The 55,388-nt window shown below is 69.9% G+C and carries 56 protein-coding genes, 1 other RNA gene and 2 pseudogenes (1 of these 59 running past the window's edge); 36 read left to right on the top strand and 23 right to left on the bottom strand.

Annotated elements, in window-relative coordinates:
• Positions 1–241 carry the final stretch of an SWIM zinc finger family protein gene (locus AB0I71_RS27875; protein ID WP_357589535.1) on the top strand. It extends 776 nt beyond the left edge of the window, so only the last 241 of its 1,017 coding nucleotides appear in the window; its start codon lies off the left edge, out of view; its stop codon occupies positions 239–241.
• A gap of 151 nt (positions 242–392) precedes the next feature.
• On the opposite strand, the gene AB0I71_RS27870 is transcribed toward AB0I71_RS27875, so the two are convergent.
• Positions 393–650: a DUF3040 domain-containing protein gene (locus AB0I71_RS27870; protein WP_357589533.1), complete on the bottom strand. Its 258-nt coding sequence runs from the start codon at positions 648–650 to the stop codon at positions 393–395.
• A 484-nt stretch (positions 651–1,134) separates the two neighbouring features.
• On the opposite strand from AB0I71_RS27870, the gene AB0I71_RS27865 reads away from it, so the two are divergent.
• The 3 genes from AB0I71_RS27865 to AB0I71_RS27855 are packed head-to-tail and all read left to right on the top strand — an operon-like array spanning position 1,135 to position 3,888.
• Positions 1,135–2,547: a ferric reductase-like transmembrane domain-containing protein gene (locus AB0I71_RS27865; RefSeq protein WP_357589531.1), complete on the top strand. Its 1,413-nt coding sequence runs from the start codon at positions 1,135–1,137 to the stop codon at positions 2,545–2,547.
• A 13-nt stretch (positions 2,548–2,560) separates the two neighbouring features.
• Positions 2,561–3,106, top strand: a complete 546-nt coding sequence (locus AB0I71_RS27860) for an FMN-binding protein (protein WP_357589529.1) — start codon at positions 2,561–2,563, stop codon at positions 3,104–3,106.
• A 47-nt stretch (positions 3,107–3,153) separates the two neighbouring features.
• On the top strand, positions 3,154–3,888 hold the full coding sequence (locus tag AB0I71_RS27855) for an FAD:protein FMN transferase (RefSeq protein ID WP_357589569.1): 735 nt from the start codon (positions 3,154–3,156) through the stop codon (positions 3,886–3,888).
• A gap of 439 nt (positions 3,889–4,327) precedes the next feature.
• Here AB0I71_RS27855 and AB0I71_RS27850 read toward each other — a convergent pair whose 3' ends face one another.
• Positions 4,328–4,999 (bottom strand): bifunctional DNA primase/polymerase, encoded by a 672-nt coding sequence (locus AB0I71_RS27850; protein WP_357589527.1) that lies wholly within the window; start codon positions 4,997–4,999, stop codon positions 4,328–4,330.
• Between the two features lie 249 nt (positions 5,000–5,248).
• Between AB0I71_RS27850 and AB0I71_RS27845 the strand changes: the two genes are divergently transcribed.
• The 5 genes from AB0I71_RS27845 to AB0I71_RS27825 all read left to right on the top strand — a co-directional run bounded on the left by AB0I71_RS27845 (position 5,249) and on the right by AB0I71_RS27825 (position 10,148).
• The gene (locus AB0I71_RS27845; protein ID WP_357589525.1) at positions 5,249–6,478 is read left to right on the top strand and encodes a helix-turn-helix domain-containing protein; all 1,230 of its coding nucleotides are present in this window, start codon (positions 5,249–5,251) and stop codon (positions 6,476–6,478) included.
• Between the two features lie 13 nt (positions 6,479–6,491).
• Positions 6,492–7,064 (top strand): flavoprotein, encoded by a 573-nt coding sequence (locus tag AB0I71_RS27840; RefSeq protein WP_357589523.1) that lies wholly within the window; start codon positions 6,492–6,494, stop codon positions 7,062–7,064.
• 242 nt (positions 7,065–7,306) lie between these two features.
• Entirely contained in the window at positions 7,307–8,209 is a 903-nt protein-coding gene (locus AB0I71_RS27835) for a Nif3-like dinuclear metal center hexameric protein (RefSeq protein ID WP_357589521.1), read from the top strand.
• The gene (locus tag AB0I71_RS27830) at positions 8,199–8,936 is read left to right on the top strand and encodes a C4-type zinc ribbon domain-containing protein (RefSeq protein WP_357589519.1); all 738 of its coding nucleotides are present in this window, start codon (positions 8,199–8,201) and stop codon (positions 8,934–8,936) included. The genes AB0I71_RS27835 and AB0I71_RS27830 overlap by 11 nt, the downstream gene beginning before the upstream one ends.
• 3 nt (positions 8,937–8,939) lie before the next feature.
• The gene (locus AB0I71_RS27825; protein WP_357589517.1) at positions 8,940–10,148 is read left to right on the top strand and encodes a bifunctional RNase H/acid phosphatase; all 1,209 of its coding nucleotides are present in this window, start codon (positions 8,940–8,942) and stop codon (positions 10,146–10,148) included.
• 99 nt (positions 10,149–10,247) lie between these two features.
• On the opposite strand, the gene AB0I71_RS27820 is transcribed toward AB0I71_RS27825, so the two are convergent.
• Both AB0I71_RS27820 and AB0I71_RS27815 read right to left on the bottom strand, forming a co-directional pair.
• A complete protein-coding gene (locus AB0I71_RS27820; RefSeq protein ID WP_357589515.1) occupies positions 10,248–11,009 on the bottom strand; it encodes a sulfite exporter TauE/SafE family protein in 762 nt (253 codons plus the stop codon).
• Positions 11,010–11,087: 78 nt separating this feature from the next.
• The gene (locus AB0I71_RS27815) at positions 11,088–11,594 is read right to left on the bottom strand and encodes a DUF664 domain-containing protein (RefSeq protein WP_357589568.1); all 507 of its coding nucleotides are present in this window, start codon (positions 11,592–11,594) and stop codon (positions 11,088–11,090) included.
• A gap of 362 nt (positions 11,595–11,956) precedes the next feature.
• Between AB0I71_RS27815 and rnpB the strand changes: the two genes are divergently transcribed.
• Positions 11,957–12,367, top strand: an RNA gene (rnpB, locus tag AB0I71_RS27810) — RNase P RNA component class A.
• A gap of 651 nt (positions 12,368–13,018) precedes the next feature.
• Here rnpB and AB0I71_RS27805 read toward each other — a convergent pair.
• The 3 genes from AB0I71_RS27805 to AB0I71_RS27795 all read right to left on the bottom strand — a co-directional run bounded on the left by AB0I71_RS27805 (position 13,019) and on the right by AB0I71_RS27795 (position 18,657).
• Positions 13,019–15,517 carry a DEAD/DEAH box helicase family protein gene (locus tag AB0I71_RS27805; protein ID WP_357589513.1) on the bottom strand — a complete coding sequence of 833 codons (2,499 nt, stop codon included), beginning with the start codon at positions 15,515–15,517 and terminating at the stop codon, positions 13,019–13,021.
• Positions 15,514–17,628, bottom strand: a complete 2,115-nt coding sequence (locus AB0I71_RS27800) for a DNA methyltransferase (RefSeq protein WP_357589511.1) — start codon at positions 17,626–17,628, stop codon at positions 15,514–15,516. Before AB0I71_RS27800 ends, AB0I71_RS27805 begins: the two co-directional genes overlap by 4 nt.
• Before the next feature lie 585 nt (positions 17,629–18,213).
• The gene (locus tag AB0I71_RS27795; protein WP_357589509.1) at positions 18,214–18,657 is read right to left on the bottom strand and encodes a GntR family transcriptional regulator; all 444 of its coding nucleotides are present in this window, start codon (positions 18,655–18,657) and stop codon (positions 18,214–18,216) included.
• Positions 18,658–19,283: 626 nt separating this feature from the next.
• On the opposite strand from AB0I71_RS27795, the gene AB0I71_RS27790 reads away from it, so the two are divergent.
• From AB0I71_RS27790 to AB0I71_RS27775, 4 genes are read left to right on the top strand one after another with little or no spacing between them, the layout of a single operon-like run.
• A complete protein-coding gene (locus AB0I71_RS27790; protein WP_357589507.1) occupies positions 19,284–19,526 on the top strand; it encodes a hypothetical protein in 243 nt (80 codons plus the stop codon).
• Positions 19,513–19,857 carry a hypothetical protein gene (locus tag AB0I71_RS27785; RefSeq protein ID WP_357589505.1) on the top strand — a complete coding sequence of 115 codons (345 nt, stop codon included), beginning with the start codon at positions 19,513–19,515 and terminating at the stop codon, positions 19,855–19,857. The genes AB0I71_RS27790 and AB0I71_RS27785 overlap by 14 nt, the downstream gene beginning before the upstream one ends.
• The gene (locus AB0I71_RS27780) at positions 19,844–20,806 is read left to right on the top strand and encodes a GntR family transcriptional regulator (RefSeq protein WP_357589503.1); all 963 of its coding nucleotides are present in this window, start codon (positions 19,844–19,846) and stop codon (positions 20,804–20,806) included. Before AB0I71_RS27785 ends, AB0I71_RS27780 begins: the two co-directional genes overlap by 14 nt.
• Positions 20,794–21,570, top strand: a complete 777-nt coding sequence (locus AB0I71_RS27775; RefSeq protein ID WP_357589501.1) for a glycosyltransferase — start codon at positions 20,794–20,796, stop codon at positions 21,568–21,570. Before AB0I71_RS27780 ends, AB0I71_RS27775 begins: the two co-directional genes overlap by 13 nt.
• Here AB0I71_RS27775 and AB0I71_RS27770 read toward each other — a convergent pair.
• The 3 genes from AB0I71_RS27770 to AB0I71_RS27760 form a co-directional block, all read right to left on the bottom strand.
• Positions 21,554–22,000 carry a hypothetical protein gene (locus AB0I71_RS27770; protein WP_357589499.1) on the bottom strand — a complete coding sequence of 149 codons (447 nt, stop codon included), beginning with the start codon at positions 21,998–22,000 and terminating at the stop codon, positions 21,554–21,556. The two genes, AB0I71_RS27775 and AB0I71_RS27770, sit on opposite strands and share 17 nt — an antisense overlap.
• A gap of 719 nt (positions 22,001–22,719) precedes the next feature.
• Positions 22,720–23,574, bottom strand: a complete 855-nt coding sequence (locus tag AB0I71_RS27765) for a hypothetical protein (protein WP_357589497.1) — start codon at positions 23,572–23,574, stop codon at positions 22,720–22,722.
• Positions 23,564–24,109, bottom strand: a complete 546-nt coding sequence (locus AB0I71_RS27760) for a sigma-70 family RNA polymerase sigma factor (RefSeq protein ID WP_357589495.1) — start codon at positions 24,107–24,109, stop codon at positions 23,564–23,566. The genes AB0I71_RS27765 and AB0I71_RS27760 overlap by 11 nt, the downstream gene beginning before the upstream one ends.
• 361 nt (positions 24,110–24,470) lie before the next feature.
• Here AB0I71_RS27760 and AB0I71_RS27755 point away from each other — a divergent pair, with 361 nt between their 5' ends.
• From AB0I71_RS27755 to AB0I71_RS27720, 8 genes are all read left to right on the top strand, one after another.
• A complete protein-coding gene (locus tag AB0I71_RS27755) occupies positions 24,471–24,866 on the top strand; it encodes a transcriptional regulator (RefSeq protein WP_357589493.1) in 396 nt (131 codons plus the stop codon).
• A 183-nt stretch (positions 24,867–25,049) separates the two neighbouring features.
• Positions 25,050–26,639 (top strand): FtsK/SpoIIIE domain-containing protein, encoded by a 1,590-nt coding sequence (locus AB0I71_RS27750; protein ID WP_357589567.1) that lies wholly within the window; start codon positions 25,050–25,052, stop codon positions 26,637–26,639.
• Entirely contained in the window at positions 26,636–26,890 is a 255-nt protein-coding gene (locus AB0I71_RS27745; protein WP_357589491.1) for a hypothetical protein, read from the top strand. Before AB0I71_RS27750 ends, AB0I71_RS27745 begins: the two co-directional genes overlap by 4 nt.
• A 3-nt stretch (positions 26,891–26,893) precedes the next feature.
• Positions 26,894–27,082 carry a hypothetical protein gene (locus AB0I71_RS27740; protein WP_357589489.1) on the top strand — a complete coding sequence of 63 codons (189 nt, stop codon included), beginning with the start codon at positions 26,894–26,896 and terminating at the stop codon, positions 27,080–27,082.
• Positions 27,079–27,621 (top strand): DUF2637 domain-containing protein, encoded by a 543-nt coding sequence (locus tag AB0I71_RS27735; RefSeq protein WP_357589487.1) that lies wholly within the window; start codon positions 27,079–27,081, stop codon positions 27,619–27,621. Before AB0I71_RS27740 ends, AB0I71_RS27735 begins: the two co-directional genes overlap by 4 nt.
• The gene (locus AB0I71_RS27730; RefSeq protein WP_357589485.1) at positions 27,618–29,369 is read left to right on the top strand and encodes a replication initiator; all 1,752 of its coding nucleotides are present in this window, start codon (positions 27,618–27,620) and stop codon (positions 29,367–29,369) included. The genes AB0I71_RS27735 and AB0I71_RS27730 overlap by 4 nt, the downstream gene beginning before the upstream one ends.
• Positions 29,369–29,551 carry a helix-turn-helix domain-containing protein gene (locus AB0I71_RS27725; protein ID WP_204013763.1) on the top strand — a complete coding sequence of 61 codons (183 nt, stop codon included), beginning with the start codon at positions 29,369–29,371 and terminating at the stop codon, positions 29,549–29,551. Before AB0I71_RS27730 ends, AB0I71_RS27725 begins: the two co-directional genes overlap by 1 nt.
• Positions 29,551–30,753 (top strand): tyrosine-type recombinase/integrase, encoded by a 1,203-nt coding sequence (locus tag AB0I71_RS27720; RefSeq protein ID WP_357589482.1) that lies wholly within the window; start codon positions 29,551–29,553, stop codon positions 30,751–30,753. The genes AB0I71_RS27725 and AB0I71_RS27720 overlap by 1 nt, the downstream gene beginning before the upstream one ends.
• Before the next feature lie 169 nt (positions 30,754–30,922).
• Here AB0I71_RS27720 and AB0I71_RS27715 read toward each other — a convergent pair whose 3' ends face one another.
• A complete protein-coding gene (locus AB0I71_RS27715; RefSeq protein ID WP_357589480.1) occupies positions 30,923–31,294 on the bottom strand; it encodes a hypothetical protein in 372 nt (123 codons plus the stop codon).
• Between the two features lie 151 nt (positions 31,295–31,445).
• Between AB0I71_RS27715 and AB0I71_RS27710 the strand changes: the two genes are divergently transcribed.
• Entirely contained in the window at positions 31,446–31,931 is a 486-nt protein-coding gene (locus tag AB0I71_RS27710; protein ID WP_357589565.1) for a DinB family protein, read from the top strand.
• A gap of 26 nt (positions 31,932–31,957) precedes the next feature.
• On the opposite strand, the gene AB0I71_RS27705 is transcribed toward AB0I71_RS27710, so the two are convergent.
• Both AB0I71_RS27705 and AB0I71_RS27700 read right to left on the bottom strand, forming a co-directional pair.
• On the bottom strand, positions 31,958–32,428 hold the full coding sequence (locus tag AB0I71_RS27705) for a roadblock/LC7 domain-containing protein (RefSeq protein WP_357589478.1): 471 nt from the start codon (positions 32,426–32,428) through the stop codon (positions 31,958–31,960).
• Positions 32,425–32,796 carry a hypothetical protein gene (locus tag AB0I71_RS27700; protein ID WP_099850768.1) on the bottom strand — a complete coding sequence of 124 codons (372 nt, stop codon included), beginning with the start codon at positions 32,794–32,796 and terminating at the stop codon, positions 32,425–32,427. Before AB0I71_RS27700 ends, AB0I71_RS27705 begins: the two co-directional genes overlap by 4 nt.
• 300 nt (positions 32,797–33,096) lie before the next feature.
• On the opposite strand from AB0I71_RS27700, the gene AB0I71_RS27695 reads away from it, so the two are divergent.
• Positions 33,097–33,333 (top strand): DUF6289 family protein, encoded by a 237-nt coding sequence (locus AB0I71_RS27695; RefSeq protein ID WP_357589476.1) that lies wholly within the window; start codon positions 33,097–33,099, stop codon positions 33,331–33,333.
• A gap of 52 nt (positions 33,334–33,385) precedes the next feature.
• Here the strand turns inward: AB0I71_RS27695 and AB0I71_RS27690 are convergent, their stop codons facing one another.
• The 3 genes from AB0I71_RS27690 to AB0I71_RS27680 form a co-directional block, all read right to left on the bottom strand.
• Positions 33,386–34,192, bottom strand: coding sequence for a nucleotidyltransferase domain-containing protein (locus AB0I71_RS27690; RefSeq protein ID WP_357589474.1), 807 nt, complete (start codon positions 34,190–34,192; stop codon positions 33,386–33,388).
• A complete protein-coding gene (locus AB0I71_RS27685; RefSeq protein ID WP_357589472.1) occupies positions 34,173–34,682 on the bottom strand; it encodes an NUDIX domain-containing protein in 510 nt (169 codons plus the stop codon). The genes AB0I71_RS27690 and AB0I71_RS27685 overlap by 20 nt, the downstream gene beginning before the upstream one ends.
• A 190-nt stretch (positions 34,683–34,872) precedes the next feature.
• Positions 34,873–36,096 (bottom strand): hypothetical protein, encoded by a 1,224-nt coding sequence (locus tag AB0I71_RS27680; protein WP_357589470.1) that lies wholly within the window; start codon positions 36,094–36,096, stop codon positions 34,873–34,875.
• Positions 36,097–36,187: 91 nt separating this feature from the next.
• Here AB0I71_RS27680 and AB0I71_RS27675 point away from each other — a divergent pair, with 91 nt between their 5' ends.
• The 4 genes from AB0I71_RS27675 (at position 36,188) to AB0I71_RS27660 (ending at position 39,886) form a co-directional block, all read left to right on the top strand.
• A complete protein-coding gene (locus AB0I71_RS27675; protein ID WP_357589468.1) occupies positions 36,188–37,621 on the top strand; it encodes an RNB domain-containing ribonuclease in 1,434 nt (477 codons plus the stop codon).
• A 109-nt stretch (positions 37,622–37,730) separates the two neighbouring features.
• Positions 37,731–38,429: an NADPH-dependent F420 reductase gene (npdG, locus tag AB0I71_RS27670; RefSeq protein ID WP_357589466.1), complete on the top strand. Its 699-nt coding sequence runs from the start codon at positions 37,731–37,733 to the stop codon at positions 38,427–38,429.
• 63 nt (positions 38,430–38,492) lie between these two features.
• Positions 38,493–39,068, top strand: coding sequence for a sigma-70 family RNA polymerase sigma factor (locus AB0I71_RS27665; protein WP_357589464.1), 576 nt, complete (start codon positions 38,493–38,495; stop codon positions 39,066–39,068).
• Positions 39,065–39,886, top strand: a complete 822-nt coding sequence (locus tag AB0I71_RS27660; RefSeq protein WP_357589462.1) for a hypothetical protein — start codon at positions 39,065–39,067, stop codon at positions 39,884–39,886. The genes AB0I71_RS27665 and AB0I71_RS27660 overlap by 4 nt, the downstream gene beginning before the upstream one ends.
• Positions 39,887–39,987: 101 nt before the next feature.
• Here AB0I71_RS27660 and AB0I71_RS27655 read toward each other — a convergent pair whose 3' ends face one another.
• Both AB0I71_RS27655 and AB0I71_RS27650 read right to left on the bottom strand, forming a co-directional pair.
• Positions 39,988–40,317 carry a hypothetical protein gene (locus AB0I71_RS27655; RefSeq protein WP_357589460.1) on the bottom strand — a complete coding sequence of 110 codons (330 nt, stop codon included), beginning with the start codon at positions 40,315–40,317 and terminating at the stop codon, positions 39,988–39,990.
• 223 nt (positions 40,318–40,540) lie between these two features.
• On the bottom strand, positions 40,541–41,311 hold the full coding sequence (locus tag AB0I71_RS27650; RefSeq protein WP_357589458.1) for a hypothetical protein: 771 nt from the start codon (positions 41,309–41,311) through the stop codon (positions 40,541–40,543).
• A 158-nt stretch (positions 41,312–41,469) separates the two neighbouring features.
• Between AB0I71_RS27650 and AB0I71_RS27645 the strand changes: the two are divergent.
• Together AB0I71_RS27645 and AB0I71_RS27640 are read left to right on the top strand one after the other, a co-directional pair.
• Positions 41,470–41,769 (top strand): annotated as a pseudogene (locus tag AB0I71_RS27645) (HNH endonuclease signature motif containing protein); the annotation flags it as partial.
• Positions 41,770–42,391: 622 nt separating this feature from the next.
• Positions 42,392–42,802: a VOC family protein gene (locus AB0I71_RS27640; RefSeq protein WP_357589456.1), complete on the top strand. Its 411-nt coding sequence runs from the start codon at positions 42,392–42,394 to the stop codon at positions 42,800–42,802.
• Positions 42,803–42,866: 64 nt separating this feature from the next.
• Here AB0I71_RS27640 and panB read toward each other — a convergent pair whose 3' ends face one another.
• Positions 42,867–43,712, bottom strand: coding sequence for a 3-methyl-2-oxobutanoate hydroxymethyltransferase (gene panB, locus AB0I71_RS27635; RefSeq protein WP_357589454.1), 846 nt, complete (start codon positions 43,710–43,712; stop codon positions 42,867–42,869).
• A 156-nt stretch (positions 43,713–43,868) separates the two neighbouring features.
• A complete protein-coding gene (locus AB0I71_RS27630) occupies positions 43,869–45,659 on the bottom strand; it encodes an NAD+ synthase (protein WP_357589452.1) in 1,791 nt (596 codons plus the stop codon).
• Between the two features lie 202 nt (positions 45,660–45,861).
• On the opposite strand from AB0I71_RS27630, the gene glnA reads away from it, so the two are divergent.
• Together glnA and AB0I71_RS27620 are read left to right on the top strand one after the other, a co-directional pair.
• Positions 45,862–47,211, top strand: a complete 1,350-nt coding sequence (glnA, locus tag AB0I71_RS27625; RefSeq protein WP_204013813.1) for a type I glutamate--ammonia ligase — start codon at positions 45,862–45,864, stop codon at positions 47,209–47,211.
• 160 nt (positions 47,212–47,371) lie between these two features.
• Positions 47,372–47,797, top strand: a complete 426-nt coding sequence (locus AB0I71_RS27620; protein ID WP_093401266.1) for a DUF350 domain-containing protein — start codon at positions 47,372–47,374, stop codon at positions 47,795–47,797.
• Between the two features lie 482 nt (positions 47,798–48,279).
• On the opposite strand, the gene AB0I71_RS27615 is transcribed toward AB0I71_RS27620, so the two are convergent.
• The 3 genes from AB0I71_RS27615 to AB0I71_RS27605 all read right to left on the bottom strand — a co-directional run bounded on the left by AB0I71_RS27615 (position 48,280) and on the right by AB0I71_RS27605 (position 50,317).
• Entirely contained in the window at positions 48,280–48,813 is a 534-nt protein-coding gene (locus AB0I71_RS27615; protein ID WP_357589449.1) for a hypothetical protein, read from the bottom strand.
• A gap of 128 nt (positions 48,814–48,941) precedes the next feature.
• Positions 48,942–49,871: an LD-carboxypeptidase gene (locus AB0I71_RS27610; RefSeq protein ID WP_357589447.1), complete on the bottom strand. Its 930-nt coding sequence runs from the start codon at positions 49,869–49,871 to the stop codon at positions 48,942–48,944.
• An 11-nt stretch (positions 49,872–49,882) separates the two neighbouring features.
• Complete coding sequence (locus AB0I71_RS27605) at positions 49,883–50,317, bottom strand: VOC family protein (RefSeq protein ID WP_357589445.1); 435 nt, start codon at positions 50,315–50,317, stop codon at positions 49,883–49,885.
• A 78-nt stretch (positions 50,318–50,395) separates the two neighbouring features.
• Here AB0I71_RS27605 and AB0I71_RS27600 point away from each other — a divergent pair, with 78 nt between their 5' ends.
• The 4 genes and pseudogenes from AB0I71_RS27600 to AB0I71_RS27585 form a co-directional block, all read left to right on the top strand.
• Complete coding sequence (locus AB0I71_RS27600; protein WP_357589443.1) at positions 50,396–51,022, top strand: TetR/AcrR family transcriptional regulator; 627 nt, start codon at positions 50,396–50,398, stop codon at positions 51,020–51,022.
• Between the two features lie 67 nt (positions 51,023–51,089).
• Positions 51,090–51,854, top strand: a complete 765-nt coding sequence (locus AB0I71_RS27595; protein ID WP_357589441.1) for a type 1 glutamine amidotransferase — start codon at positions 51,090–51,092, stop codon at positions 51,852–51,854.
• Positions 51,854–55,090: a bifunctional [glutamine synthetase] adenylyltransferase/[glutamine synthetase]-adenylyl-L-tyrosine phosphorylase gene (locus AB0I71_RS27590; RefSeq protein ID WP_357589439.1), complete on the top strand. Its 3,237-nt coding sequence runs from the start codon at positions 51,854–51,856 to the stop codon at positions 55,088–55,090. Before AB0I71_RS27595 ends, AB0I71_RS27590 begins: the two co-directional genes overlap by 1 nt.
• Positions 55,091–55,150: 60 nt before the next feature.
• Positions 55,151–55,388: pseudogene (locus tag AB0I71_RS27585) on the top strand (hypothetical protein); the annotation flags it as partial.

Below are 55,388 nucleotides of genomic sequence, written 5' to 3'. Positions count from 1 at the left end.
CCACGAGGTGGACGTGCCCGCTGCCGGTGCCGTCCGGGCGCTGACCGACCTGCCCGTCATGCCACTGGCCGAGACGGTCGATCGGTTCTGGCTGTCGCCGGTGCCCCTGCCGGACCGCCCGCCGAGCCTGACCGCCCGGCCGGACCTGTTGCTGCGACAACTGGGCCCGCCCGCGCCGGCCATCGGTGGACCGGGTCTCGTCGAACGTCTGCGTCACGCCTACCGCCAGCTCGGCGACTAGGAAAGACCGTGCCTGGCTGCGCCGGGCGAGCCTTATGGAGCGTTTCACAGGCCCGAGCCGGATTCGTCGTCATGGTCACGCTCGATCCTGGATCGAGTGGCTTCCCTAGCTGCGAGGTCACTCGATCCTGGACGGAACGCGACCCTGACGCTCACAGCCAACGTTGGCGAAACCGCCACATCAGCGCCGCGTTCGTCAACAACACCACCGCGAAGATGGCCCCGGCCAGCCGGCCGGCAAGTACGGTGGTCGCCGGCAGCGCCGCCCAGAGCAGGACTGTCAACAGCAGCAGCCAGCGGCCGTGACGGCCGCGGGCCCGGTTGTCGAGCCGGGCGAAGAACGCCGGGTCGCTTTCCCGCAGGTTGCGGGTGATCTGCTCGAATCTGCGTTGATCCTCTTTGCTGAGCATGTGCCTTCCCCTCACGCGTTCAGCAACGGTGCGGCGGAATACCCGCTGTGGTGACGGCTCACGCGCTCTTGCTGTTGCTACTTTGGTGCTGGCGGCGAGGGAGAGCGCTCGGCGACAGCTGAGCGACCGCTTATCCGAACCTTAAATTTCGTCAGGTGCGGCGGGGCCGCGCGGCTGCGCTGTCGGGGGTGGGAATTCGCCCCGCTGAGCAACGCTGGCCGGTGAACGCCCTGCTTGCGGCGTGCGTACCCGATCGGCCCGGTAGCCCGCCCGACGCCTGCTCGCGATGAGCTGCGCCTTAAGTGCCCCCGCCTGGGCGGTCGGCCCGTCTTGTCGGGCTGACGATCGGTCGCTACCTTGCCGGGGCAAACCCCTCAGGCATCAGTCGTCGCACCTCGGGAGACCGGTCACGTCCTGGGTCGACGCCCGGCAGGAATCGGAAACGGTGGATGGCCGATCACCTCGACGAGTGCGGCGGCCGGGCGTGACGACCTACCCCCGCCCGTACGCCAGCCCTCGGCCGGATCTGCGCGCCGGGCCCGGGTCGCACCCGCCCACGCCGCCGCCGGCCGTGCCTCGGCGCGGTGCCGGTGGCCGGCGGCTGCTGATCGTGCTGTTTCTGGGCGGCCTCGTCGCCAGCGTGCTGCCGTGGTGGCTGGACACCCCGACCGGCTCGTTGACCGGCGCCACCGCGATGACCACCGCCGCCGGGCAGATCACCGGCCTGGTCGCCGGCTACCTGCTGCTGGTCCAGGTGTTGATGATGAGCCGCCTGCCGGTGCTGGAACGGTGGGCCGGCGGAGAGCGGATCGCCCGCTGGCACCGCGATGTAGCCGCCACCCTGCTGGTCGCGGTGCTCGCCCACACGGCCCTGATCCTGGTCGGCTACGCCGGGCTGGAGGGCCGCTCACCGCTCGGGCAGGCGGGCGTGATGCTGCGCGAGTACCAGGACATGGTCTCCGCGTTCGCGGCCGCCGGTCTGCTGGTGCTGGTCGGGCTGGTCAGCGTGCGGGCGGTACGCCGGGTGCTGCCGTACGAGCTGTGGCACGCCACCCACCTGGCCGCGTACGCCGTGCTGCTGCTCGGCTTCGCCCACCAGTTCAGCAACGGCAGCCAGCTGTTCCGGCCCGGCCCGGCGCGTACCGGATGGATCGCCCTGTACGTGCTGGTGGTCGCCGCGTGGCTGTGGGGTCGGGTGGTCGTCCCGCTCCGGTTCAACCTGCGGCACCGGCTACGGGTGAGCGACGTGGTCACCGAAAGCCCCGACGCCGTCTCGATCTACCTGACCGGGGCACGTCTCGATCGGCTGGAGCTGTTGGGCGGGCAGTTCTTCCGCTGGCGTTTCCTGACCCGGGGCTGCTGGTGGCAGTCGCACCCGTTCTCGGTCTCCGCCGCCGCCAACGACCGCTGGCTGCGACTGACCGTCAAGGTGGTCGGTCGGCACACCCAGGACCTGCGCAACCTCGACCCCGGCGTACGGGTCTGGGCGGTCGGTCCGTCGGGCACCTGCACCGCCGCCCACCGCACCCGCGAGCGGGCGCTGCTGATCGCCGCCGGCAGCGGTATCACTCCACTGCGGGCGATGCTGGAGGAGCTGCCGCCCGGTGCCGCCCTGATCTACCGGGCCCGCACCCCGGCCGACGTGCTGTTGCAGGAGGAACTGGACTGGCTGGCCCGCAACCGCGGGCTGCGGGTCTGGTACGTCATCGGCTCCCGCAGCGACCCGGGTCCGCGACAGGTGATGACCCCGGACGGACTGTGTCAGCTGGTGCCGGACCTGGCTCGGCGCGACGTCTACCTGTGCGGCCCGCCCGGCCTGGTCGAGCAGTACCGCCGGGTGCTCCGTCAGGCCGGTGTCCGGCGCCGCCAGATCCACCTCGCCACCTTCGAACTCTGAGAGGGTCCACCAGATGCGTCGCGCGCTCCTCGCGATCACCGGCCTGGCCGCCAGCACCACCGCGCTTGTGGTGTTCAAGGCCGCCCCGGGCACCGGTCAGGTCGCCCAGGAGGTGCCCGCCCCGGCACCCACCGCCACCCAGGGACCGGAACCGACACCCGGCAAGGGCGCGACGAAACCGAAGGCCAGCAGCTCGCCGAAGCCGACGCGCAGCCCCTCCGGGGCGAGCCGGTCCGGTTCCAGTGCCGCCCCGAAGAGACCCGCCGCGCAACCCAGCCCCAGCACGATCGTCGGGCCGGTGGTGAGCAACGAGTTCGGCGACGTGCAGGTCCGCATCAGCGTGGTCGGTGACCAGATCGTCAACGCGGCGGCGCTGCGGCTGCCGCGCAAGACGGCCCAGTCCGACCAGCGCAGCGACCAGGTCGACAGCCGGTACAGCGGTGCGGTGGGAATGGTGGTCGAACGGCAGAGCGCCGACCTGGACACCGTTTCCGGCGCCACCGCGACAAGCGACTCCTACCGGCGGTCGTTGCAGGCCGCGATCGACCAGGCCCGATGAGCGCCGGCACATTGATCCGGCCCGGGCTGCGTCGTGTCGAACACGTGATGGGTACGCCGGTCAGCCTCGACATCGCCGACGACCTGCCCACGCCGGAGCTGGTTGGGCTGGCCGACGAGGTGTTCGCCTGGCTGCGGGAGGTGGACGCGAGGTTCAGCACGTACCGACCGGACAGCGAGGTGTGCCGCTTCGACCGAGGTGAGCTGCTGCTCTCCGAGGCGTCGGTCGACCTGCGCCGGGTGCTGGAACGCTGCGCCGACCTGTGGGGTGCCACCGACGGCTTCTTCGACGCGTACGCCACCGGCGGGCTGGACCCGTCCGGGTACGTCAAGGGTTGGGCCGTCCAGGTGGCCTCGGACCGGTTGCGTGCCGCCGGTGTCGACAACCACTGCCTGAACGCCGGTGGTGACGTCCGGGTGCGTGGCCGTTCGTCGACGGGACTGCCGTGGCGGATCGGCGTGCGGCATCCCTGGAACCCCTCGGCGGTCTGCCTGGTGCTCACCGGGACGGACCTGGCGGTCGCCACGTCCGGTGTCTACGAACGCGGTCCCCACGTACGCGACCCGCGCCGTGGAGCCCCGGCACGGGGTCTCCGGTCGGTGACCGTGGTCGGGCACGACCTCGGACTGGCCGACGCCTACGCCACCGCGGCCGTGGCCATGGGGGTGGCCGGCATCGGCTGGCTGGACCGGCTGCCCGCGCACCGGCACGCGGTGGTCACCGACGACCGCCGGTGCCTGCACTCCACCGACCTCCCGCTCACCCACGACCCCGCCCCCTGACCACGCCCCGCCCGCTCTGCCCCCCGGCCGCCTCCGTGGCAGCCGTGTTCGATCGGTGGCAGCGAAGGTGGCCGACACGCCGGCCAGGAAGCACCTCCACTGCCACAGATCGGCTGCGCGGGGACCTGGCGGGCGGCGGGGTCCGGATGACGGCTGAGGGTGGGGTTTCGGGTCAGGGCCAGCGGGTTGGGCGGTGGGTGCTCGCCGGGCGGGATCCGGTCGGCCGAGGACGGCCGGGCCGGGCCCCCGGGGGACGGGTGGCCGCCCATCGGTGGCCGGGCCGGTGTCGCCGGGGCGGCTCTGCTCCGCCCGGGTGGTGTCTGGTGTCGTCGGTGGACATCGCATCCCCGCTCCCGGCGCGGGCGCGCCGTCGAAGGGTCCAACGAGCGCCGGTCCTCCCGGGTCTCGCTGTCGGCGCGTCGCACCGCACGCCACCCGGTCAGCGGCCCCGGCGGGGCAACGGCAGGTGACCGGGGACCAGCGCCGAGGTCAGCGTCACGCCGGTGGCGCGCAGCGCCTCGACAAGCGTGTTCTGCACGAGGTAGGCGTCCGGCAACTGCCACCGGGCCTGCTCCGGTGCGACCGCCCAGCGGACCTGGCCCTCGGGCAGCCGGGTCGGTGGCGCCGGAATCCACGACCCGCGCCCGTGCAGGACCACGTCGAAACAGTGCTCAAGTTCGGGTCGCAGTGGGTCGCCCGGGCGGACCAGGAACATCCACCGCCCGGTCGGGGTGACAAGCACAGGTCCGCGTACCCCCGGGCCGACCGGGTGGGCACGCACCGCGTCCAGAACCATCCGGCCCAGGTGGGCGGGGATCTCCAGCACGTCGAAGGAACGGCCGGTGGGCAGCAGTACGCCGTGTGGCCGGGACCGCCACCAGGTGGCCACCCGTGCCGGGTCGGCGCTGGCCGCGTGCTCCCAGTCCTCCAGGGCCGGATGGCAGCCGACCGTCGGGCAGCCGGCCCGGCCGCAGACGAAGCGGCTCCGCGCCAGGCAGGCGCCGGGGGTCACCGCCCAGCCGTGCAGGGCGTAGCGCACGGCGACCCGGCGCAGCCGTACCCGTTCCAACGGCGACAGACGCGCCACGTGCGGTCCGACATTCCCCCACATTGGTGCCAACTCCCCTCGCCGCGCCTGACCGGCGTCAGCTCGTACGTCGAGACCCGTCACTGCCGTAGCCCGTCATCGTTGGTTTGACAAAGTGGCCGATGCAACTTGCACGAAAAGTACGAGGTTCGGCCGGACGGCTGACGCACTTCCTGTGCGACCAGCGGAAACCTGAAGTACGGACGGATCGCCGCGCCCACGGAACGGCCCCCGGCCCCCGGCCAGGGCTCCAGCAAGGGGAGGACTGGGGAGATGGACGAGCTACCCATAGGGCGACGGGTGGCCTACTGGCGCGGCCGGCGGAAAATGTCGCAGCAGGTTTTCGCCGACCGGTTGGGCAAGTCGAAAAGCTGGGTCGACAAGATCGAGCGGGGCGTACGGCGGCTGGACAAGTTCTCCGTGCTCTACGAGATCGCCGACATCCTCCAGATGGACGTGCAGCTGCTGCTCGGCAAGGACCCGGAGCGGCGCACCGACGCGCTCAACTGCATCGACCAGTTCGAGGTCGAGGAGATTCGGGCCGCCCTGGAGCGCTACGACTCGATAAGCGCGTACTTTGACGCGGCACCGAGCCCACCGCCACTTGCCGACATGAGCAAGGCGGTCACCCACGCCTGGCTGACCTACCAGTACGGCCGCTACGGGATGCTCACCCGGGCCCTGCCGAAGCTGCTCCGCGATGCCCAGGCGGCCGACGCCGCGTACGGCGGCGACCAGGCCCAGCGCGCCGCCCACCTGCTCGGGCAGGTCTACCAGCTCGCCTCCTCGGTGCTCCGCAAGCTTGGCGAGTGCGACCTCGCCTGGCTCGCCGCCGACCGTTCCATCGCCGTCGCGCAACGCGCCGACGACCAGTTGCTCGCCGGTGTCGCCACCACCCGGGTCTGCAACGCCCTGGTGGCGATGGGCCGGCCCCGGCCGGCACTGGAGCTGAACGTACGGATCGCCAACCAGCTCGCCCCGGGCGGCGGTAACGACAACCGGCCCGAGCGCCTCTCCGTCTACGGGATGCTGCTGCTTCAGGGCGCGATGGCCGCCTCCCGCATCGGCGACACCGCCACTGTGGAGGATCTGCTGGACGGAGCCCACGCGGCGGCGGCCGAGCTCGGCGGCGACCAGAACCACTACTGGACCTCGTTCGGCCCGACAAATGTGGAGCTGCACCGGGCGGCGGCCGCCGTCGAGCTGGGCGACGGCGGGCGGGCGGTCGAGGTGCACCGCCAGAAGATCCAGCCCGCGCCGTTCGACGCGTTGCTGCCCGAACGCCGGGCGCATCACCTGCTCGACCTGGCCCGGGGCTTCGCGCAGATCGGCGATGTGGCCAACGCCGGCGAGATGCTGTTGCGCGGCGACCGTCTGGCACCGTCCGAGATCCGCTGCCGACCGATCGCCCACGAGGTGATGTCGGACGTCCTACGTCGCACACGTGGTGCGCCGCCTTCTCCGATCGCGGAGTTGGCTGAGCACATGGGAGTAGGAGTATGACCTCGGAGCCGGCATGACCGGTTCGCACCGCCACGACGGGCACCGCCAGGTGCTCTACATCATCGCCTGTGGCTCGCCACTGGCCCGAGACGTGGGCCGGCTCGTCGACCTGGCCCAACAGGACGGCTGGGACGTCTGCGTGATCACCACGCCCGACGGTGCCAAGTTCGTCGACCGCACCGCACTGGCCCGGCAGACCGGCCACCCGGTACGCACGCACTACAAGAACCCGGGCGACCCCGACGTGCTGCCCACCGCCGACGCCATGATCGTGTGCCCGGCCACGGTCAACACCGTCAACAAGTGGGTGGCCGGCATCGCGGACACCCTCGCCCTGGGGCTGCTGGTCGAGGCGCAGGGCCGGGGGATACCACTGGTGGCCGTGCCGTACACAAACGCGGCGATGGCCGCCCACCCCGCCTTCCGGGCGGGTCTCGTCCGGCTCTCCGAATGGGGGGTGAGCGTGCTCTTCGGCGACGACGTCTTCCCCCTGCACCCGCCGGGGACGGGGGAGCGGCACCAGCACGCCTTTCCGTGGGCGCTGCCGCTTACCGCCGTGCGTGACCGCCTCTGCCGGACCGGTTGAGCGGCAGCCCCCCAGTCGAAGCCTCCGGTCCGGTGCGGGTGCGGGTGACATTTCTGACCGCCGGAGTATTCACGCCCGGCTGCGGCGAAGGTCCGTGGCCGGGCCTACGGCATCCGTGGCCGTCGACCCGGCCACGGACCACGCCGGTCCAAGCCGGCCCCCGGGGATCGGGTCGCCCTGTCCGCCCGGGTGGGGCCGGGTGACGTCCGGTAGCGGCCCTGACGACGGTAAGCTCACCGGCCGTGAGCACAACCGTATCCGTGCCGACCGTCGCCGACGTGGTGGCCGAGGTGGCGCGGCACTACCCGCCGGCCTGGGCCGAGGAGTGGGATCGGGTCGGCCTGGTGCTCGGTGAGCCGTCCGCCCCGGTACGCCGGATCCTCTGCGTCGTGGATGTGGTTCCCGAGACGGTCGCGGAGGCGCTCGACGCGGGCGCCGACATGATCATCGCCCATCACCCGCTGCTGCTGCGCGGGGTGTCGTCGGTGGCGCCGACGACCTACAAGGGCCGCATCGTCCACCAGTTGATCAAAGCCGATGTGACGCTGTACGTCGCGCACACCAACGCCGACGTGGCCGTGCCGGGCGTCTCCGACGCCCTCGCCGCCCGGCTCGGCCTGCTCGACCTGCGCCCGCTGCAACCCGCCCGCCCCGGCACCCCCGCCGCGGGGGAGGGACGCGGTGCCGGCCGGATCGGGCGGCTGCCGCAGCCGCTGACCCTTGCCGAGCTGGCCCGTCGGGCCGCCGCCGTGCTGCCGGCCACCGCCGCCGGAGTACGTGCTGCCGGCGATCCGGACCGTCTGGTGCGTACCCTGGCGGTCTGCGGTGGGGCCGGGGACAGTTTCCTGGCCGACGCCGCCGCAGCCGGGGTGGACGCCTACCTCACCTCGGACCTGCGCCACCACCCGGCCGGCGAGCACCTCGCCACCGGGGGGCCGGCGCTGCTCGACGCCACCCACTGGGCCACCGAACGGCCGTGGCTGGACGACCTCGCGGCGTTGCTGCGGGCCGCGCCCGGCGTCGAGACCCTGGTGTCCGACCTGGACACCGACCCGTGGACAGTGCACGCCGCCGCACCGCAACCGGACGAACCCGCAACGGACGAATCCGCAGCGGACGACAAGGAGCCCGACCGTGAAGGCTGACCCCAAGGTCCAGCGCCGCCTGCTCGATCTCCAGGCGATCGACACCGCCCTCGCCCAGCTCGCCCACCGGCGTCGGTCGTTGCCCGAGCGGGCCGAACTGGAGGCCCTCGCCCGGGAACTGTCCGCCCTGGAGGACGAGCGGGTCCGCGCCCAGGTGGCCGTCGACGACCTGGACCGGGACATCGCCCGGTTGGAGCGGGACGTGGACCAGGTCCGGGCACGCAAGTCCAAGGACGAGGACCGGTTGGCCGCCGGCACCGGCCCGGCCCGCGAGCTGGAGGCGCTCCAGCACGAGCTGGCCTCCCTCAACCGCCGGCAGAGCGACCTGGAGGACGCCGAACTGGAGCTGATGGAGCAGCGGGAAACCGCCCAGTCGGTGCTGGACGGGGTGGAACAGCGGCTGACCGAGGTGCGTGAACGGCGCGCCGTCACCGAGCAGCGGCGCGACGACAGCCTCACCGAGATCGGTCGCGAGGAGGAGTTCAAGCGCTCCGCCCGGCAGCCCCTCGCCAACGACCTGCCCGCCGACCTGGTGCAGCTCTACGAACGGATCCGCACCGACACCGGGCTCGGTGCGGCGTTGCTGACCGCCGGCCGGTGCGGCGGGTGCCGGCTGGAGCTTTCCGGTGCCGACCTGGCCCGGATCCGTAAAGCCGACCCAAACGACGTGGTCCGCTGCGAGGAATGCCGCCGGATCATGGTCCGGACCAACGAGTCCGGGCTGTAGCCGGTGGCGACGCGTACGGTCCTCGTCGAGGCCGACGGTGGATCCCGGGGCAACCCCGGCCCGGCCGGGTACGGCGCGGTGCTCCGCGACGCGGCAACCGGCGAGGTGGTGGCCGAGCGCAGCGAGGCGATCGGCACCGCCACCAACAACGTCGCCGAGTACCGGGGACTGATCGCCGGCCTGGCCGCCGCAGCCGAGCTGGGTGCCGACGAGGTCGAGGTCCGGATGGACTCCAAGCTGGTCGTCGAGCAGATGTGCGGCCGCTGGCAGATCAAGCACCCCGGCCTGCGCCCGCTGGCCGCCGAGGCCGCCGAACTGGTCGGCCGGTTCACCGCCGTACGGTTCAGCTGGATCCCCCGGGACCGCAACACCCACGCTGACGCCCTCGCCAACGCCGCCATGGACGCCGCGGCCGCGTCCGGCGTCGCCACGCCGACCGTCGAGCCGCCCCGCGTGGTCGAGCCGCCGCGCCGCCTCGGTGGCCCGGAGCCCGCCGGTGGCGGCGCCGCCGAGGTCGCCGCCCGGGCCGAGTCACCAGGCACCGACCTGACCAGCGCGCCGGTGTCCTGGGAGCCCCGCCCCAGCTTCACCGCCACCCGGCTGATCCTGGTCCGGCACGGCGAGACCGAGTACACCGAGCAGGGCCGCTACTCCGGTCGCGGCGACATCCCCCTCAGCAGCAAGGGGCAGGCCCAGGTGCGGGCCACGGCCGCGCGGGTGGCCGCGCTCGCCCCGGACGCCGTGGCCGTGATCAGCTCACCGCTGTCCCGGTGCACGGCGACCGCCGAGGCGATCGCCACCGCCATCGGCGACCTGCCGGTCCGCCGCGACGACGAACTCATCGAATGCGACTTCGGAGCCTGGGAGGGACGCACCTTCGCCGAGGTGCGTGAGGGCTGGGCGGGCGAGCTCGACGCCTGGCTCGCCTCCACCCGGGTCGCCCCACCGGACGGCGAGTCGTTCGCCGCGGTCGCCGAGCGGTGCGACCGGGTGGCGCGGCGACTGCTCGACGCGTACCCCGGTCAGACCGTCGTGGTGGTCTCGCACGTCTCGCCGATCAAGCTGATGCTGCGCGACGCGCTCGCCGCCACCGACGCCTTCCTGCACCGCCTCTACCTCGACGCGGCCGGCGTATCGGTGCTGGACCGTTGGCCCGACGGCGGCGTCGCCGTCCGCTCGGTCAACGAGACCACCCACCTCGCCGACCTCTGATCCGCCCCGCCTCGCCTCGCCTCGCCGATCTTGCACTTCTGGTCGCCGACAAGTAACTGATGCCCGATTCGCGGGGACAGGAAGTGCAAGATCGGCGGTTCAGGCGAGCGCGCGCCAGAGGAGGTAGGAGCCGATCAGGGTGCCGAAGGCCACGATGATCGTCTTCAGGACCGCCGAGGGGAGTCGGCGGACCAGGCGGGCACCGACGTACCCGCCGATCAGCGTGGCCGGGGCGACCACCGCTACCCCGGCCCAGTTCACCGGGCCGGCGATGGCGAAGACGACAACCGTGGTCAGGCCGATCACGGCGGAGAGCAGATTCTTGATCGCGCTCACCCGGGCGAGCGTCGCGTCCAGCACCAGGGCCAGGCCGGCGACCAGCATCACCCCGACGGCGGCACCGAAGTAGCCGCCGTACACCGCGGCCAGCGTCACCACCACCTGAACCGTCACGGCCCGGCGGCGCGGTGCCAGGTCACGCGGGTGGCCGACCAGCCGGCGCAGCGGATCCTGGAACGCCAGCAGCGCGGTCGCCCCCAGCACCAGGAAGGGTACGACCAGCTCGAACGCCCGTGCGGGGGTGACCAGCAGCAGTCCGGCGCCGGCCAACGCGCCGACCACGGTGGTGGGCACCAACGCGGCCAGCAGCCGCGACCGGGGCAGATCCACCCGACTGCCCGCCACCGCGGCGAGGTACCCGGGAGCGACCGACAGCGAGTTGGTGACGTTCGCCGGCACCGGCGGCAACCCGATCGCGAGCAACGCCGGAAACGTGATCAGCGAACCACCGCCGGCCACCGCGTTGACCGTACCGGCGGCGAGACCAGCGGCGAGCAGTAACGCGGCTTCGGCGAAGTCCATGATCCGCAGGCTAGCCGTCCGGAACCCGCACCGCCGCCCGACCCTGGTGCGGTCTCCTGGTCACCGCACCAAGCGGAGCTACTCCCCGACCGGGCCGCCGGCCAGCTCGGCCACGATGTCGAGGTGCCCGAGGTGACGGGCGTACTCCTGCACCAGGTGGAACATGACCCGTTCCAGCGACGCCGGATCCGCACCGTCCCACCGTGGCCCCGGCGCCCCGCGCGCCGCCAGGTCAGCGCCCTCGACCACCGCCCGGGTGTGGGCGCCCTGCGCCCGCAGCGCGGCCGTCAGCTCCGCGAAGCTCTCCTCCGGCGCGACGTGCCACCGACCGTCCCGCCAGTCGCCCCACGGGTCCGCCACGTCGCGTCCCTGGAAACCCCACTCGATCCAGCGCAACTCCACGTAGCGCAGGTGCTTGAGCAACTCCAGCGGGGTCCAGCCGGAGGGCAGCCGACTACCCCGCCGCTCCTGCTCGGCCAGCCCGGCCACCTTCACCAGCACGCTTTCCCGAAAAAAATCGAGGTAGCGCAGGAACACCTCGGCCCGCCCGTCAGCCGGCGCTGTCGGTTCGGGAAACGGCGGCATCGTCACCGCGCCATTATCCGCACGCCGTTGAGCTGCCCGCCTGCCCCGCCGTGCCACATTGCTGCGCGTGCCCGCTCCGCCTGCGCGTGCCCGTGCCCTGGCTGGGCTGCGCGATCCGTGGCTGGCTGTGCGGTCCGTGGCTGGAGGGCGCGGTCCGTGGCTGGAGTGCGCGATCCGTGGCAGTAAAGGTGGCCGACACGCCGGCCAGGAAGCACCTCCACTGCCACGGATCGCCGACTGCGCGTCGAGCAGGCCCGGTGGCGTGGTCGGGGGCTGCCCGCGCGACCCTGGAGCCCGTTGGCTCTGACGCGGGCGCGGCAATAGGCGCGGACCCGGTGTCGTTAGGATGGGTGCGCGACGGACGAGTCGACCGGGCGGTCGCGTCGGCGGGCTGCGGCCCGTCGCCGAGGAACGTCCGGACTCCACAGGGCAGGGTGGTTGCTAACGGCAACCCGGGGTGACCCGCGGGACAGTGCCACAGAAAACAGACCGCCGGCCCCATCGGGGACGGTAAGGGTGAAACGGTGGGGTAAGAGCCCACCAGCATCCCGGGTGACCGGGGTGGCTCGGTAAACCCCACCCGGAGCAAGGCCAAGAAAGGGCCGTCATCGCAGGATGACGCCCGCGCAGACGCTTGAGGGCGGCCCGCCCGATGTCTGCGGGTAGGCCGCACGAGCCTGCCGGCAACGGCAGGCCGAGATGGATGGCCGCCGCCGGCCCGCACCCCAGGTGCGCGCCGCGCACAGAATCCGGCGTACAGGTCGACTCGTCCGTCGCCCACCAGCTCAGAGCCCCGATCAAGGCTCTGAGCTGGTCCTATGTTGGGGCGTCGATGGTCGTCGTTGGTCAACTTTGGGCGGCGTTTGACGCCCTGACGACGCCCTGACGCCCTGGAGACGCCCTGAGCGCGGGCTCAGTTGACCTTGCCTGGGGTTGGGCGGGCTGTGCCGTCGTGAGGGCCTTTCCGGGGTCGGTGCTCGGAGACCTCGATCGGAGCCGGCGGCTGTGGGGGAGGGACGGGCACGTCTTGGCGGTGGAGCTGCCTCCGTGACCCGGTGACACGGTGGCAAGCCAGTCCCGGGGTTGGACTGGCGCGGCAGCCGGAAGCCCCAACACGCGACCTGGCCGACTCGCGAGCTTCCGTCACGGCCTCGCTGGGCCTGGCTCCTGACGTGCTGGGGGCGGTGTCCCGGCGGCCGTCGGTGGCTCACCGCCCCGGCGCCGTAGGCGGCCGGGGCGGATTGCCGCCGGCTGGGCTTGCCGCCCCGCACCGCGCGAAGCGCGGTGCCTTGATCCAGAACAGAACAATTCAGCAACTGTCCTGGCAAGGAACTGGCAAGGAAACAGGAGCACAGAACGTGTCGAGAACTCTCGCCCACGGCCCATGCCCGTCGCATCCGCGAGTCACGCAAGGACGCTGAGTTTCAGCTGTAATCGCCGGCGTAGATCTCAAACAACTCACGGACCCCGCCGTCGGTAACCGTGTGGACAGCTTCTCGCACGGGCTCTGAACGCAGGTCCAATGCGACGAGTCTGCCGTCGAGTTCAACTACGGAGTCGATCCGGTCGAACTTGTCAGAGTGGCGCTGCGCGTACTCGGCGAGCCCTCGGAGCTTCGCTGCGGCGTCGGCAAGATGGAAGCCGTGCGGGTCAACAACGGACGGTTTGATCCCAGCATCCGTCCGATGAAACAAGATGAAGTCTGGATACATGGACTGATCGAACTGGCTACCACGATACGGAACGCGCAATGAGGCGTTGCCGCCAGTCGGGTTGCGGTACCAGGCGACTAGGTCGTTGTCGGCCAACTCCCTCGCGAGTACCTTACGTTCCCAGCCCTTCAGGGCGACTGGGAAAGTGCCATCTTCTGCCGCCAGGACATGCTTTTCCCAGCGACCTTCGTTGTCGCTTACGAGCCTAGACGCCGGCAGCACAAGGTCAGTTAGTTCTGGACTTCTCGTCTCTCGCTTCACGGGCTCATAAGCCACCTTGCGGGCATCCGGAAGCTTTGAGATTGACCGCTGGTGCTCACGCAACCACGTTCGAACCAACTGCTCCGCTGCGGATTCGACGGCCTCGACTACCTCTGAGTGCAAGGCAAGAACAGCTGTCACTGCCTTAGCTTCAGTCGGATCGAAATCATCTGGACGCTGCATGTTAATGACTTCGTTCCAGTAGTTCGTTGCCACCCCCTCTGGGAGTTTACGCTTGGCGACCTTGAAAAGATCTTCGATGTTGTTGTCGTCACGCTCCATTTCATATGCTGTCTCATCGGGTAGGTCGTCAATGGATTCCGCTGCGAGTAGGACGTAAGAGCGTTCGATCTTAAGGCTTCGTACACGCGTCAGGTCCGCCTGGAAGCTACCATCGGACTCTAGTCGTCGTTGCTGGGCGGCGAGAACTCCATTGAGATGAATGCGGACCTGGGCAATCGCATCCTCGACAATGTGGTCACCAGAAAGTAGGGTTGCGAGCGTGTGCAGTCGCGAGATCTGCGTCCTGTAGATGCGGCCAGGAACAACATAGGTTGGCAGATCTTGTAGAAGATCTAGAACTTCGTCGGGGATGTTCTCGTTTCGCTCAACCAGGACAGGATCAGTAATAACCTCAACCGGAGGCTCGTCGTTCCTGCCTTCCGCGAAACGGTTAACGATCTCCTTTACTTGTTGCTTGTTGAATCGGGGCAGGTAGCAATGAACATCGTTAAGCGTTTGATCGGTGGCGATTCGCCTAGCCAGTGGCGTCCTCACCATTCGCCCAATTAGTTGAGCGATATACGTGTAATCGTCCGCACGGCGGAGCGATACTAGAACCTCTGCGCGGGGGCAGTCCCATCCCGTTGAAATAGCATCTTTACAGAGCACGACTCGTACTGCAGGGTCATCCTGAATTTCCTGCGGCTTCATGTAGTTGATTGTGTGCCCGGCTATGTTTAGCGCTGAGTGTTCGCCGAACGTGTTGACGACGTTCCCATCCTTTAGCCCTCGCCATGAGCCAAAAATGGCGTGCAGCAGTTCACCCAACTCGCTGTCGGTTGGGCTGTTCGGAACTTGGACCACTAGTACAGGCAAAACCGGGGGTTCACTCTGGGACGTTGAGTACGTGCGCCAGCTCTCCTCGAACCGTAGGGCCTGCGCCACTGCTGCCCTGGTCAGGGTTGTATCCCCATCCGCCTGTCCAGCGGCGGGATTGTCCAAGACGATCTTGTCTTTAAGCAGCCCAGATGCTTTGACGTCTTCGAGTGGTACGGTGACTGAGGTGCTTGTGCGCTGGTTCCCCGAACGGCCGATCGCCTCGATAAATCGCTCAGGGGTTGCGCTTATGCCCCAGACCGTTGGGGCAGGGGGATTGATCGCTGCTTGGCCGTTGATGATGCGAGAAACGATGGTCGTGCGATCGTTTTCCTGCTTCATGCCGCGGTGGGCCTCGTCGATAACGACGTAAAAATGGGCTCCGTTTTCCTCAATGGTGTTTGAGATCGTCTCCCAAAGTGAGTAGTCTCGAAGATTGGTGTTACTGCGCGATAATGGGTTGCTTCGAGAAAGCTTCTGGATGTTGAGAAAGTACACATGTCGCGGCAGAAACGAGCTCTTATCGAATCCTGCATCGATCGTGACAAGGCGGCTAGGACCGAGGGTAGACGACGCCTGCATCATATTTCGCTTGGTCTGCTCGTTCAATGCAGGGTCATCCGTAACCCATAGGATGGTGGCCAATGGGTCGGCGGGGAATCTGTCGCTTCCTTCGAACAATGTTTCGATTACCGATGTGGCGATAACCGTCTTGCCGGCACCGGTGGGCGCGCTCAGCGCGATAGACCAGAGGTTGCTCTTGTCCTCGCCCAAGTCCTTGCTGGCGCGTCGAAGGGCCTTTACGATCTGGCTGGACGCGGCGAACTGATAGTCCTTCAGCGTATATCTCACGCCTGCCCCCTGGTGTTAATTTCGAAGGTCCGCAGGTAGTCGCCGTACAACTGCGTGCTTTGAACATTCGTTGGAAGCTCTGCGAATATCTGCTGGAACGTCGCCTCTGAGTCGGTGACAATGAACGCGTGCACGACGTTGTCGCGCTTCTTTACTGCCTCGACAAACTCTCGCCACTGGTCGGTATCGAACAGAATTCCGTATCGGGCGGCTTCCGGTAGCGTCCAGGTCTCAGAGACCTTATCTATACGGCCACCACGGCCGCCAGCCTTGAGCCAAAGAAGTGGCGCTACCACCGCGAACTTCTTTCCAAGGCTGACCAGGTCTGGGTCTTCGTAGGTGAGATCGAAGAATTCAACATTCTCGTTGAGCCCGGCCGACATTAGACTCCCATCGGCATTCTTCAATGATGGAGGTACCGGGGTGCCGTCGGCGCGATTCCCTAGAATCGCTGCTTCGACCCGGGGCCGTGTGACACGGCCGAAGATTCCCTCGCTCTGCCAGCGCTCGTCAGCAGGTGTATAACCCTCAGCGGCCAGTTGACGCTGGCGTTCCGGACCCACCTCGTTATTCGTGATTAGAACGCACTGGCGTTGGCCGCCATCCTCTTGATTCAACATTGCTGCCGCATGCAGGGTTGTCCCAGAGCCAGCGAAGAAGTCGACGATCACGGCGTCGGGCTTATGTCTGGTCAATAGATCTAGCGTGTCACGCACGGCATATACGGACTTGGGGTAATCAAATGCTCTACTACCAACCAAGCCCTCGACGACAGCTGTACCGCCGACCCCAGCGTCGTGCATGGTGCGGTGCCAAACCGTCTTGACGCGACGGCTCGACGAAGCGTTGTTGGCATAGACGGCGTCGACCACTCCGGTGACCGGATCTACCGACCTGATTTCGAGGATGCCGGCAGCGATCTGGTTTTGAGGCTCTGTCGTGAGGTAGGAAATGCCCCAGGTCTTCCGCCTCGCGTCGCGGTTTCCAAGTGCAACGTATCCCTTGGCGGACCACTCACGTAGCGTCTGTGGTTTGAGCATCCACCGGCCCCAAGTCCCGTCCTTTCGGACCGGCCAGACCGCGACGTGACCGTCAACAAGAGCATCCGGATCTGGGTCTTCGTCGAGCGGTGGTGAAGCGCCAGTACCTAGGATGCGCCGCGTGTCTGGGTCAATCAGGATCGGGTAGAAGAACGTTGGGTGCTGTTCGCGCCGTGAGTTGGAGCCCGAACGCAGGAGGCCTTTCCACCGTGGTCGGGATTCTTCGTCCTCTGGAATGTCGTCTGCGCCTGGAGTTAGTAAGTCATCCGAAATGCTGCTCGCGATAGCCGACCCGAAGAAGCAAAAGATGGCATACTCCTCAACTCGGGACAAAGTGCTCCGAGTGACGCCCTTCGGGTTGTTGACAATGGTCACCAGTTGGCGGGTTGCCTCGGGAAAGAGCTTTTCGAGGAGCATCCCAAGATGGTGCACTTCATTCTCGTCGATAGTGACAACCATGGCTGAGTCGGCAGGGTTGAGCAGGCGCTTGGCTAGCCGAAGGCGACGCTCCATCATGGCCAGCCACTTACTATGCCGGTACTTGTCGACTCCATCGACGTAGTCGTTGTTATACTTCCAGTCTCGGGCACCAGAGTTGTAGGGTGGATCGATATAAATTACGTCCACTTTGTGCTCATGGGTATAGAGCAGAGTTTCAAGGCCGTGGAAATTTTCAGCGTTTACGACCACGTGCGAAGGCTTGTCGCCACCTCGTTCTATGGCTCCGAGCGACCTAAGTCCCGGGTAAATTGGTTCCCCGAATTCGCGAATCACAACCAAGTCAGACACGTCGACGTGTCGACTCTGAGGTCTCTCGCTTAGCGAGGCAATTGTAGCGTCGCTCCCCAACACCTTTTCGACGCGGTATAGGACGTCATCGTCCTCTCGCAGCACTCTAACCTTGCAGTTCCGCCGCACTTTGTAGTGGTAGAGCTCCACCGTTTCGGGCTTGTGCTGCTGGTAGACAAGACCAAATGACTGCCGACTGAGAAGCTGGGCGACCTGCTCGTGGAGGAGTTGGCGGAGGGCCGGATCGGCGACCTTATCGATCAGGGCGTCGATGTGGGCCATGAAACCTCCGCATGCTACCGGAGCCCCGGAGGGCTTGACCTTCGACCGTCCATGGCAGCTGCCGGCCGGGTAGTCCGCAGTTGGCCGTCCACCGTGGAGCGGGTAAGAATACGTGAGGATCTGTCCATGTGGACAGCCCGAGGTACGAATCGGGCAATTCGGCCATTACGACTTGATGGTTTATCCGGCGCGTGTGAGGGCTGCGCGGGAGGGCCCGGTTCCGCTTCTTCTGTGTTTCCTGTCCAACACGTTCGGTCGTTCCCAAACTCTGGGTCGGAGGCAGGTTTCAGCCCGTCATGCCGTGTGGACCTGACTGACGTACGTGGGGGTGAGAGCTTGGCCGACCTATGCCGGTCGTCATCAGGCGGAGAGCAGCCGCAACTGTGCGGAGATAGGGCGGCAGGCGGAGCCAAGGCCATGTTGGTGCCGGGGTGGGGCGGAGGGTCGAGGCAGCGGCAACCTTGCGAGCGTCGTCAGCTCGTCGCGGCTGCCAGCTGTCTCCCTATATGCCGCATGTTTACTGGCGGCCGAAGAGTGTTAGCTGTAGGGGTCGCGTACAGAAGGGGCCCGAAGGATGGTGTTGCCTCACCCTCGCTGCCTCGTCGGGACTAGCCGATAGGTTCTGACCACTTCCGCGACGATGCCATTCGTTCGGGTGACGCGCTCTTCCTCGACCAGGGCGGTGCCGACTTCGACAGCGAAGAGTGCTGCAAGCCCCGGATCGGCAACAACCTGGTGCTGCCGTACATCCAGCTCCGATGGTTGGATGGGTCCGCACCTGTGCTGGCGGTGGATTGCGTAGGTGCCGCGTCCATGTTCCGTGGCCACTAGACCTGCCTCACGTAGTGCGGCTATGGCCTGACGAATGGTGCCGCGGGCTACCCGAAATTCCGTAGTGAGGGTGTTCTCGGTTGGCAAGAGGGCGCCGGGCGGGATCGCACCACTCTCGATTCGTTCCCTTAGCTCGTCCGCGATGGCTCGGTAGCGGGGCTGTCCATAGTGCGGGGTGGGCACCTGGTCACGGTACATGGCACTTGTCTTACCAAGTGCCAACCAGGTGCGTCGTTTTGATGTGTAGACAACTCGTCCACTTGTAGGTACGTTTCCGGGTGTGCGGCTGAGATGACGGCGTGTATCAGGGGTGGTGCTGCGTCGGCCTGGTCGTGAGGCGCGGCGTCCTGATGGGCCGGTTGCGGTAGTCGCGCGTACAAGGTGGCTCGGCGATACCCGACCCGTCCGGTGTCGGACGGTGTGCCGTGCCCTCTGTCGGGCCGGTGGCCGGCTGATTCCCCCTGGTCGGCCGCCGGCTCTCCTACATCTGGAGGTGCGATGCCTGGCTCTCATCGTCGACGTCCCTGGTTCTCGTTCTGGCGATCTCGCCGACAGCCGGACCAGTCCAGATCCGGAGCCGGCAGCCGCTCCGGCGGTTCCGCTCCTGCTCGCAACGCCGGTCCGCTGCGCTGGGCGTTGGAGCGGACTCGTGAGTTACCGGCGCTACGCCATGCGCCGCTGCTGACCCGGGGGCAGATGGTTCGGGGTAACGGTGGGCGGTGGCCGCGATGAGTCAGACGAGCAGGCGGCCTGCCGTGGCGAGTCATCCTGCGTGGTGTGCGCCGGATCGGTGCGGGCATCTGGTGCCGCCTGTGCTGGCGCACATGACGCGTCGCCATCGGGGCGTGCTGCTGCGGGTCGGTGAGGCCCGATCTTCCGGGCTGGTCGTGTCGTACTTGATCGGCTCCGACGACGAACCGCCGGCGGTCGTGGTGCACGCCTCCTGCCGGGCCGGCTCCGGCTGGGCCGAACTCACCCTCCCGCAAGCAGGGCAACTCGTCGACCAGCTCCGCTTGCTCCTGACGCAAGCCGCCAGCCCAGGGGAGGGCGGGCATGGACGACAGTGACGAGCCGACCAACATCCACACGGCCAACACTGCCGATCAGGCGTCGTGTCCTGACTGGTGTCGGGGCTGCGGCCCGAACGATCCGATGCATCGCCGGCTGCTGGCCACGATCGGCAGTGAGGGCGGGGGCTGGGTGAGCGTGCAACTGCTACTCGACCGTTTCCGGCGCCGCGATCCGGTCGTGAAGGTCGACGCGACCCGCTCCGGTGCGACGGAGTCGGTGTTGCTGTCGCGGGTGCAGCTCGATCGGCTGATCTACGAACTGACCTACGCCCGGTGGCGGGTGATGACCAAGGGACATCCGTTGGAGGGACACTATGACCGCCACTGACCGCAGCTCCCGCCGTACTCCGGTGCCCGCGCATCGACCGCGACGGCCGGTGGTGGCGGTGGATCCGGTGCCGGAGCGGCCGGCGGGTGGGACCACCTGGCAGTCGTTGGAACGTCTAGGGGGTACGGTGACGGGTGTGCATGGCCGGGACTGGCGCCCTCGTTACCTGCAACTCGCCGAAGAGTTGCGGGTCAAGATCACGAGCGGGGAACTCGCCCCCGGCACCCTGATGCCGTCTGAGACGGAGTTGGCCGACACGTCGGGCCTGTCCCGGACCAGTGTCCGCAACGCCATCCGCCAGCTCCGCGAGTGGGGCCTGGTCCGCGCGGAGCAGGGGCGCGGCACCTACGTACGGGCACCTCGCCAGCGGGTACGGCGGCGTAACGCGGAGCGGTACCAGTGGGAGAAGGACCGGGTCCTGCTCGACCAGGACGAGCGGCTCAAGACCGGCGCGACCGAGCATGACACCGGCCTGACCGTCGATGACCTGAAGTTCCACGCCGAGTACACCCGCGTGGAAGCCGACGCGGACATGGCGGCGGCCCTGCACGTTGAGCCGGGAACGGCGCTGCTGCGCCGGGTCTACTGGACCTCGTCGCGCCATGAGAACGCGCCGCTGACCATGTCCTACTCGTATCTGCCCTATGACCTAGTGGCCGCGAACCCGGATCTGCTCGACGCCAGCAACGAGCCCTGGCCCGGCGGCTCACAGCATCAGCTCTACACGATCGGCGTCGAGCTGGACCGCATCGACGAAGAGGTCCGGGCGCGTCCGCCGTCGCCGGATGAGGCCGAACTCCTTGACATCGACCCCGGCGTGTCGGTGCTGACCGTGCGCAAGACCTCCATCGACACCGCCGGCCGGGTCGTCGAGGTGGCCGACGTGGTGATGCCGGGAGACCGGACGGAACTGGTCTACTCCCACAAACTGCAACGGTGGAAAACGTGACGCAGCTCGTCTCGGTCATCACCCCGGTCCACGCCCCGAGCGTCGAGTACCTGGCCGGCGCGTACGACTCGTTGGTCAAGCAGGACATGCCCGACGGGTGGGACTGGCAGTGGCTTGTCCAGGAGGACGGGCAGACCGGAGCGCTGGCCCAGGTGCTGCCGGACGACCCTCGCATCAGCATCGGCGGCGGTCGTCCCGGCGGCCCGGGTGTCGCACGCACCCTCGCTCTCTCCCGCGTCACCGGGCAATACGTCAAGGTGCTCGATGCCGACGACCAACTCACGGCCGGCGCGCTCGCTCGGGACATCGTCGCCTTCGATACTCACCCGCAGATCGGCTGGACGACTTCCCGCGTCTTGGACCTGATGCCCGACGGGTCAACCGTCGGATGGGACAAGGACCCGGCTGGCGGCCCCATCAGCCGCGGTGCCGTCCTGGCCTTCTGGCAAGCCAACGGCTACCGCGCTCAGGTCCACCCCGCGACCCTCTGCATCCGCCGGGACCTGCTCCTGGCCCTCGGCGGCTGGATGGCGCTCCCGGCCTCCGAGGACACAGGCCTACTCCTGGCCGCCAGCGCCGTCAGCGACGGGTACTTCACCCGCGAACACGGCCTGCTCTACCGCAAATGGCCCGGCCAAGTGACCAGCCAAGCCGCCCACCGCGAACCCGTCGAGTACGAAGGCCGCATGAAAATCATCGAGGCCAGAGCTGTAGCCCTAGCCTCGATGCTCCCGAACGGCTTGCCGGTCACTCCTGCGGCGTAGCCTCATGCCCCGGCATCCCAGGGGTACGCCGACGCTCCTTCATCTCCGCCTCGTAGATGTGCCGCCGACCACCGGCTAGGGTCTCCCGGGCATACCGCTCGACCTCCTGGAACGCGGCGTAGTAGCCATCGTCAAACTCCTCCATGATCTGAAAGGTCCAGCGACCAGGCAGGACGTTGCGGCCCAGCAACTCATGCTCGACGCGATCTGCGACCCGGTCGTGTCCAGCCCGACGCAGCAACGCCACAACACGATCCAGCGTGAGGTCTGCCCCGCCGACGAGTTGATGGGCGGAGTACAGATGTCCCCGAACTCTATGGATAGTCTCCAAGGCCTTGCTCAGTTCGCCTAGCGCTTCGACCGTCATGTCGTCGGTCCCGGGCAGACGTGAGTGGATGTCGGCCAGTGCATCGGATTCGCTCCCAGTCATGAGGTCGACGTTACCCAACGCTTCCATGTGATATGTGACTCCGAGCGAGGGCGTCGTCCTTTACGCGGGCGCTGCCAAGCTCTACGTGAGCGGCCTTCGGTATTAGAGCATCGTGCAATCTAATCTTGAAGTCACAGTGATCCATGCGACATCGGTCGAGCGTGAGATCCGTTGCTCTAAGGCGTTTCTGAGGATGTAGAGGTTCTCGGATCACCGGTGTCTGAGAAACAAGGGCCTGAGGGCTCTAGCCGAGGAAATGATGGCGCGGACGGTAATCGTTCGAAGAAGGTTAGGAGAGTCCTAGAGTTCGGTGTTGCCGCCGCTGAGGCATTTGCAGGTGCTTTGTCGCTGCTTGGATACGAGGAGCAGGGTATGGCCCTGAGGGTGTTGGCTCACGTTCTTGGTGCCGTGAGCATCCTGGTCGGTCGGCGATAAGACGGGAAGTGTGGAGGAAGGGTCTCGCAAGCCTGACAAGCCGAGTAGTCGACGAGGCTGAATCGAAAAGAGTGGCGCCCCGGGTCGACCGCCTAGCGTCTCGACCCGGGGCAACCTCAATCAGTTGCGCGTCTCGATAACCGGCGTCAAAGGAACGAGGCCAATCGAGAGAGTGGACGTGGCTGCCGTAGCCGTTGCCAAAGACTGGGTAAAGGATCGAAGGCTTCGTCTAGCCAACATCAATAACGTCCTCAAGTAAGCTCCAATCAATCTGCCATTCATCGCTACCACCGCACCAAGTCTTCGAGTTCTGCCACGGATGGAGCGTCTACTGACTTTTCTTGCTTGGGGTACTGCTCTTGCCTCTCGGGAGGGGGTGACTGGGCCGCTTCGGCGGCGCCAACCCAAGACGTAAAGCCGTACCGACATGTCAGAACTGCAGGAGTATCCGATTGCGGCCCCCGAAGCAACTCTAGGATTCGCTGATCAGACGAACCTGAAGCCAGCCACTCGGCAATCGGATGTTCAGTTTCATTGTGCTTAGCGTCCCCGCTTGAAGTATATCCAAGCACAAGAAATAACTTCTCGACGTTTACCTCACAGGCCACTTTCCTCGTTTCTGCGGTAAGATTCTCCGCTCTTTGGGTTGGAATTGCTGGCTCCGGTGCGACGCAAGTAAGCCTTACGTAGTCGATTGCGTCCGCGTCGCCAGTCTCCGCCGCGAGCTTCCACCAGGACCATGCGAGCCTCGGCCTGTCCAGCAGCTCCAGTATTTCGGCGACGCGCCGAGCTACGGGAGCGATTGCCCGAACATGGCCGAGCAAGTGAACAAGTTCCCCAATTGGATTCGAGGGCTCGTTCATTACTTCAACTCTGTCCTGATCTGAACCAAGAGGCGGGGCCGGAGGCCCGGCTGCAAGCAGCCGAGCCCCCAACGCGACTTCCGCTACCGGCTCGGCGCTTCGACGAGTTTCCTCGCCAAGCTCAGAGCCGGACGAACCATTTTCCAAAGGCTCCCCGCACCCCGACTCCTCGTCGACCGTGTCGAAGATCCGGGCTAGGAGAGCGTCCTTGTCCACTCGGGCTACCGCTCGGGCAAGGGCCTCGGCGTCCTTCTTGAGGCGCTCCTCAACGCCCATTTCGCCCCTCCTTACCGGTGGTTCCCACCAAGTGCGCGAGCTGCTTCTCCAACGCACGCTTGGCGAGGTGGTGGTAGTTGTGCACCACCTTCTCGCTCAGGTGGTTCTCGCGTGCGAATTCACACAGCTTCTTGCCTTCGTAGTACACCGCTCTAATCAGCTGCTGCTGTCGCGGTGGTAGCTGGGCTACGGCATGGCGGACCTCCTCGTCCACGTCGATATCGGTGGCCCAGTTAGCCGACTCGCTCGGCATCGGTGGCTCGTCCGTGAGGATCTCGCCCCGGCTCTTCACCCTCCTGCAGAGATCAATGAAGGCCCACCTCAGTGCCTTGCGCACGTACGCGACTGGCGGCACCCCCGTCTGCCAGTCGTAACTCTTGAAGACCCGCAAGAACGCCTGTTGGGTCAGATCCTCGCCGAGGTGCTGCCCGTGGCGGTAGATCGCCGCAGCGAGGATCTCGCTGACGTGCTCACGGAAGTACTGCTCCTGTCGGCTACGGATCAGTTCCGCCGAGTCGTCTTGCTGCTTCGTCACGCGACTACCCCGCCGGCCGTCGACACAGCCCCTCTCTGTGTCTCGGAGTCCCGGCGGTCACGAGACGATCGGCCACAGTCGTGTCTCGCCTCCGTACCGGTGTCAAGGCAGATCAGGCCCATTACCGGCTCCCTTCGAATCGCCCCCACTCCTCTGGTGCGCAGCGCGGGGGACTGCACTGCGCACGGGGGGTAAACGAGGGGCTTTGCTCAGACGTCACCGCTTGAGCGCGAAGATCTTTTTCAGCCCCAGCGATTAGCCGCACCGACCCGGCCCGCGAAAGCTTGTTGACTTGTCTGCCAAGTGCCGTCTACCTTGGACCGCAGCTTGGCAGACAAGTCAACAAGTTGGAGGGTGAGCGATGGCTCTGCGTGGCGGTACGAGGTTCGCCGTGCGGTTCGAGGACGTGTTCCCGGCGGGGTGTGCGTTGGTGCCCGAGTCGCTGGGTGAGGTCGAGGACTACGACGAGAAGACCGGCCGGCGGTCCCCGGCGAAGGACAAGGTGACCGGTCAGCGGGTGTGGCAGGTCCGGGTGATGGACCTTGACCCTGAGCTGGGCAAGCGGTCCCGCGAGACGACGGTGAAGATCTCGGCTGACTATCAGCCGGTTCCGCCGTCGGGTGCGCCGTTCGAGGCGGTGGAGTTCGACGGGATGACGGTGACGCCGTACGTGGCGAACAACGGTCGGATGGCGTATTCGCTGCGGGCGACCGGGCTGCGGGCTCCGGTGGTCGGCGGCAAGACGGCGGCGGCGTAGCCGCATCTGGTGGGGGCGGGGCTGTCTGGTCTTGGCGGACGGCAGCCCCGCCCCCTGGTGTCTCTTCCCCTGCTCTGTCGAGAGAGGTCGTGACGTGTCCAAGGGTATGCCCGTCGTGGGGCGGGTGCTGGTAGCGGTCGTGCGGGGTGTTCGATGATCCGCCGGCCGCGTGGTGAGGTCGTGATGACCACGGCCGGGGATCTGATGGTGATCCGTCCTCGGCGGCTGGAGCTGCCGCTGTGGCTGATCGCGCTCGGCATGCTGCTGCGGTTGCTGTTCCGGGCCGCTGTCTGGTGTGTGCGGCATCCGGTGATCGTGGGCCTGGTGGTGGCCGGCGTGTGGCTCTACGTCGAGTTCGGTCGGGCCGGGCTGATCGTGCCGCTGGTCCTGGCCGGTCTGGTGTCGGCGCTGTGGCGGTGGAAGCACGAGGCATCGTGGTGGACCTGGTGCGCGGGGCCGGTGCTGGGCTGGTTCCGTCAGGTGTTCGTCTACCGGCGGGCCTGGCGGGAGGCCATGACGCTGTGCGGGCTGACCCGCACCTATGACCATCGGCCGGTCATGCCGCAGCTGCTGCGGGTGCGTTCGGATCAGGCGCTGGACGTGCTGACGGTTCGCATGGTGCGCGGGCAGACGCCGGAGGAGTTCCAGAAGGTCACAGCGAACTTGGCGTACGCCTTCGGTCGCCGCCACGCCCGGGTCTACTCCGAGCGGCCCGGCGATCCGCCGGCCCGGACCGGCTATTGGGCGCTCGTCCTCGGCTGGGTGGATCGGCTGCGGTACCGGGATCGGCCGTCGCTGGTGTACCTGGTCGTGGTCCGTACCGATGCGCTGCGCACGGTGGTGAAGCCGTTCGACGTACCTGCGGTGCCGGACCTCACCGCGCTGCCCCTGGCCCGGCGGGAAGACCTGCGGCACTGGTCGCTGCACCTGCTGGCCACCCACGTACTGATCGGTGGGGCGACCCGCTCCGGGAAGGGCTCGGTGCTGTGGTCCCTGGTTCGCTCCCTGGCCGGTGGGATCTCGTCGGGGTTGGTGCGGCTGTGGGTGATCGACCCCAAGGGCGGCATGGAGTTCGCCATGGGCCGCCCGTTGTTCGCCCGGTTCGCCGGTAAGTCCTTCGAGGCCATGGCCGACCTCCTCGACGAGGCCGTCACCGTGCTACGCGAGCGGCAGACCCGGCTTGCCGGCACGGTCCGGGTGCACACGCCGACCGAGGCTGACCCCCTGGTCGTGGTCGTCATCGACGAGATGGCCGCGCTCACCGCCTACCTGCAAGACGTCGAGCTGCGTAAGCGCATCGCCTCGTCGCTGGGGCTGCTGCTGTCCCAGGGGGCCGGCGTCGGCGTCCTCGTGGTGGCCGCGTTGCAGGACCCGCGCAAGGAAGTCCTGCCGTTTCGGGACCTGTTCCCGACCCGCATCGCGCTCGGCCTGACCGAGGCCGCTCAGGTCGACCTGATCCTTGGCGACGGTGCCCGCAACCGGGGCGCACTGGCCGACCAGATGCCCCGCTGGGCCAAGGGCGTCGGTTACGTGATCCTCGACGGCACCCCCGAACCCGCCCGGGTCCGCTTCTCCCACATCACCGACGACGACATCCGCCAGCTCGCCGCCGACTACCCGGCGCCGGCTGACGCGGCGGACATCCTCGCCCAGGTCGGCCGGGAAACCGCCCCCGAACCCACCCGTCCGCCGCTGCCCCGCCCACGCGGGCCACTGCTGCCGGACTCGCTGCTCAACATCCTTCGCGACACCGACGGGGGTGAGCCGAGGTGACCACTCCGACCTTCTACCGGCTCCGCGCCCCGCACCCCGGCGGGCAGACCAGCACCGCCGTGTCCGTCCGCGTCGACCCCGAGCGGTCCGACCCGTACCCGGTCTGTCTCGCCGTCGGCGGCGGCCGGCGTCGCATGCACCTCACCCCCGACGAGGCGTGGGCGCTGTGGCGCTGCCTGTCCGAAGCCGTCGCCTCCCTCGGCGAACCCCCCGAGCACATCCGTACCCGCGTCGCCCCGGCCCGGAGGTAACCGATGTCCCTCAAACGCTTCTTCCTCGGCACCGGCCGGATCAAGCCGCTGCACATCGAACTGGACGGCACCCCGGATCGGCTCGCCGCCGCCCTGCACGGCCTCGCGCACATGGTCAACCGTCGCCGCGACCTCGACGGCCAGAGCATCCGCATCACCCTGACCGTCCGCGACTCCGGGGGCCGCCGGTGAGCCGCGACCGCATCGAATCCGCCGTACGCCTGACCATCCTGCTCGCCATCGGCACCATGGCCGGCGCCGCCGCGTTCACCCACGTCCATGACCTGTCCGTCGCCCACGGCCAACCACACTGGATCGGCTGGGCCAACGCCGTAGCCGTCGAACTCATGGCCATCTACCTCGGCCTCGAAATCCGCGCACGCCGCCGCAACGGTCAACCGGTCGGCTTCGTCGGCGTCCTCCTGGTCGCCTTCGCCCTGCTCTCCCTCGCCGCCCAGGTCGCCGAGGCTGAGCCCTCCGTGTGGGGCTGGATCGTCGCCGCCGTTCCCTCGTTGGCCTTCCTCGCCCTGGTCAAGGTCGTGCTGTCCAGCGCACCCGCCACCGCGCCGGCACCGGAGCCGGCCCAACCGCAGGCCGACCGGTACGACGAACCCGAGCAGGCCGAGCCTGTGCCGCCTACTGAAGTGATGCCGCCGGCATCAGTCTCGGTGCTGCCACCGCGCGGCGTCGTCCAGTCCGACCGGCGTCAGGTGGTGGGGATCATCCGATGACCGCTGCCACCCTGCCCGGCCTCGAACCCGCCCCGACCCCGGCTGCGCCTCCTCGGCCGGGGTCGCGGGCGGCCCGCATGGCACTACCCCGCTCGGTCGACGTGCTCAAGGAGATCGCCGCCGAGTACGGCGTCTGCGTCCGCCCCCTGGCTATGCGCCGCACCGACCTGAACACCGGACTGACCGAGATCATCGACCTGCCCTGCGGCGCAACCCGGGAAGACAAGTGCGCGCCCTGCGCGAAGAAGAACCGCCGGCTGCGGCAGGCCCAGATCCGGGAGGGCTGGCACCGCGACGACGAGCCACTACCGCCACCCGAGCCGGCGACCGAGGAACAGAAGGCGCTGATCCTGCTGCGCGGGCATCTGGAGTTCTCCCGCGACGAGGCATCCCGGGCCAGCCAGTGGGACCAGGTCGAAGACCTCGACGAGGCAATCCGCGAAGTCGAAGAGGCCATCACAGCCGAAGGACTCCGGGGCCGCGTCGCCCCGCCACACGCGACCGGCGACGAGGACCAGGCCGACGACGACAACGGCCGGCGTCGCAAGCGCTCCACCCGCCGTCGCCAGGACGCTCCGGACCTGCCTCGGCGCAAGGTCGAGCGGCGCACCGTCGGCAAGACCTACACCGCTTCCGACGGGTCGACCTACCGGCCGTCGATGTGGCTCACGCTCACCCTCGACTCCTACGGCCCGGTCCGGCCCGACGGCACGCCGTTGAACCCGGACCGGTACGACTACCGCCGGGCGGCGTGGGACGCGGTGCACTTCCCTCGGCTGCTCGATCGGTTCTGGCAGAACCTGCGCCGCTGTGAGGGCTGGAACGTCCAGTACGCCGGCTGCGTCGAGCCGCAACGCCGACTCGCCCCACACGCGCACTTCGCCATCCGGGGCACCATCCCGCGTGACGTGCTGCGCACCGTGGCAGCGGCCACCTACCACCAGGTGTGGTGGCCGGCGGTGGATGTGCAGCGGTACACCCTCGACCGGCTCCCGGTCTGGGACGAGCAGGCTTCCGCGTGGGTCGACCCGGACACCCGCGCGCCGCTGACCACCTGGACGGAAGCCCTCGACGCCATCGACGACGACCCCGACGCCGAACCGGCGCACGTCGTGCGCTTCGGCTCCCAAGTCGACGCACGCGGCGTCATGCCCGGCACCGAAGACGCGGAACGGACCATCCGCTACGTCACGAAGTACATCACCAAGCACACCAGCGACGTCCACAAGGCGACCACCGACCGGCAACGCGCGCACCTCGACCGGCTCTGGCAGGAACTCCAGATCACCCCATGCACCGACCGCTGCGCGAACTGGCTGCTCTACGGCGTCCAACCGAAGCGGGCACACGCGAAACTCAAGCCCGGCCGCTGCAAGGGCAAGGTCCACCAGCGGGACACCCTCGGCATCGGCGGCCGGCGCATCCTCATCTCCCGCGACTGGTCCGGTAAGACCCTCTCCGACCACAAACACGACGTACGGGCCTGGGTGCGTGCCCTGCTCGGCGTCAGTGTCGGCCTGGAGGGCGTCGACGACCAGGGCGCCACCGTCGAACCGGTCCGGTACGCCTGGGAACTCGCTCGACCCGACGATCCCGACGTCGGCCCGATGGCCCACCGGCTACTGCGGGCCATCGGCGAACGTGCCCGCTGGCGCTCCGAACTCCTCGCTGCCAAGGACCGCGCCGCCCAGCTCCCCGACACGGCATCGACGAGGGGAACGGACGGCATGACGGGGGAGGGGCTGTGATGGCGGCGAACGATGGGCTCTGGACGATCCGGGACGTGGCGGCGTACCTGCGGGTGCCGCCCGAGACGCTGTACCGCTGGCGCAAGGTCAAGTACGGTCCGCCGGCGGCCCGAGTCGGCCGACACCTGCGGTACGAGCCGGAAGCGGTCCGCTCCTGGGTACGTGAGCAGGCGGCGGCCTGATGGGACACGTGGAGGATCGCTGGTACAAGACGCTGCGTCACCCGGGCGGGCAACGGGAGCGGGTCAAGACGGAACTGTTCGGCAAGGGCCTGCGCTACCGGGTTCGCTACATCGGCCCGGACGGCAAGGAACGCAAGAAGTCGTTCCCGGACCGGGCCAAGCGTGAGGCTGAGGCATTCCTCGTCTCGACGGAGTCGGACAAGCTGCGCGGCTCGTACGTCGACCCGGTCGCAGGGCGGATGACCTTCGCCGAGTATGCCGAGACGTGGCTACGGACGCGTTCGTTCGACGAGTCGACCCGGGAGAGCACTGAGTTTCGGGTACGCAAGCATCTGCTGCCGTTCTTCGGTTCCAAGAAGCTGGCCGAGATCAAGCCGGGTCACATCCGGGCATGGGACGCGGACATGGTCGGCAAGCTGGCCCCGGCGACCCGGGCCGTGGTCTTCGCCCACCTGCGGACCATCCTCGGCGCGGCCGTTGACGACGAACGGATCGCCAAGAATCCGTGTTCGGCAAAGTCGGTCAAGCCTCCGCGACCGGTGCAGCGGCGGGTGGTGCCGTGGCGGTACGAACAGGTTTCGGCAATCCGCGGTGGCCTCGCCCAGCGGTACCGCCCGATGGTCGACCTGGGCGCCGGCTGCGGTCTGCGGCAGGGGGAGATCCTCGGCCTCGGGGTCGACGACATCGACTTCGACACGGGCTGGGTGCACGTCTGCCGTCAGGTCAAGCTCGTCCGGTCCCGGCTCGTCTTCGGCCTGCCCAAGAACGACCGGGACCGCCGGATACCGCTGCCCGACTCCGTCGCCCAGGTGCTGAAGCAGCACGTCGACGACTTCGCCCCGGTGCCGCTCACCCTGCCGTGGGAGGACCCTGCCAGCGACGAGCGGGTCACGGTGCCGCTGCTGTTCACCACCACCCGGCGTGGTGCGATCAACCGGCGCACCTTCGACAACAAGAGCTGGCGGCCCGCTGTCGTGGCGGCCGGCATAACGCCGACCCGCTTCACCGGGATGCACGCACTCCGCCACTTCTACGCCTCGTCGCTGCTCGACGCGGGGGAGAGCATCAAGGCCCTCGCCTCCTACCTCGGCCACGCCGATCCCGGTTTCACCCTCCGCGTCTACACGCACCTGATGCCGGCCAGCGAGGAACGCACCCGTAACGCGATTGACGACCTGTTCAACGCCGACGAAAAGCCCTGACGCCCTGGGGACGCCCTGAACGGGTGCCATACGGACGAAACGCCTGCTCAGGGCGCGAATGAACTTCATAATCCGGCGTACAGGTCGACTCGTCCGTCGCCCACTACGGCTCAGAGCCGCGCTTGCGGCTCTGAGCCGGCCGACCGTCAGAGGATTCGTGCCGGGCAGTTCATGTGCCGGGTGGGAACCATTGTCGAGACGATGCGGGCACCAGCAGCAAGCCGACAACGGCCGCGAATGCCACCATTCGCGCCACCGTCAACGCGGCGATGTCGGGGAGTTCCACCAGGGCGTACGCGATGTTGAAGGCGGCGAAGCCGGCCGTCAGGATTCGGGCCCGCCCGACCTGGCGCCACAGGCCGTACGCGAAGGCCAGCGAGAGAAGGATCAGTCCCACGGCGAAGATGGTCGTCCTCGGCTCGGTGGCCGTGGGCGCGGTGCTCGTCTTGAACTGGACTACCTGGAGGGCGCTCCCGAGCAGGAAAATGATCGCGGCCGCGGCGACCGGGACGGGAATTCGCCGTCGATCTTGATCGATCATCGGCACATGGTAGGTGGTGATCGCTCGGATCGACAGGCGTGACGCTTCGCGCGGCGTGCATTGGTCACGGGTCGCGGGGCAGCGGGGACGGGTGGGCTGCCGTTAGGGTCCGGGGATGGTGGAGAGCCGCCTCGACCCTGTGGTCACTGCGATGATGGCGAGCACGGGTGACGAACGCGCCGTGCTGGAGGCGTTTCTCGATTTTCACCGCGCCGTGTTGCTGCGGAAGCTGAGTGGGCTCTCCGACGCCGACGCCGCCCGCCGGGTGGTGCCGTCGGCGACCACTCTTGCCGGCCTGGTGAAGCACCTGACGCTTGTGGAGCGGAACTGGTTCCGGTGTCTGTTCGCGCCGGGACCGGAGGACGTCTATCTGACCTCCGAGGAGGACGCGGCGGCCAGCTTCGCGTTGGCCGAGGGCGACACCGTCGAGCGGTTGTCGGCGGCGTACGAGGCGGAGTGTGCCCGGTCGCGGGAGGTGGCGGGCCGGTTCGAACTCGACCATGTGGTGCCCCATCCGCAGCTCGGGGAGGTGTCGTTGCGCTGGGTCCTGGTGCACCTGATCGAGGAGACGGCTCGGCACGCCGGCCATGCCGATATTCTCCGCGAGTTGACCGACGGCTCGACGGGTGCCATCTGACCGATGCCTGCCCAGCGACTCCGGAATCAGGCGGGAACGAGGAGTTTGGCGAGGCGTTCGGCTACCGGCGGGGCGTGCAGGTGCAGGCGGGCGACGTTTATCGCGTCGGCGCCGACCACCGACAGCAGCGCGTGCGGGCCGACGGCGTACACGGCGAAGTAGCCGGCCTCGTTGCGGACGGTGGACTGGCGGAATTCGCCCTGGCCGAGGCGGAGGCTGACCTGCCGGCCGAGGCCGAAGGTAGCCGCCGCCATCGCGGCCAGGTCGTCGGGGTCCAGCGTGTCGGGCACGTCGTGGGTGATGAGCAGCCCGTCGACTCCGCCGAGGACACTTCCCTGCACCCCGGGGATCTGTAGGCGCAGCTCGTGCAGTTCGGTGCCGATCGCCGGGTACGGCAGCGACGGGTCACCGGCCAGCGACGGTGGGAGCCGCACCGGTGCCGGGAGTTTCGGCTGCTGCGCTGTGCGGCGGGGGAGGAAGGTGCCGCCGGTGCTCACAGTTCCAACTGCTCCTCGATGGTGCGCAACTGGTGCCGGGCGAGGGCCAGGTTGGACCGGGTCTTGCTGAGCATCAGGTAGAGGAACAGGCCCTTGCCGTTGGGGCCGGTGAGCGGCCGGATGATGTGGTACTGGCCGCCGAGGGTGATCAGCATGTCCTCGATGTCGTCGTTCAGCTTGAGCATCTCGATGGTGCGCATCTTGGCTCGTACCACGTCGGTGTTGCCGGCGGCGGCGACGGTGAGGTCGATCTCCGGGGTGCCACCGGCGACGCCGAGGGTCATCCCGCTTGTGTAGTCGACGAGCGCGGCGCCGATCGCACCGTCGATCGTCATGGCGTCCTTCAGGGCGGTGTCGAGGTTGGCCACGTGCCTCTCCAGGTTCTGCTGACGAACTGTATGTCCGCACCGGTACGCGATCGTCCCGGGTGAAGAAATCTCGGATGAGACTTGCACACGCGACCTCCGATCCGCATCTTGTGCAGCGCGAACAGGCTGAGCGGGCCACGTTGGGTGACCACCGGGGCGGCCGGGAATCGCCGCAGCGGCTGATGCCAGGAGCAGGAGTTCGCTGCTACCTGCGTGGATGCCTCCCGATTGACAGCTCTCTATCATCTGGGTAACCGGTCGGCCACCCGCCGTGCCGGCCCGTCCGTCGAAGGGATTGTCATGGTCCGTCGTACCCTCGCCGCGGCCACCCTCGCCGTGGGTGTCTTCGCCCTGCTGCCGGGCGCACCCGCCCAGGCCCGGGTCTGCGCCCTCAATTACCAGTGCACGACGCACTACTACTCCGACTCCTCCCACAGCACGATCGTCGGCGGACTCTACGAGGAGTGCGACGGGTACCGCTTCAGCTGGGGTGTCCGCACCAGCCACATCGACTTCACCGAGGTTCCCTGCCACTGACCAGACGCCGGTACCGGGCCGGCCGGGCTGGCCGGGCCGGCTGAAGGTCGGCTCAGGCCGGCGGGCCGGCGAGGTCGGCCAGGACGCGTTGCTGGAAGGCGCGGGCCGCCGCCCCGGTGGGTGGCAGCCCGCCGTCTCGGGCGGCGATCGACAGCTCGACCAACTCGATGGTGCCGGGGTCGACAAGTGGGCCGGCCTCGGCCAACAGCCGCCGGCCGGCGGCCACCTTGGGCAGCCACACCCCGGTGCGCAGACGCACCCAGGAGCGGCAGGCGCCGAGCACGGCGTCCTCCGCCCCGGGAGCGGGCACCGCACCGGCGGGCGCCGGTCGCGCCAGCCACCAGCGCAGCGCGTCCAGGACCAGCCGGCGCAGGTCGTCGGGAGCCAGATCGGTGAAGGCGTCAGCGGCGGGCGGGCCGAACAGGGCCTGCCCACTCTGGTGCAGGATGCTGCGGTCCAGGCCGTACCAGAACAGGCCGTCCGCGCTCGGGCGTTGGGCCGGGCCGTACGACACCCGGAAGTCCATCCGGGCGCCGGTGTTCAGCTCGACCTCGAAACCCGGCTCAGGGCTGCCGGATCGGGCCACCTCCCGGCGGTACACGACCAGTTCCAGGCCGCGTGCCGGGCAGGGCAGTGCCTCGTGTCGCAGCCGGGCCACCAGCTCGTCGGCGACCCGGTGGTCCAGCGGGCCGTCGCAGACCAGCGCCACGTCCACGTCGCTGCGTCCGGGTTGGTACGCGGCCAGCCCCACCGAGCCCGCCGCGTACGCCCCGCACAGCTCGGCACCGAGCACCTCGCCGGCGACCGTGACCAGGTCGATCAGGTACCGTCGCAGCGGTTCAGGCGTACTCCAGCTCACCGGGCTCGCCCCACAGCGTTCCGGCGGGCAGGAAGAACGCCGAGGTCTCCCCGCCGAGGGCGTGCCGGATGACCAGCCGGGCGTGCTCGTCGAGGTCCGGTAGCCGTCCCGGCGGGAACCACCGGACGTCCAACGACTCGTCGTCGTTGACCCGTGCCTCGCCACCCAGCAACCGGCAGTGGAAGCCGAGGTTGAGGTACTCGCAGCGGTCGCCGTTCGGGTACGTGTGCGGATGCGACACCGCGCTGCTGAGCCGCAGCGGTTCGACAGTCAGGCCGGTCTCCTCCAGCACCTCGCGAACGACCGCGGTGGCCGGCTGCTCGCCCGGCTCGACGAAGCCGCTCACCACCGACCAGCGGCCGTCGTCGGCCCGCTGGGCGAGCAGTAGCTCACCCGCGTCGTTGCGGACGATCGCGCTTACGCTGGGTAGCCAGAGTAGGTCGTGGCCGACGTGCTTGCGCATCCGCAGGATGTAGTCCGGTACGCCCATCCGGTGACCTTAGCCAACCCGCTGATCCGGGCCCGCACCCGGGCCGGCGACGTCGATTTTCGCAGTTCAGGCCCGCAGGCCAGGGACCACGTCTACTGTGGAAGGGCCTGGTGACTTGCCGTGTTCCGGTGGCGGTCGGTCGTTTCCCGGTGCACAGTGATGCCATGAGCGACAGCGGACGTGGACGTTACTACTGGTGTACGCGACACCACCGGGTCGAGTCCGGTGCCGACGTGTGCCCTGCGCGGCACGTTCTCGGACCGTACGACTCGGCCGCCGACGCGGAGAACGCCCTGCAACAGGTGCGGGAACGCAACGAGGCGTGGGAGGCCGAGGACGCTCGCTGGACCGGGGAGGACAGGTAGACGGCGCGGGATGCCTCCCGCGCCGAGGCACTGCGTGCGTCGCGAGGGCGGCAGCACGTCCCCATGAAGGGAACCGAGATGGCCGAAGCGCAACAGGCCACCCGCCCGGCCGCGAAGCGTACGCCCGCGAGGAAGACCGCCGCGACGGAACGCACCGCGGGCCTCGCCCGTACCCCGTCCACCCGCCGCGCGTCCGGCACCGCGCCGGCTGCCCGTAAGGCGACCGGGCGGACTCCGGCGGCGAAGGCGGCGAAGAGCGCCGCCACCGGATCCGCGACCAGGGCGGCCTCGTTGGCGCGGAAGACCGCCGCAGCCAAGAAGACGGCACCCGCGAAGAAGACGACGTCGGCCAAGGCCGCGCCGACGAAAGCGCCCGCCGCGAGGACCACCTCGGCGTCGGCGCGGACCGCGACCGGCCCGGGCAGGACCACGACCGCGGCGAAGCGGGCCACCGCGAAGAAGGCGACGAGCGCGCGGAGCACGGCAGCGAAGGCGCCCGCGAAGAAGGCGGCTCCGGCCCGCAAGACCGCGCCCGCGAAGAAGGCGACGAGCGCGCGGAGCACGGCGGCGAAGGCGCCCGCGAAGAAGGCTGCGTCCGCGCGGAAGGCGGCTCCGGCGCGCAAGACGGCGCCCGCGAAGAAGACGACTGGTACGCGGAGCACGTCAGCGGCGCGCAAGGCACCGGCGAAGACCGCGACCTCGGCGGTGAAGAAGGCGGCGGCGCGTAAGAGCACGTCGACGACGGCGCGCAGGACGGCGGCGAAGGCCCCGGCGAAGAAGTCGCCCGCGAAGACGGTGGCTGCCAAGCAGGCACCGGCGCGGAAGAGCACGACGGTGGCGACCCGTACGTCGGCGGCGAAGAAGGCGCCCGCGAAGAAGGCTTCCGCGACGAAGACGGCCGCGAAGAAGGCGCCTGCGACGAAGACCGCCGCGAGGAAGGCACCTGCGAAGAAGGCACCCGCGACGAAGACCGCCGCGAAGAAGGCACCCGCGAAGAAGGCCGCCGCCAGGAACACCGGGCGCGCCACGTCCGGCGGGCGGACCGGCACCGCGCGGAAGGCGGCCCGCTGACCCGGTGTACGCCGACGACTCGTCGCTCGGAGGAGGGCGCGGCGTGTCCGGCGCTGTCAGGATTGGCACATGGTCATCCGACGTGTCCTGGCACCGCGCATCGACTTCGGGGCGCTGCGCCGAGAACTGGGTCTGCCCGAGGTCTACCCGGAGGCGGCGCAGCGGGAGGCCGACGAGGCAGCCGCGGCGCCGCCCCGGCCGACCGTCGACCACACCGACATCCCGCTGGTCACGATCGACCCGCCCGGCTCGCGGGACCTGGACCAGGCGATGCACCTCAGCCGCCGAGCGGGCGGCGGCTACCGGGTGCGGTACGCGATAGCCGACGTCGCCGCCCACGTACGCCCGGGCGGTGTGCTGGAGGACGAGACCTGGCGCCGGGGGCAGACGGTCTACCTGCCCGACGGCAACGTGCCGCTGCACCCGCACTCCCTCGGCGAGGGCGCGGCGAGTCTGCTGCCCGACGTCGACCGGGCGGCCGTGCTGTGGACCATCGACCTGGACGCCGACGGTGGTACGACCGCGGTGACGGTGCGGCGTGCCCTGGTCCGCAGCCGGGCCCAACTGGCATATCCGCAGGTGCAGGCCGACGCCGACGCGGGCCGGCTACCCGAGCCGATCGCTCTGCTGCCCGAGGTCGGTGCGCTGCTCACCGCCCGAGGGCTGCGTCGGGGAGCGGTCAACCTGCCGATCCCCGAACAGGACGTGGAGGCCGACGGTGACGGGTGGCGGCTCGTCCTGCGGGCGCCGGTGCCGATGGAGGAGCACAACGCGCAGATCTCCCTGCTCACCGGGATGGCCGCTGCCGACCTGATGCTGGCCGGTGGGATCGGCCTGCTGCGGACCATGCCCGCCCCGAAGCCCGAGGCGGTGCAGCGGTTGCGGGCCGCCGCCGCCCCGTTGGGCGTGCACTGGCCGGACGACGTGGGCGTGGGCGAGCTGCTGCTCCGGCTGGATCCGGCCCAGCCGCGGGCCGCCGCGTTCATCGACCAGGCGGCCGAGCTGATGCGGTCGGCCGCGTACACCCCGTTCGACGGCGAGCCACCCGAGCAGCCGGCGCACGGCGGGGTCGCGGCCGCGTACGCCCATGTCACGGCGCCGCTGCGACGACTCGCCGACCGGTACGCCACGGAGATCTGCCTGGCCCTGCACGACGGCCGGGAGGTGCCCGACTGGACCCGCGCGGCGTTGCCCCGGCTGCCCGCGGTGATGGCGGCCACGGACCGCACCGCGTCCGCGGCGAGCCGGGGCGCGATCGACCTGGCCGAGGCGGTGCTGCTGGCCCACCGGGTGGGCGAGACCTTCGACGCCGCCGTGCTCGACGTCGACGCGCCGTCGAACGGCAAGGCCCGCCCGGGCCGTCCACCCGGGGGCACCGTCGCCCTGGACGACCCGCCGGTACGCGCCCGCTGTCTGGGTGAGTTGCCACTCGGCACCCGGGTCCGGGTCCGGCTGGTCGCCGCCGATCCGGCCACCCGCTCGGTCGCCTTCGAACTGGTCTGACAGTTCGGCGGCGGGCTACCGGTTCAGCCCGCGCAGCGACCGCCGCAGCGGGCATTGTCACAGCGCCTGTCGCTGCTGCCAGGCCAGCGGATTTGCGAGGATGACGACCATGGCATACGACCCGAGCACCCTGCCCGACGTTTCCGGGCTCACCATCGGCATCATCGGTGGCACCGGCGACCAGGGCCGAGGGCTCGCCTACCGGTTCGCCCGGGCCGGCCTGACGGTGCTCATCGGTTCCCGCAACGCGCAGCGGGCGGCCGAGTCGGCCGCCGAGATCGCCGCTCTGCCCGGCGTGCCGGCCGGTGGCAGCGTCACCGGTGCCGACAACGACGAGGTGGCCCGCCGCAGCGACGTGGTGATCATCGCGGTGCCCTGGGACGGGCACGCCGCCACCGTCGGCGCGCTCGCCGAACCCCTCGCCGGCAAGATCGTCGTGGACTGCGTCAACCCGCTCGGCTTCGACAAGCAGGGCCCGTACGCGCTGCCGGTGCCGGAGGGCAGCGCCGTCCAGCAGGCCGCCGCGCTGCTGCCCGACTCCCGCGTCTGCGCCGCGTTCAACCACGTCAGCGCTCCGCTGCTGGCCGACCCCGAGATCGACCGTATCGAGCTGGACGTGCTGATCTGCACCGAGGAGCGGGAACTGGTCGGCATCGTCGGCGCGCTCGCCGCCCACATCCCCGGCATGCGTGGCATCTACGCCGGACGGCTGCGCAACGCCCACCAGATCGAGGCGTTCACCGCCAACCTGATCGCCATCAACAAGCGCTACAAGGCGCACGCGGGCGTCCGGGTCACCGACCTCTGAGCCCGGGCACCCCGCTCGTCGCCGTCGACGCAACGCCGCCGGGTCTGCCGGCCATAGTGTGATGTGACGATCCAGATGGAGCCGACCGACCAGGAGTTGTGGTCGGCGACGGTGGCCGGCGACGAGGTGCGGTTCGCGCAGCTGTTCGACAGGTACGCGGGGACCGTCTACAACCACGCGTTCCGGCTCACCGGGTCCTGGTCGCTGGCCGAGGACGTGACCCAGTCGGCCTTCCTGGTCGCCTGGCGCCGTCGCGACGACGCCCGCCTGGTCGACGGCTCGATACTGCCCTGGCTGCTCGTCATCACCACAAACACCGCGCGCGGTGAGACCCGCTCGGCGCGGCGTTGGCGCGCGCTGCTGCGGCGGATACCGCTTGAGCGCGGTACGGAACGAGACGTCGCTGAGGACGCGGCCGGGCGGGTGGACGACGAGCGACGGATGCGGCTGATCCTGGCGGCGGTGCGCCGGTTGCCCCGTGCCGAGCGCGAAGCCGTCGCGCTGTGCCTGTGGTCCGGTGTGTCCTACGCCGACGCGGCGGTCGCGCTCGACATCAGTGAAAGCTCGGTTCGCTCCCGGGTCAGCCGGGCGCGCGCCCGGCTGGCCAGCCAACTTCCCGATGACCCGGAGGACCGATGAACGAGCTGCTCAACCCGCCCGCCGAGCGTGACCTGCCGGCCGGGCGGGCGGTCCGGATGCGGGCCCGACTCATGACGGAGGTGCGGGCGGTGCCGGGCCCCGCGCCGGTCCGTCGCCGCATCGCCGTCGCGCTCGTCGCCGCCGCGATGGTCGCCACGGTCGGAGTGGTCACCTGGCCCGATCCGGATCGGGGGACCCAGCTTCTGGCCTTCGGGCCGGACGAGCTGTCACCGACGCTGCGGCAGTCCGCCGAGCGGTGCCTGGCCCTCGGTGACGAGCCGGCCCGGGCGTCGGCGACCGTCGCCGACCTGGCGGTCGCCGTGGAACAGGGCGACCACGCCGCGTTGATGTTCCTCACCGACGACCACTACGTCGCCTGTGATCTGTGGGATCCGGCCCACCAGTCGTGGTCCGGTGGCGCGGCGACCTCCGTCGACGATCCGACCTGGCGGAAGGCCTGGCTGCCCGGCCCCGTCCAACGGCTCCTGCTCACCTCGACCGACCCCGACGGAGGCGAGGTGGTGGCGATCGGGCGGGTGAGCGCCCGGGTGCAGCGCGTGGTGTTGCAGCAGGCCGACGGCACGATCACGCCGGCCCGGGTCGCGGGTGGCGCGTTCGGCCTCGTCGGCGCAAGCGTCAGCGAGGACGGCGGGGCGGACCTGGTCGCCTACGACAGGGCCGGCGTCGAGATCGACAGGCGACCGCTGTTCACCCCGTTCGACGAGCTTGGTCGCTGCTACGTCGACCCGGCCGGCGCGGTCGTCTACGGCGACCCCGGCCCCACCTGCCAGCCCGCCGAGCCGTGGCACCGTCGGTGACAGCACCGCCCAGGAGCGGATCGGTGGCAGAAAAGGTGTCCGCCGACCGGCGTGTCCGCTACCGCAACTGCCACCGATCCTTCGTGAGGGCGTCCGGGCGGTCAGAAGGTGACGTTGACGCCTGCCGACTTGCAGGCCGTGCTCAGGGAAGCGCCGGCCTTCTCGAAGGCCGGGTTGTCCGCGGCGGTCGCCGGATCCGCCGCGTTGGCGGCCTTGCCGGCCTCCGCGCCGAACCGCTCCAACGCGGCAACCACCTTGCTGTCGGTGGCACCGGTGGCAGCCACCCGGGTCACCTCGTTCTGCAACCCGGACAGAATCTTCTGGAACAGCGCCGGCGACGGCTCGCTTCCGGAACCCAGCGCGGACACGAGATTCCGCTTCATTTCCTCGCTGGCCTTCTTCGCCGACTGGCAGAGCTTCTTGTCGCTCACCGTTTCCGCTACGTCAGCGGTGGGCGGTGCCGGGGTGGGCGACGCGGAAGTGGCACTGTCGGACGGTACGACGGCCGACGGTGAGGCTCCGGCCGTCGGGGCCGCCTCCTCGCCACCGCAGGCGGTCAGTGTCAGCAGCGAGGCGCAGGCCAGGACAAGAAAAGAAGCACGAACTCGATTCACGAGCCCGAACCGTAGCGGCTTTCGGGAAATTTTTCTCGCCCTATCCGGCGTCCAGGCGCGGCACCCACCAGTCGCCGAGAAGTTGGCCGAGTACCAGCAACAGCATGCTGCTCAGGAGCGCGGCGAGGAGGCCGAGAGCAAAACCGAGTGCACCGTGGCTGCGCTGGCGTGGGCCGGTGTGGGGGGAGCCGCTGTGCGCCCAGGGGTGCTCCCGGGCCAACCACCACAGGAGCCCGAGCCCGAACGGTACGAGGCAGACCAGCCAGAACCAGAACCACCGCGTACCCAGCACCGGAGCGGGCCCGGCCAGCAGGACACCGATGATGACCACGGCAGCGGCGAGGCCCGTTCCAGCGACGACCTGTCCGAGCGGCTGAAGAACGCCGTTGCGACCCTCCAGACCCGCAGCCTGCAACTGCTGCGCGATGCCGATTGCGCCCGGCCCGGCATAGGACCTCTCGTGGACAGTGCCGGTGGTCGTGACCTCTCCGAAGTAGGTGGTGTCGGTCCACCAGACCCGACCGTCGGGCGTTCGCCACCCGAACAAAGGACCGAGAGTGCCGGACGACTCCAGGTCGGCGGTGCCGAACCACGGGGTCCGCCTGTTGGCATCCCACCGGTCACCCCACTGGTAGGCCACCACACGGCCGGCTGCCAGGTCCGCTCCTGCTTGGTCGTAGCTCTGCTGCCGGGGTGCCGTCCACCAAGCCGTCCCGGCTGCCACCAGCCACAACGCCACGATGCTGAGCCGTAACACCGCCCACCAGCGCCAGCCCCGCCCAGCGCGTAGGGCCCGCGTCTCATCGATCATGGCCATATCGTCGCAGCGCGTGTCCATCCGCTGCGCAGCCCGGCCGTTCCTGCCGTACGAGCTCATGGGCTTCGATGCCCGGGCTGGCGCCGATGCTCACCGAGGAGACCGCAACTCCGGCGCAGGCAGGAATTCTGTCGTACGTATGTTCTATCGTCGTCCTCGACGTGGGCCGGCAGCGTCGGCTCATCACCGGGCCGCTGCGGCGGGCGCTGGTGCTGCGAGACCGTGGTTGCGCCTTCCCAGGTTGCGACCGCCCACCGCGCTGGTGCGAGGGCCATCACCTGCGGCACTGGTCCGACGGTGGCCACACCAGTCTCGCCAACGCGGTGCTGCTCTGCCGTCATCACCATCGACAGGTGCACCACCATGGCTGGCAGGTCCGCCTCGACGCCGACGGCCTCCCGGAGTTCGTCCCGCCCGCCTGGCTCGACCCGGATCAGCGTCCCCGCCGCAACCAGCTACGGCAGGCACCCGCGCCCACCAGCCCACGATCGCTGACCCCTGCCCGCGACGGGCCGGGAGCGCCGGCCTCCGTGCCTGGCGGGCCACGGTCACCGATCCCGGTGTCGGACGGGCCAGGGTGGCCCACACCGGCATCCGCCGGATCGAAACGACCGGTGTCCGGACTGCGGTCGTTGAAGTCGGCGTCCACCGCGTCACGAGTCCGCACGGCCATCACCCACCCGACGGCAGGCAGTGACGTGTGGCGGTCGGGCACGACTGCACGACGCACATCCAGGCGAACGCACCCGCCCTGACCATCCGAGCTGATGATTTGGGTGCGCGCACCATGCCTGCCCGATCGGCGAGCGGCTGCTGCGCCCCCGTCGCCTGCCCGCCTGGTCGCGTAACGACCAGCGGCCCACCAAGAAGGTGCGCGGCCCGTGGGCCTGTCGTCATACGGGGCAGGGCCCAGTCGGAGTGGCCGGGCACGCGGACCGCGCAGGGTCCGGGCACGTGGATCCGCGCAGGCCGGGCACCGATGGGGTGGGGGTCGGGCGGAAAGCCGCCCCCAGTGTCGGTGGTCGGGGTTAGCGTCCGACGGTCACCGGTCAGCTTGTCAAGGAGGATCCCGGCATGACGTCCCAGCTCAACCCGTATCTCACGTTCAACGGCGACGCCCGCCAGGCGATGGAGTTCTACCAGTCGGTGTTCGGCGGCCAGTTGCGGATCAGCACGTTCGGCGAGTTCGGCACGTCCGACCCCGCCGTCGCCGACAAGGTCATGCACGCGATGCTCACCACCGAGCGGGGCTACACCCTGATGGCCTCCGACACCGCGCCCGGCATGCCCTACAACCCCGGCGACACCATCACCTGCAGCCTGAGCGGAGACCCGGGCGAGGGCATCGAGGAGGCGTGGCAGAAGTTGTCCGACGGTGGCACCGTCACGATGCCGTTCGAGAAGCAGGTGTGGGGGGATCTGTACGGCATGTGCGTGGACAGGTTCGGCATCCCGTGGATGGTGAACGTCGTCCAGCCGCAGTGATTCGTGGGCGGCGGCGGGACCGACACATGCGGTCCCGCCGCCTACCGACGAGCAGCTGGCGGGGTCAGAAGGTGTGTTCGGGTGCGGGGAACTGGCCGGAGCGGACCTCGTCGGCGAAGCGGCGGGTGGCCTCGTCGAGCGTGTCGGCCAGGGCGGCGTAACGCTTCACGAAGCGAGGCGCCTTGCCGGTGCGCAGGCCCGCCATGTCCTGCCAGACCAGCACCTGGGCGTCGGTCTCCGGGCCGGCGCCGATGCCCACGGTGGGGATCGGCAGTTCGGCGGTGACCCGCTTGGCGACGTCGCCGGGCACCATTTCGAGCACCACCGCGAAGGCGCCCGCCGCGGCGACCGCCCGCGCGTCGGCCAGCACCTCGTCGGCGGTCTCGCCGCGGCCCTGCACCCGGTATCCGCCGATGGTGTGCTCACGCTGCGGGGTGAAGCCGATGTGCGCCATCACCGGGATGCCGGCACCGACGATCGCCTCGATCTGCGCGGCACAGCGCTGGCCGCCCTCCAGTTTCACCGCGTGACAACCGCCCTCCTTCATGAACCGGACGGCGGTACGCAGCGCCTGGGTCGGACCCTCCTCGTACGACCCGAAGGGCAGATCACCGACGACCAGGGTCTGCCGGGTGGCCCGGACGACCGCCCGGACCAGCGGCAGCAGTTCCTCGGCGGTCACCGGCAGGGTCGTCTCGTAGCCGAACACGTTGTTCGCCGCCGAATCGCCCACCAGCAGCACCGGGATCCCGGCCGCATCGAAGATCGAGGCCGTGTACTGGTCGTACGAGGTGAGCATCGACCATTTCTCGCCGCGCTCCTTGGCGGCGAGCAGGTCGCGGGTCCGGACGCGACGGGTGGCCGGGCCGCCGTAGAGGGCGGTCACCTCGGCCGGAGTGGATTCCACCACGATGTTCTCCTTCCTCGAGGCCGCGTACGCGGTCCCCGGGTTCTGCCGCGATCGTCCCACCGTGCGGGCGGTCGGCGGCAGGGCGCAGTGGAGGATGTCACTCCAACCCAGCCGGCCGTCCGTGAGCACAGGCCGGCCGGGTGGCCCGGGAGCCGGTCAGCCGTCCTCGCGCCAGCGGTTGGTGATCGGCAGCCGCCGGTCCCGTCCGAACGCCTTCATCGAGATCTTCGTACCCGGCGCCGACTGGCGGCGCTTGTACTCGGCGGTATCCACCAACCGCAGCACCTTGTCCACCACGGCCGGGTCGTGGCCGGAGGCGACCAGGCCGTCGCGGCCGAGGTCGCCGTCGATGTAGCCGATCAGGATCGGATCGAGTACGTCGTAGTCGGGCAGCGAGTCGCTGTCGAGCTGACCCGGGCTCAGCTCGGCGCTCGGCGGCTTGCCGATCGAGTTCTCCGGGATCGGTGGCGTCAGGCCCAGTCGGGCCGCCTCGGTGTTGCGCCACTTGGCCAGCCGCCAGACCAGGGTCTTCCAGACGTCCTTGACCGGGTTGAAGCCGCCGACCGAGTCGCCGTACAGGGTCGAGTAGCCGACCGCCAGCTCGCTCTTGTTGCCGGTGGTCAGCACCAGGTGGCCCTCCTGGTTCGACAACGCCATCAGGATGACGCCGCGTACCCGGGCCTGGAGGTTCTCCACCGCGACCCCGGACAGCGACATGTTCGCCAGGAAGGTGTCCACCATCGGCTGGATCGGCTCCACCCGGTAGTCCAGGCCGGTCCGCTTGGCCAGATCGGCCGCGTCGGAGCGGCTGTGCTCCGAGGAGTGCTGACTGGGCATGGAGACACCGACCACCCGATCGCCGCCGAGGGCGTCCACCGCGATGGCCGCCACCACCGCGGAGTCGATGCCGCCGGAGAGCCCGAGCACCACCGACGGGAAGCGGTTCTTCTCCACGTAGTCACGCAGGCCGAGCACCAGCGCCTGCCACACCTCGGCCTCGTCGGCCACCGGTTCGATGAGGCCGCCGGTAGCCGCCGGGCCGGTCGGCGAGGGCGGGATCCCGTCGACGGTACGCCGGACCACCCGCAGCCCGTCGGGGAGCTGTTCGCCGTCCCCGACCTCGTCGCCGCCCGCACCGGGGCCGTCGGTGGCCTCGCCGGCCGCGGGCAGGTCGACGTCGTGCACGAGCAGGTGGGTGACGAACTGCGGTGCCCGGGTCAGCACCGTCCCGTCCGCCGCGACGATCATCGAGTCGCCCTCGAAGACCAGCTCGTCCTGCCCACCGATCATGTTGACGTACGCGATGGTGGCGCCGGCCTCGGCGGCCCGCCGACGGACCACCGGAAGTCGCACGTCGTCCTTGTTCAGCTCGTACGGCGAGCCGTTGATGTTGACCACCAGCCCCACCCCGGCCCGCCGGGCGGCGGCGAACGGCCCGCCGGCCTGCCACAGGTCCTCGCAGATGGTCAGTGCCACGTCCACCCCGCCCAGCCGGACCACGGTGAGCATGTCGCCGGGCACGAAGTAGCGGTCCTCGTCGAAGACGCCGTAGTTGGGCAGGTGGTGCTTGAAGTAGGTGGCGACCACCTCGCCGCGATGCAGCAGCGCGGCGGCGTTGCGCGCCCCCCGGCCCGGCTCGGCGTCCGCGCTGACCTGCGGCGGACCGTCGGCGTCCAGGTAACCCACCACGACCGGCAGCTCGCCCAGACCGTCGGCGGCCAGGTCGGTGGCGAGCCGGCCGAGTGCCGCCTGGGAGGCGGCCACGAAGGAGCGCCGGAAGACGAGGTCCTCCACCGGGTACCCGGTCAGCATCATCTCCGGGAACAGGACGAGCTGGGCGCCGGATTCGGCGGCCCGACGGGTCCAGGCGCGGACGAGACCGGCGTTGCCGGTGAGGTCACCGACACTGGGGTTGACCTGGCACAGGGCGAGACGCAGGGTGGGCATGTCCTCATCTTGCCCCAGCGGCACGGGGTCGACACGTCGGCGTGGGGCAGTGCGACCGGGTCGGACCGCCGGTCGGGACTGGACGGGACGCGACGGCCGGGGTTCGGTTAACGTCTGCGTAATCGGGTCGGTGGAGACTGGTCGGTCAGGTCGGACAGAGTCCGACCAAGGCGGACGTTGAGTGTCGCGGAAGGTTGGGGAAGTGGACCGTCAGCAGGAGTTCGTCCTCCGTACGCTGGAAGAGCGGGACATCCGTTTCGTCCGGCTGTGGTTCACCGACGTGCTGGGCACGCTCAAGAGCGTGTCCGTCGCCCCGGCCGAACTGGAAGCCGCCTTCGAGGAGGGTATCGGCTTCGACGGCTCGGCCATCGAGGGATTCGCCCGGGTCTTCGAGTCGGACATGGTCGCCATGCCGGACCCGACCACCTTCCAGGTCTTCCCGTTCGAGGGTGGGGTCAGCGGCGAGAGCGCCCGGATGTTCTGCGACATCCTGCTGCCCGACGGCGGCCCCTCCTGGGCCGACCCGCGCCACGTACTGCGTCGGGCGCTGTCCCGGGCGGCCGAGAAGGGCTTCACCTTCTACACCCACCCGGAGATCGAGTTCTTCCTGCTGGAGAACGGGCCGATGGACGGCACCGTCCCGATCCCGGTGGACACCGGCGGTTACTTCGAGCACACCACCCACGCCGTGGCGCGGGACTTCCGCCGCCAGGCGGTGCTGTCGCTGGAGCGGATCGGCATCTCGGTGGAGTTCAGCCACCACGAGGTCGCCCCCGGCCAGCAGGAGATCGACCTACGCTACGCCGACGCGCTGACCACCGCCGACAACATCATGACCTTCCGACACGTGGTGAAGGAGGTGGCGCTCTCCACAGGTGTGCAGGCCACCTTCATGCCCAAGCCGTTCACCGACCAGCCGGGCAGCGGGATGCACACCCACCTGTCGCTGTTCGAGGGGGAGCGCAACGCGTTCCACGACGCCAGCGACCCGATGAAGCTGTCCAAGGTGGCCCGGGCGTTCATCGCCGGGCTGCTGGCCCACGCCCGGGAGTACACGGCGGTCACCAACCAGTGGGTCAACTCGTACAAGCGGCTGTTCCCGCAGGCGCTGCCGGACCGGGTCACCGAGAGCCCCGCGTACGTCTGCTGGGGGCACCTGAACCGCTCCGCGCTGGTCCGGGTCCCGGCGTACGGCAAGCCGAACTCGGCCCGGGTGGAGATCCGCTCGCCCGACTCGGCCGCCAACCCGTACCTCGCCTTCGCGGTGCTGCTCGGCGCCGGGATGAAGGGCATCGAGGAGGGGTACGAGCTGCCGCCGGGCGCCGAGGACGACGTGTGGGCGCTGACCAGCGCCGAGCGGCGGGCCATGGGGTACGAACCGCTGCCGGAGAACCTGTCCGAGGCGATCGACGTGATGGCGGGTTCGGAACTGGTCGCCGAGGTGCTCGGCGAGCACGTCTTCGATTTCTTCCTGCGCAACAAGCGGGCCGAGTGGGAGCAGTACCGCCGCGAGGTCACTCCGTACGAGCGCCAGCACTACCTGTCGCTGTAGCGGCTGCTCCGGGCGGGGGCCTGTCTGTCGCTGCGGCCGCTGTGTGGGTGGGTCCGTGGGGACGGGCCCGCCGCCGGGCAGCCGAGCGTTGCGGAGTGCCGCTATCGTCTCGATCACCGTGCCGGCGTCCGCCGGCCGGAGACTCGTCGGGAGGCAGTCGGTGCTGGAGGATCTGCTCAGCGGAGCCTGGCAGAGCGTGGTGTTCGGGGTCGTCGGGGTGGGCCTGATGGCCGCCGGCTTCGTCCTGGTCGACCTGCTCACCCCGGGCAAACTGCGGGACCTGATCTGGGTACGGCGCAACGCCAACGCCGGCCTGCTGCTCGCCGCGAACCAGCTCGGCGTCGCCGGGATCGTCTTCACCGCGATCCTGACCAGCTACAGCGACTTCGCCAAGGGGCTGGCCTCGACGGTGATCTTCGGGCTGATCGGTCTCGGCATCATGGCGCTTGCCTTCTTCGTGCTGGACCTGATCACGCCGGGCAAGCTCGGCGAGGTCGTCTGCTCCGACGAGCCGCACCCGGTGGCCCGGGTCAGCGCCGCCAGCCACTTCGGTGCCGCGCTCATCGTCTGCGCCTGCATCGCCTGACGCGGACCCGCGCCGACCGTTGTCGGTAGGAGCGTGCCGGGCTGCTGCTCGTGGGCTTGTCGGTCGCGGGTTGCGGCGTCTCGTGCCTTCCCTGGCCCCGGAGACCGCGATTCGCCGCATGTCGTGCGTCGGGCCGCGGGATACCCACCCGACTACCGCACGCGGAGACCGCGATTCGCCGCATGTCGTGCGTCGGGCCGCGGGACACCCACCCGACTACCGCACCCCAGTCGTGTCCGACGACGTGAGTCGGGCCGGAGGGCTGCGACGGACACCCGGTCGGGAAGCGCCGGGTGCACCTGACAGGCGGCCCCGCAGGAGTGGAACGGGGCCGCCTGTCACGGCGGGCGCGGCACGTCAGCCGGGGCCACATTCGGGCCGGCGTTCACACCGCTCGTCGGTCGAGCCGGCGCTCACCTCGCTCGTCGGGTCGGGTCGGGCCTCCGCCGCGCACGCCGCATCGGATGGTGCCGGCCGAGGCGTCACTTGCCGGCGGACTCGTCCGCGCCGCCACGAGCGCCCGGGCCGCCCCAGCCGCCGAACACACCGGCCTCGACGGCGGCGGTGATGGCGTCGGCCTGCTCCTGGGTGAGTTTGCCGTCCTCGACCGCCTGGGTGAGTCGCTCGGCCAGCGCCTCCTTGCGCTCCTCAGCCGACGGCGGTGTCCGCCACTCGCCCTTGCGACCCTCGGCGGCACCGTCGCCGCGACCAGGGAATCCCCGGTGGCCCTCGCGGTCCGTCCGGCCCTGCGGCTGGTGCTGCTCGCGGAGCTTCCCCAGCGCCTCGGTCACCTTCTCCGTCGGCACACCCAGCTCCTCGGCCAGCGCCTCGGCGAACTCCGCGTGCCGTGCGGCCCGCTGTTCCTGCCGATCGCCCTGCGGCTCACTGCTCGCGCTGGCACTCGGGGTGGCCTTGTCGTCGGCGAGCGCCACGGTGGGAGCGGCGATCCCCACGCCGAGCACGCCCGCCGCGGCCAGACCGGCCAGCAGGTGCTTCTTCGAGATCGTGCGGGACATCGTTCCTCCAACTCGTCGGTGATGCGATGACGTCACCGACAGTGACGAGCCCGGCTGGGTGCGGACCATGGTGAAGCTGTCAGCGAGCTGGCAATCCCGACCAGAATTCGGATATGGCCGACGAAGGGTCAGCGGACGGCGGCGGCGACGGTGAGGGTGCCGGCGTCGGCGTCGAGGGTCGCCCGGGTACCGACCGGGACGGTGAGCTGACCGGGGCCGTGGCCGATCGGCAGGCCACCCAGCACCGGTACGCCCAGGTCGCCGAGGCGCTCGACGAGCACGTCGGCCACCGTGGTGTCCCAGCCGTCGGCGCAGTCGGTGAACTGCCCCACCGCCACCCCGGCCAGCCCGTCCAGCGCACCGGCCCGACGGAGCTGGGTCAGCATCCGGTCGACCTTGTACGGCGGTTCCTGCACGTCCTCCAGCAGCAGCACCGCGCCGGTCAGGTCGGGCATGTCCGGGGTGCCGAGCGAGGCCACGACCAGGCAGAGGTTGCCGCCCAGCAGCCGGCCGGCGGCCCGACCCGCGACGCGTACGCCAAAGGTCTCCTCGCCCTCGACGGCGCGCAGGGCGACCGGCTCGGTGCTGGTCATCGCCGCGTGCAGGGACTCGGCCGAAGCCAGCGGGGTGCGTTCGTCGCGCCAGGCCGCCCCGGGACCGTGCACCCCGGCCAGCCGGGCACCCCGCCAGAGCGCCAGTTGCAGCGCGGTGATGTCGGAGAACCCGGCCACCACCTTCGGGTCACGGCGTACCGCCGCCATGTCGATCGCGTCCACCACCCGCTGCGCCCCGTAACCGCCCCGGGTACAGATCACCCCGCGCACCTGGGGATCGGCGAACGCGGTGTTCAGGTCCGCCGCCCGCAGCGCGTCCGCCCCCGCGAGGTAGCCCTGCCGGGCGTAGGCGTTGGGCGCGAGCACCGGCCGCAGTCCCCAGCCGGTGAGCAGTTCCACGCCCCGGGCCACCCGTTCCGGACGGGTCGGTCCGGACGGTGACACCAGCATCACCGTGTCGCCGGGGCGCAGGGCCGGCGGGCGTACGACGTCGTCGGTGATCACAGGTGCCGAGCCTAACGCCGTTGCGCAGGCCGAGGGTCGAGGTGCTGTTCGGCGAAGGCGGCGGCCGGCGCGATGGGGGTGATCACGTCGACAAGGACCCCGTTGGGGTCGGCGACGATGAAGTGTCGTTGGCCGAAGTCCTCGCTACGCAGCTCCAGCTCGGCGGGAAGCCCTTCGCGGACGACCAGGCGTTCCCACTCGGCGTCCACGTCCTCGACCTCGAAGTTGAGCAGCAGCCCCTGGACGGGTCGGCGGTAGGCGGCCGGCAGGGTGGGGTGTCGGTGGTCGAGCAACGCCAGCTCGTACTCCGGCGGGCCGGGCCGGCGCAGACTCACGTACCAGTCGGCCTCGAACGTCGGGTCGAACCCGAACAGCCGCCGGTAGAAGTCGTACGACTCCAGAAGCCGGTCGGTGCAGATCACCGGGTAGAAGCTGGTCAACAGCATGGCCACTCCTCACATACCATCGGTATGTCAAGAACGGTATTTCGCATACCGTTGGTATGTCAACGGCTGGAGGGACCGATGGGGCAGGGCATCCGGGAGCGGCAGCGTGAGCAGACCCGTGGGACGCTGCTGGCGCAGAGCCGTCGACTGTTCGCCACCCGCGGGTACGCCGCGGTCGGCCTCGCCGAGATCGTGCGGGTCGCCGGGGTGACCAAGGGCGCGCTCTACCACCACTTCCCCGGCAAGGCCGAGCTGTTCCGGGCGGTGCTGGCCGAGGTTCAGCAGGACGTCGGCCAGCAGGTGGCCGCCGCTGCGGACGCCCACGCCGACCCGTGGGCGCAGCTCGTCGCCGGTTGCCAGGAGTTCCTCACCGCCAGCACCGATCCGGCCGTGCGCCGTATCATGCTCGTCGACGGCCCTGCGGTGCTCGGCTGGCGGCAGTGGCGGGCCCTCGACGAGGCCACCTCCGGCCGGCACCTGGCCGAGGCGCTCACCGCGGTGGTCGACGCCGGGATCATCCCCCGGCAGCCGGTCGGGCCGCTGACCCACCTGCTCTCCGGTGCCATGAACGAGGCGGCGCTGTGGCTCGCCGAGTCCGTCGACCCGGACGACCTGGCCGCCACCCGGGCCGCTCTGACCAACCTCCTCCACGCGCTCCGTTGCGGCGGACCCGCCGACCGAACGGGCGTCGGCCCGGGTCGGTAGGGCCGGGACCGGGACGGTGCCGGAGCCGTTCCGGGCGTTGCCGGCCGTACGGGATAGCCTCGACGGTGTGGCAACCGCGTTGGTGATCGAGAACGACCCGACCGACGACCCGCGCCGGCTGGGGGAGTGGCTTACCGAAGCCGGGCTGGAGCTGTCGGTGGTCCGCCCGCACGCGGGCGACGCCCTCCCCGCCGACCTGGACGGGTACGCCGCCCTGGTCGTGCTCGGCGGCGACCAGCAGGCCTACCCGCTGGCCGACGGCGGGCCGGAGGCGCCCTGGTTCCCGGCCGTGGAGAAGCTGCTCCGCAAGGCGGTGCGGCACCGGCTGCCGACCCTGGGCGTCTGCCTCGGCGCGCAGCTGCTGGCCACCGCCCACGCCGGCACGGTCGAGCGCAGCCCGTCCGGGCCGGAGGCCGGGCCCGCCGTGGTCGGCCGGCGGGACGCGGCCGAATCCGACCCGCTCTTCCGGTACGTTCCGCTGATCCCCGACGTGTTGCAGTGGCACACCGACGAGATCACCGAGCTGCCCGCCGGCGCCACCCTGCTGGCCGCCTCCACCCGCTATCCGAACCAGGCGTTCCGCCTCGGCGACCGGGCCTGGGGGTTGCAGTTCCACATCGAGTGCGACACCGCCATGATCGCCGAATGGGCCACCGACTCGGCGCTGCTGGCCGAGCTGGGCTACGACCCGCAGCTGGTGATCTCCGCCTGCGACGCGGTGATGGTCGACGTCGAGGAGGTCTGGCAGCCGTTCGCGGCGCGGTTCGCCGCGCTCGCCCTCGGTGAGCTGGACGACGGGTCGCGTCGCAGCCTGCCCCTGCTCGGGCACTGATGGGCCGGCCGACGAGCGCCACCGGCCGGCTCGCCCGCTACGGCTTCGGCGTCACCGACGACGACGCGGGCGCCCGGGCCGCCGACCTGCTCGGCCCGGACGGGCTCGACCTGTGGCGTCCGCAGACGCAGGAACCCACCGGCGAGCAGGCCCGGGAGCTGCTCACCGCGCTGTCCCGGGCAGCCGACCCGGATCTGGCGCTGCGTCAGCTGCATCGACTGGTCGAGGCGGAGCACCGCGCGGCGGCCGGCCCGAACGGCACCCCCGGCCCGGGCGCGGCCGTGCGGCAGCGGGGGGCAGGGCCGGGACGTGCCACGGCGACCCCCACCGGCCAGGGCGGGAACACCGGGAGCGGGGATGCCGCCGACAGTGGCGGTGCTGCCGGGAGCCGGGGTGCTGCCGGCAACGGCGGCACCACCGGAGGTGCGGGTGCCGCCGGAAGTCGGGACGCGACCGAGGGCGCCGTCGGCGGCATCGGAGCGGGCTCGGTGCTGCTCGCCGCGCTGCACGACGATCCGGGTCTGCGTCGCCGGCTGCTCGCCGTGCTGGGTGCGTCCTCGGCGCTCGGCGATCACCTCGTGGCCAACCCCGACCAGTGGCCGGTGCTGCGTACCGAACCGGACGGCCTCGCCCCGACCGCCGACGGCCGGCTCGACCTCTCCGGCGAGGGCAACCCGGTCGCGGTGCTGCGGCGGGCGTACCGGCTGGCGCTGCTGCGGGTCGCGGCGGCCGACCTGACCGGCGGGCGTGGCCTGGAACAGTCGATGGCGGCGCTCTCGGCGCTGGCCGACGCCACGCTGTCGGCCGCGTACCAGATCGCCGTGGGGGAGCTGCCCGAGGGCACCCGGGAACCGCGTCTGGCCGTGGTCGCGATGGGCAAGTGCGGCGGCGGTGAGCTGAACTACGTCTCCGACGTCGACGTGATCTTCGTGGCGGCCGAGGACGACGACCTGACCACGGCCACCACCGTGGCCACCCGGCTGATCCACATCTGCGGGCTGGTCGCCTGGCCGGTCGACGCGGCCCTGCGCCCGGAAGGCAACCGGGGGCCGCTGGTACGCACGCTCGCCAGCCACCTGGCCTACTACCGGCGCTGGGCCCGGACCTGGGAGTTCCAGGCGCTGCTCAAGGCCCGCCCGGCCGCCGGTGACCTGGCGCTCGGCCAGGAGTGGATCGACGCACTGGCGCCGCTGCTCTGGCAGGCGGCCGAACGCCCCGAGGCGGTCGAGGACGTCCGGGCGATGCGGCGCAAGATCATCGACCATATCCCGCCGAAGGAGCTGGAACGCGAGATCAAACGCGGCCCGGGCGGGCTGCGTGACATCGAGTTCGCGGTGCAGCTGCTGCAACTGGTGCACGGCCGGGGCGACGAGACGTTGCGGGCGCCCGGCACCATCCCCGCCCTGCGTGCGCTGGTCACCGGCGGCTACGTCGGCCGAGCCGACGGCGAGGCGCTGCTGCGCGGCTACCGCTTCCTGCGCAGCGTCGAGCACCGGCTGCAACTTCAGGGCCTCCGGCGCACCCACACCGTACCGACCGAACCGGGCGCGTTGCGCTGGCTCGCCGCCGCGCTCGGCTACACCGCCACCCCCGGGCGCAGCGCCGTCGAGGAGTTCCGCGCCGAGTGGGTCACCCACGCCTCAGAGGTACGCCGACTGCACGCCAAGCTGCTCTACCGGCCGCTGCTGGAGTCGGTGGCCCGGGTACCGGCCGACGGGCTGCGGCTGACCCCGCAGGCGGCCCGCAACCGCCTGGAGATCCTCGGCTTCGCCGACCCGGCCGGGGCGCTGCGTCACCTCCAGGCCCTCACCGGCGGGGTGAGCCGCACCGCCGCCATCCAGCGCACCCTGCTGCCGGTGCTGCTCAGCGAGTTCGCCGACGCGCCCGAGCCGGACCGGGGGCTGCTCAACTACCGCCAGGTCTCCGACTCGCTCGGCAGCACCCCCTGGTACCTGCGGCTGCTTCGCGACTCCGGGCCGGTGGCCCGCCGGCTGGCCCGGGTGCTCTCCTCCTCCCGGTACGTCGCGGACCTGCTGACCCGCGAGCCGGAGGCGCTGCGCCTGCTGGCCGAGGAGAGCGAGCTGAGCCCCCGGCCACGCGAGGTGCTCTTCGACGGTCTCACCGCCGCCGCGACCCGACACAGCGACCCGGTCGAGGCGACCCGTGCGGTACGCGCGCTGCGCCGCCGGGAACTGCTCCGCCTCGCCTGCGCCGACGTGCTCAGCCGGGCCGGCTCGCTCGCTCCGGCCCGCCCCGACGGCGGCCGGGCCACGTCCGCCTTGGCCGACATCACGGCGGTCGGCACCGCGCTGTCCGACGTCACCGACGCGACCCTCGCCGCCGCGCTGCGGACCGCCCGCGTCACCCAGCCGGCCATGCCCGGACTGACGTTCGCGGTGATCGGGATGGGCCGGCTCGGCGGGTACGAGTCGAACTACCTCTCCGACGCCGACGTGCTCTTCGTCTACGACCCGCCGGAGGGGGTCAGCGAGAGCGCGGCCAGCGCCGCCGCGCACGCCATCGCCGAGGAGCTACGGCGGCTGCTCGGCATGCCCGCACCCGACCCGCCGCTCGGCGTCGACGCCGACCTGCGTCCCGAGGGCCGGCAGGGGCCGCTGGTCCGCAGCCTCGCCGCCTACCAGCAGTACTACGCCCGCTGGTCGCGGGTGTGGGAGGCACAGGCGCTGCTGCGCGCCCGCTGCGTCTGCGGCGACGCCGAGCTGGGCACCCGGTTCGAGCAGATGGTCGACCCGATCCGGTACCCGGCCGACGGACTGACCCGGGAACAGATCATCGAGATCCGCCGGATCAAGGTGCGGGTGGAGACCGAGCGGTTGCCCCGGGGCGCCGACCCGGCCACCCACACCAAGCTGGGCCGCGGCGGCCTGGCCGACGTGGAGTGGGCGGTGCAACTGCTCCAGCTACGGCACGCGGGCGTGTACCCGCAGCTGCGCGGCACGCGTACCCTCGACGCGCTCACCGCCGCTCGGGACGCGGGCCTCGTCGATCCGGCGGACGCCGAGGCGATGACGGCCGGCTGGACCCTCGCCGCACAGGTCCGCAACGCGCTGATGCTGGTCCGGGGCCGGGCCGGCGACCAGTTGCCCCGGCACGGCGTGGAACTGGCCGGCGTGGTCCGGCTGCTCGGCCACGAGGACCCGGGCGAGTTCCTCGACGAGTACCTGCGCACCGGCCGCCGCTCCCGCGCCGCCACCGAACGCGTCCTGGAGATGTAGCGCGGGCCTCCCCGGCGACCCGCCACCAGGGCCGGTCACTGCCCGTGGTAGGACTGCTCGGTGCCGACATCGACCCACGCTGCCGTCCCGGACGGGCGGGCCGCCGGGCTGGCGCCAGATGCTGGTGCACCCCGGGCGGCCCAACCCGTCCTCGGCGCGCTTGTGGTGTCGCTGCTGCTGACCGTGGCGTTCCTGCTGGCCCCGCCCATGGGGACCGACCTTTCCGCGCAGGTGGCCCGCGCGGGTTTCGCCGAGCGCAACGGTCTCGCCCCGCTGGACTTCTCCTGGTACGGCGGGG

Source organism: Micromonospora sp. NPDC049891 (assembly GCF_040660295.1).
Classification (GTDB): Bacteria; Actinomycetota; Actinomycetes; order Mycobacteriales; family Micromonosporaceae; genus Micromonospora.
This window is presented reverse-complemented; position numbering and strand designations above follow the sequence as displayed.

Bases quoted from the DNA above. Each gene is read 5' to 3' on its own strand.
- AB0I71_RS27870 (WP_357589533.1), bottom strand. From the start codon at position 650: ATGCTCAGCAAAGAGGATCAACGCAGATTCGAGCAGATCACCCGCAAC.
- AB0I71_RS27860 (WP_357589529.1), top strand. From the start codon at position 2,561: ATGCGTCGCGCGCTCCTCGCGATCACCGGCCTGGCCGCCAGCACCACC.
- AB0I71_RS27855 (WP_357589569.1), top strand. From the start codon at position 3,154: ATGGGTACGCCGGTCAGCCTCGACATCGCCGACGACCTGCCCACGCCG.
- AB0I71_RS27850 (WP_357589527.1), bottom strand. From the start codon at position 4,999: ATGTGGGGGAATGTCGGACCGCACGTGGCGCGTCTGTCGCCGTTGGAA.
- AB0I71_RS27845 (WP_357589525.1), top strand. From the start codon at position 5,249: ATGGACGAGCTACCCATAGGGCGACGGGTGGCCTACTGGCGCGGCCGG.
- AB0I71_RS27840 (WP_357589523.1), top strand. From the start codon at position 6,492: ATGACCGGTTCGCACCGCCACGACGGGCACCGCCAGGTGCTCTACATC.
- AB0I71_RS27820 (WP_357589515.1), bottom strand. From the start codon at position 11,009: ATGGACTTCGCCGAAGCCGCGTTACTGCTCGCCGCTGGTCTCGCCGCC.
- AB0I71_RS27815 (WP_357589568.1), bottom strand. From the start codon at position 11,594: ATGCCGCCGTTTCCCGAACCGACAGCGCCGGCTGACGGGCGGGCCGAG.
- AB0I71_RS27800 (WP_357589511.1), bottom strand. From the start codon at position 17,628: ATGGCCCACATCGACGCCCTGATCGATAAGGTCGCCGATCCGGCCCTC.
- AB0I71_RS27795 (WP_357589509.1), bottom strand. From the start codon at position 18,657: ATGTACCGTGACCAGGTGCCCACCCCGCACTATGGACAGCCCCGCTAC.
- AB0I71_RS27790 (WP_357589507.1), top strand. From the start codon at position 19,284: ATGACGCGTCGCCATCGGGGCGTGCTGCTGCGGGTCGGTGAGGCCCGA.
- AB0I71_RS27785 (WP_357589505.1), top strand. From the start codon at position 19,513: ATGGACGACAGTGACGAGCCGACCAACATCCACACGGCCAACACTGCC.
- AB0I71_RS27780 (WP_357589503.1), top strand. From the start codon at position 19,844: ATGACCGCCACTGACCGCAGCTCCCGCCGTACTCCGGTGCCCGCGCAT.
- AB0I71_RS27770 (WP_357589499.1), bottom strand. From the start codon at position 22,000: ATGACTGGGAGCGAATCCGATGCACTGGCCGACATCCACTCACGTCTG.
- AB0I71_RS27765 (WP_357589497.1), bottom strand. From the start codon at position 23,574: ATGGGCGTTGAGGAGCGCCTCAAGAAGGACGCCGAGGCCCTTGCCCGA.
- AB0I71_RS27755 (WP_357589493.1), top strand. From the start codon at position 24,471: ATGGCTCTGCGTGGCGGTACGAGGTTCGCCGTGCGGTTCGAGGACGTG.
- AB0I71_RS27750 (WP_357589567.1), top strand. From the start codon at position 25,050: ATGACCACGGCCGGGGATCTGATGGTGATCCGTCCTCGGCGGCTGGAG.
- AB0I71_RS27740 (WP_357589489.1), top strand. From the start codon at position 26,894: ATGTCCCTCAAACGCTTCTTCCTCGGCACCGGCCGGATCAAGCCGCTG.
- AB0I71_RS27730 (WP_357589485.1), top strand. From the start codon at position 27,618: ATGACCGCTGCCACCCTGCCCGGCCTCGAACCCGCCCCGACCCCGGCT.
- AB0I71_RS27725 (WP_204013763.1), top strand. From the start codon at position 29,369: ATGGCGGCGAACGATGGGCTCTGGACGATCCGGGACGTGGCGGCGTAC.
- AB0I71_RS27720 (WP_357589482.1), top strand. From the start codon at position 29,551: ATGGGACACGTGGAGGATCGCTGGTACAAGACGCTGCGTCACCCGGGC.
- AB0I71_RS27715 (WP_357589480.1), bottom strand. From the start codon at position 31,294: ATGATCGATCAAGATCGACGGCGAATTCCCGTCCCGGTCGCCGCGGCC.
- AB0I71_RS27710 (WP_357589565.1), top strand. From the start codon at position 31,446: ATGATGGCGAGCACGGGTGACGAACGCGCCGTGCTGGAGGCGTTTCTC.
- AB0I71_RS27695 (WP_357589476.1), top strand. From the start codon at position 33,097: ATGGTCCGTCGTACCCTCGCCGCGGCCACCCTCGCCGTGGGTGTCTTC.
- AB0I71_RS27685 (WP_357589472.1), bottom strand. From the start codon at position 34,682: ATGGGCGTACCGGACTACATCCTGCGGATGCGCAAGCACGTCGGCCAC.
- AB0I71_RS27675 (WP_357589468.1), top strand. From the start codon at position 36,188: ATGGTCATCCGACGTGTCCTGGCACCGCGCATCGACTTCGGGGCGCTG.
- npdG (WP_357589466.1), top strand. From the start codon at position 37,731: ATGGCATACGACCCGAGCACCCTGCCCGACGTTTCCGGGCTCACCATC.
- AB0I71_RS27660 (WP_357589462.1), top strand. From the start codon at position 39,065: ATGAACGAGCTGCTCAACCCGCCCGCCGAGCGTGACCTGCCGGCCGGG.
- AB0I71_RS27650 (WP_357589458.1), bottom strand. From the start codon at position 41,311: ATGATCGATGAGACGCGGGCCCTACGCGCTGGGCGGGGCTGGCGCTGG.
- AB0I71_RS27640 (WP_357589456.1), top strand. From the start codon at position 42,392: ATGACGTCCCAGCTCAACCCGTATCTCACGTTCAACGGCGACGCCCGC.
- AB0I71_RS27630 (WP_357589452.1), bottom strand. From the start codon at position 45,659: ATGCCCACCCTGCGTCTCGCCCTGTGCCAGGTCAACCCCAGTGTCGGT.
- AB0I71_RS27615 (WP_357589449.1), bottom strand. From the start codon at position 48,813: ATGTCCCGCACGATCTCGAAGAAGCACCTGCTGGCCGGTCTGGCCGCG.
- AB0I71_RS27605 (WP_357589445.1), bottom strand. From the start codon at position 50,317: ATGCTGTTGACCAGCTTCTACCCGGTGATCTGCACCGACCGGCTTCTG.
- AB0I71_RS27600 (WP_357589443.1), top strand. From the start codon at position 50,396: ATGGGGCAGGGCATCCGGGAGCGGCAGCGTGAGCAGACCCGTGGGACG.
- AB0I71_RS27590 (WP_357589439.1), top strand. From the start codon at position 51,854: ATGGGCCGGCCGACGAGCGCCACCGGCCGGCTCGCCCGCTACGGCTTC.